Genomic DNA, 57671 nt, shown 5'->3' with positions numbered 1-57671 from the left:
TTCTTTTAACATATCAATTCCTGTACTATCAACTCTGTTTATGCTTTCAGCATCTAAAACAATCAACTTTAATGCTTTTCCTTTTTCTGATGCCATTTCATCTAACTTATCTCTAAAGTAATTTGAATTAGCATAAAAAAGTTGTGCATCAAAGCGAAATACTAAAATTTCATCATCTAGAATGACTTCCTTAAACCTGCTTTTATTACGATAGAAATCTGAATTTGGTACTTTTCCTAACTCCGCTACATAGGGTCTTGAAGTTCTAAAAATTAAAACAATTAATGATAAAACTACCCCGATTAAAATTCCATATTCAATTCCGAAGAAAATAGTAGCTAAGAAAGTAGCTAAGAGTAGCCAGAAATCTAAATTATTTGCTTTCCATAGCCTTCTTGCTTCTTTTAAATTTATTAAGTTAAAAACTGCAACTATAATAATTGCTGATAAAATAGTTTTTGGCAAGTGATAAAAAACTGGGGTTAAAAAAAGTAAGGTAAACACTACCAAAATTGCGGAAACTATTGCGGAAACTCCTGTAGTTCCTCCCGATTCTGCATTAATTGCCGAACGAGAAAAACTTGATGCTGACGGATATGATTGAAATAATGACCCAACCATATTACTTAAACCCAAAGCTACTAATTCTTGATTGGGTCTTACTCTATACTCATCTTGCTTAGCTTCCAAGGTTTTTCCGATAGAAATAGTTTCTAAATATCCTACCATAACCAAAGTAGCCGCTATCGGCATTAATTCACGTATTAAAGCTACATCAATTACTGGCATTGAAAGTTTAGGTAAGCCTGATGGAATATCTTTTACAATGGCTACATCTGAAAATTCTGTTCCAAAAAAACGGATACTTATTATACCCAATATAACAACGATTAATGCATTGGGTATTTTTCTATTAATTCTTCTAAAAATTATAATAATAGCACAAGCTATTAAACCTATTATTGTTGTATTTGTTTTAAAATATTTAAGTCTGAAGAGAATATCTTCTAATAATACATGGATTTGATCACTTTGTACAAAATCTACTCCGAATAAATTCCTAAATTGATTCAATCCAATAATTAAAGCTACTGCAGAGGTAAACCCAGTTATTACAGGTCTTGATAAAAAGTTAACAATAAATCCTAAACGGAAAATTCCCATTAAAAACTGAATAGTCCCTACTACTAGCGCGAGTAATATTGCTATAGCTATATAACTTTCAGAACCTGTTAATGCTAAGGTAGATACTCCTGTTGCTACAATTAATGAGTCCATTGCTACAGGACCAATTGCTACTTGACGTGACGTACCAAAAATAGCATATAGTAATTGAGGCACTAACGCAGCATACAACCCATAAATTGGTGGTAAACCTGCAATAAGTGCATACGCTATACCTTGAGGAATTAGCACAATAGCAACAGTTATACCTGCAACTACATCACCTTTTAACTGTGACTTTTTATAGTTAGGTATCCATTCTAATATAGGTATGAGTTTTTTTAATAGTTTCATTTATTTAAAAGAGCTCTCCTTGACTAGTTCCTTTAATTCTTCCTAAATGTTTATATGCCAAATCAGTTACTTCTCTTCCTCTTGGCGTACGCATAATAAACCCTTGCTGAATTAAAAAAGGTTCATAAACTTCTTCTATTGTTTCTGAATTTTCTGCTACAGCAGTAGCTAACGTAGTAATTCCTACTGGGCCACCCTTAAACTTATCGATAATGGTGGATAAAATTTTATTATCCATTTCATCCAAACCATGTGCATCTACATTTAAAGCTTTTAAAGCATATTTGGCTATTTCTATGGTAATTGTACCATCTCCTTTAATCTGTGCAAAATCGCGTACTCTACGTAATAATGCGTTAGCAATACGTGGGGTTCCTCTACTTCTACCTGCAATTTCAATTGCTGCTTCCATAGAAATAGGCACTTTTAAAATAAATGCACTTCGTTGTATGATGGTTGTTAATAATTCTGTAGAGTAGTAATGTAATCGACTACTGATACCAAAACGAGCTCGCATAGGCGCTGTGAGCAATCCTGAACGAGTAGTTGCTCCTACTAAAGTAAATGGCTCTAAGTTAATTTGAACTGTACGTGCATTTGGACCAGATTCAATCATGATATCGATTTTATAATCTTCCATTGCTGAATACAGGTATTCTTCAACTATTGGACTTAATCGATGTATTTCATCTATAAATAAAACATCTCGTTCATCTAAATTGGTTAGTAAACCCGCTAAATCTCCAGGTTTATCTAGTACAGGTCCTGAAGTTACTTTTATTCCAACTCCTAATTCATTAGCTAAAATATGAGCCAACGTTGTTTTTCCTAATCCTGGAGGGCCATGAAATAAGGCATGATCTAACGCTTCATCTCGTTGATTCGCTGCCTCTACAAAAACCTTTAAATTATCTATTGCCTGATCTTGGCCAGTAAAATCATCAAATGAAAGCGGACGTAGTTTTTTTTCTACATCTAGTTCTTCATTTGAATAATTTGTATTTTCAGGGTTTAAGTTTTCATTCATATTGTTGCAAATATACTTGAAATAAAATGTTCACATTGTAATATAAGTTACTTAACTAATATTTTATGCTAAAAAATTATTACAAGATCTACTAATACTTATAGAAAACAAAAGCCTCCCAGTTTTGGGAGGCTTTATAATTTATCTTTTTTAAGAAGGCTCTTCGCCATCTAATAGTGGTACGTTTTGTGGTACAAAGTCTTTTCCGTGTACATACTCACCATTTTCATCTGTTTTACTGTAATCGTAAGCCCATCTGTGAACTTCAGGAATTGCTCCTGGCCAGTTTCCATGAATATGTTCAACTGGAGTAGTCCACTCAAGTGTATTTGCATTCCAAGGGTTTTGTGTTGCTTTTTGACCTCTATACATAGAAATAAAGAAGTTTGCTATGAAGATTAACTGTGCTAAACCTCCAAGAATAGCCATGATAGTCATAAACACGTTTATATCTGCCAAATCATCGAACATTGGAAAGTTTGTATTTGTATAATAACGACGTGGTAAACCAGCTAACCCTATAAAGTGCATTGGGAAAAATACTCCGTAAGCACTGATTATTGTTAACCAAAAGTGCCAATATCCTAATGTTTTGTTCATCATTCTACCATACATCTTAGGGAACCAGTGATAAACACCAGCAAACATCCCTAATAAAGCAGATACACCCATTACCAAGTGGAAGTGTGCCACTACAAAATATGTATCGTGAACATTGATATCTAAAGCTGAATCTCCTAATACTAGTCCTGTTAAACCTCCTGTTACGAACGTAGAAACTAATCCGATTGAGAACATCATTGCAGGATTTAACTGTAGGTTACCTTTCCATAGTGTAGTAACATAGTTAAATGCCTTTACTGCTGATGGAATTGCAATTAATACTGTTGTAAATGTAAATACAGAACCTAAGAATGGATTCATTCCAGAAACGAACATGTGGTGACCCCATACAATCGTAGATAAGAATGCAATTGCCATAATAGAACCAACCATTGCACGGTAACCAAAAATTGGTTTACGTGCGTTTGTTGAAATTACTTCTGAACTAATACCTAATGCTGGTAATAAGATAATATATACCTCTGGGTGACCTAAGAACCAGAATAAATGTTCGAATAATACTGGTGACCCTCCTTGGTAATGTAATACTTCTCCAGAAATAAAGATGTCTGATAAGTAGAATGAAGTACCGAAGCTTCTATCAAAGATTAATAATAAGGCTGCTGATAATAATACCGGGAATGAAATTACACCAATAATCGCTGTAATAAAGAATGCCCACATTGTTAATGGCAATCTTGTCATTTTCAATCCTTTTGTACGTAAGTTTAAAACTGTTACGATATAGTTTAACGATCCGATTAATGACGATGCAATGAAAATTGCCATAGACACTAACCATAACGTCATTCCTGTACCTGAACCTGGGATTGCTTGTGGTAATGCAGATAATGGAGGATAAATTGTCCATCCTGCTGATGCTGGTCCTGCTTCTACGAATAATGAAATAATCATTATTACTGATGATAAGAAAAACAACCAATAAGATACCATATTTAAGAATCCAGAAGCCATATCACGAGCTCCAATTTGTAACGGAATTAATAGGTTGGAGAATGTACCACTTAAACCTGCCGTTAGTACAAAGAATACCATGATTGTACCATGAATCGTAACTAACGCTAAGTACATATCTGGGTTCATAATTCCATCTGTTTGATGGTTTCCTAAGAATGCTTCAACAATTGAAAACGATGTATCTGGCCATGCAATTTGTAAACGAAATAACATAGACATGAAACCTCCTATGATACCCATAAATATACCTGTAACAAGGAATTGTTTCGAGATCATTTTATGATCTTGACTAAAGATGTATTTAGTTACAAATGTTTCTTTGTGATGATGATCTGACATAATCTATATATACTTTAAAAAAATATCTTATTTAATAACTTGAGCTAATGTTTTTTGTTCTGATAACCACTTGTTGTACTCTTCTTCTTCAACAACAGTAATTTTCATTTGCATATTGTAGTGAGATGCTCCACAAATTTTGTTACATAATAATAAGTAATCAAACTCATATGGGTCTTCTCCTTTAGCTCTTCTAATTTTGTTAATTCCTTCTGTTTTTGCAATTACCTCAGAATTTTGACGCATTTCTGCTGTGGTATACTTTGGCGTAAATGCGAATTGAGTAACCATACCTGGAACACAGTTCATTTGTGCTCTAAAGTGTGGCATATAAGCAGAGTGCAATACATCTTGCGAACGGAACTTGAATAATACTTTCTTCCCTTTAGGTAAGTATAATTCTGTTACTTGCTTATCATCTTGTGCACTTGGGTCTGACATATCAACCCCCATAGTGTTAATTCCTTTGATAAAGTTTACATTACCTAAACCTAATTGGTTGTCTTCACCTGCATAACGTGCATCCCAGCGGAATTGTTGAGAATATACTTCAATTACAATAGGGTTTTCATCGTCTCCAACATACATAATGTTATTCCAAGCCCATAAACCATATCCAATTAATAACACAATTGTTACTGCAGGAATAGTTGTCCAAATTAATTCTAACTTATGACTATCTGCATAAAATAATGCCTTATTGTTTTTATTTCCTCTGTACTTGTAAGTAAAGAAGAAAATTAAAAACTGCATTCCAAACTGAACTATTCCAATTAACCAAAAAGTGATATTAAAAAGGTTGTCATCATGCTCTCCTTCAAAAGAAGCAGCTTCTGGTAACATAATTACATTCATGGCAATTAAGCAGTAAATCATCATTGCATAAAGGAATGCTAGGAAAGCTAATGAATATTTAGCTTGTTTTTCGTTGTCTTCATCTGTAGCAATTACAGAACGGAAATTCATTATACGAGTAATTTGCCAAAAACTTACTCCGATTGCAACTGCTATGAAAATATAAAATAAAGCGAGCATATTATCTAAACTATTTGTTTATTAATTCTTTTTATTAATGATGATTACTATCTTCTCCTGTGTGTTCGATGTTGTAGTAATGATAGGTTTCACTTTCGTGTAAATAAGGATTACCTTTTGGCACTGGATTAGCTTTTGCAAACGCATTAAACGTAGCAAAAATAAACAATCCTGTGAAGAATAGTACCCCACTTATCTCTCCAATTCCAAATGCCCATTGACCACCTACTGTTCCTGGCATAACCATTACAAATAAGTCAATATAATGACCTGCTAAGATTACAACTCCTCCTAAAATTACAAACCAAGGTCTACTCTTAAAATCACTGTTGATTAATAATAATACTGGGAAAATAAAGTTCATTACAACCATTGCTAAAAATGGCACTTTATATTCGTTAAAACGTAATAGGAAATAAGTTGTTTCTTCTGGCATATCTGCATACCAAATTAACATAAACTGTGCGAACCATAAATATGTCCAGAATACTGAGAAACCAAACATAAATTTAGCTAAGTCATGAATATGACTATCATTTACCAATGGCAATACTCCTTTTGAACGTAAGTAAATAGTTACCATTGCTATGACTGTTAAAGCAGACACTAAGAAAGTAGCTAATACGTACCATCCAAACAATGTTGAGAACCAGTGCGGATCTATTGCCATAATCCAGTCCCAAGAAGCCATACTTTCAGTAATCATGAAGAATATAAGAAATATAACTGTTGCATTATAATTTTTCTTATGCTGCTTTAAATCTCCGTTATCTTGAGCTAACGACCACTTTCTTATTAGAAAACGATAAACATTCCAACCTGCTAAGTAAACAATACTTCTTATTAGCCAACCTGGAGTATTTAACCACCATTTTTTTCCATCTACTATAGCGTCATAATTTGGACTTGTTGGGTCAGTTACTCCTTCTCCCATCCAAGTAAACAGGTGATTCATATGCATTGCTGTAAGTATTAAGAATACTAACATTATTAAACTCACATAATGTAAATTTGATGAAATAGCTTCCATTACTCTGTGCAATACTACAGACCATCCTGCTTGTGCAACAATTTGTGAACCATAAAAAGCAAGCACTAACAATGTAATACCTAAAGAGAATAATAAAGCAACATACAAAGCAGACCAAGGTCTATTTTGCATTTGGTGTAAAGCGTGTTCTGCATGAGCATCTCCGTGATCTTCACCATGAGCAGCTACTTCAGTATGTGCTTCAGTTGTTTCATTCGCTTCATCAGTTGCTGTTTCTTTATGATCATCTTCAGCTACATGTACTGCCGAACTATCTTTTGCTTGTGTATTTTCAGTAGTTTCTTCCGAATGATTTTGTTCACCGTTGTGTGCTACTTCTTCAGTGTGTGTAGCAGTACTATCTGCAACATGCTCTTCAGTTGTTGTATCTTCTTCGTGATTTTCAACTTTAGCTTCTTCTTTATGCTCTACATCGGCATGATCTGCTTTCGCTTCATGACCTCCATGATGTGCATCTTGTTTTGCTAAAATTTCTTTTGCTTCTTCTAATGTTTTAGGCGCTGAAAAGAAACTATAACCTGTTCCTAAAAGTCCTACAGCCATTAAAACAATAGCTAGCATTTTTAATTTTCCTGAAAACTGGTACATATCTTAACTATCTATTATAGACTTATTTTAATTCGCTTCTTAATTTTTCTACGTATTGTACAACTTGCCATCGCTCATTGTATCTTAACTGTGATGCATGAGATCCCATTAAGTTCTTACCATACATAATTACATGATAAATATTCCCTGGGGTTAACTCTCTGTCTGCGTAATTTGGGATACCATTGAATTTATCTCTTTGCGATAACACTCCGTTACCATCCCCTTTTGTTCCGTGACAAGAAGCACAGTATATGTCATATAACTCTTTACCTTTTTCTAAGTTAGCCTCAGTAGTTGGTAATGGGTTTTTTAATTCAGCTTTTGCTTTTTCATATCCTTCATTAGTGTCTGGAATATCATAAGCTACAACTCCGTTTCTGCTTACAGTACCTGCTACTGGTAATTTATTTACCTCTTCATTATTAATACCTTCGGCTCCATTTGCATCGTAGGGTACAGATACATACATATCTGGCATAAACTGTACTTGTGGTTTTCGTTTATCGTTACAAGAACTTAAGCTTGTTGCTGCTACAGCTAAAGCGATAATTATTTTTAAATTCTTCATATCTCTTTATTAGTGCGTTTCTACTACGTTAATTTCTACAGCTCCAGTTTTCTCTAATAATGACACCAACTCTTCTTCACTCCCTTTAACAGGAATCTCCATTAAAAAGTGATCATCTGTAGTTCTTGGGTCAGGGTTTTCAGCTTCTTTAAATGGCCATATCTTACTTCTCATATAAAAAGTAATTACCATTAAGTGTGCTGCAAAAAACACTGTTAATTCAAATAATATTGGAACAAAAGCTGGCATATTGGTAGCCCATGAAAAGTTTGGTTTTCCCCCAATATCTTGAGGCCAATCAGCAATCATAGTATACCATGTTAACCAAACTGCTACTGATAAGCCTGTAATACCATATAAAAAAGCGGTAATTGCTAAACGTGTTGGTGCTAATCCCATTGCTTTGTCTAATCCATGAACTGGAAAAGGACAAAATACTTCTTCAATATGATGATTTTCTGCTTTTACTTTCTTAACGGCATCCATTAAGATATCATCATCATTATATAATGCGTGAATTACTTTATTAGTGCTCATTGTTCTCTTCTCTTGATTTTTTAAAATTCTCACCTGATGATTTCAAAATAGTCTTAATCTCTGCTGTAGGGATTACTGGGAAAGTTCTTGCATATAATAAGAATAATACAAAGAAGAATCCGATAGTTCCTATAAAGATACCTACGTCTACGAACGTTGGTTCAAAACGCCACCATGTAGATGGTAACTGTCCTTTACTTAATACAATTGCAATAATATCAAAACGCTCAAACCACATACCGATGTTAATTACTATCGAGATAATAAAAGACCAAATAAAACTTCTTCTAATCTTTTTGATCCATAATAACTGCGGTGTGAAAATGTTACAAATTAATAACGACCAAAATGCCCATCCGTAAGCTCCTGCTTCTGCTCCAAATGATAAGTATGTGTAGTTTTCGTAAGGAGAACCTGTATACCATGCAATAAAGAACTCTGTTGCATAAGCTACTGCTACGATACCTCCTGTTAAAATGATTACGATGTTCATATACTCTACGTGTAAACGTGTAATATATGCTTCCATATTTGTAACCTTACGCATAATACCTAATAAGGTTTGTACCATTGCAAATCCAGAGAATATCGCCCCTGCTACGAAATAAGGAGGGAAAATTGTTGAGTGCCATCCTGGGTTGATAGAAGTTGCGAAGTCCATCGATACAATTGTGTGTACAGAAAGTACTAATGGTGTTGCTAATCCTGCTAATACTAACGACACTTCTTCAAAACGTTGCCAGTCTTTTGCTCTACCTGACCACCCGAAAGATAATAATGCATAAATTTTCTTTTGGAAAGGTTTAACAGCTCTATCACGAATCGTTGCAAAATCAGGTAATAAACCAGTCCACCAGAAAACTAATGATACCGATAAATACGTAGAAATTGCGAATACATCCCATAATAATGGCGAGTTAAAGTTAACCCATAATGATCCAAATTGGTTTGGAATTGGTAATACCCAGTATCCGTTCCATGGACGTCCCATATGAATAATTGGGAATAATCCTGCTTGGAATACCGCAAAGATTGTCATCGCTTCTGCAGAACGGTTAATTGCCATTCTCCATTTTTGACGGAATAATAAAAGTACTGCAGAAATAAGTGTTCCTGCGTGACCAATACCTACCCACCATACGAAGTTGGTAATATCCCATGCCCAACCGATGTTTTTACTTAATCCCCATACACCAATACCTGTTCCTACGGTGTAAAAGATACATCCAAATCCCCATAACATTGCTGCTAAAGAGATATAGAATGCTATATACCAATTTTTGTTTGCTTTACCTTCAATAGGTCTAGCAATATCTTCAGTAATATCATGGTAACTCTTGTCACCAAGTATTAAAGGTTCTCTATAAGATGATTCGTAATGAGACGACATAAATCTATATACTTATTAATTTTACTATTAAGCTTCGTTTGTATTTCTTACTTTCACTTGATACACTACGTTTGGTTTTGTACCAATATAATCTAAAACGTGGAAAGCTCTTTTATCTTCTTTTAATGCTGTAACTGTATCTTCAGTGTTGTTTATATCTCCAAACACCATAGAACCAGTAGAACATGCTGCTGAACATGCTGTTTCAAACTCGTCTTTTTTAACAGCTCTACCTTCTTTCTTAGCCTTTAAGATAGTAGCTTGTGTCATTTGAATACACATAGAACACTTTTCCATTACACCACGAGAACGAACTACTACGTCTGGGTTTAACACCATTTTACCGTACTCGTTATTCATGTTAAAATCAAACTCGTTGTTTTCAGCATAATTAAACCAGTTGAAACGACGAACTCTATATGGACAGTTATTTGCACAGTAACGAGTACCTACACAACGATTATATGCCATTTGGTTTTGACCTTGACGACCGTGAGATGTTGCTGCTACCGGACATACTGTTTCACATGGTGCGTGGTTACAGTGCTGACACATCATTGGTTGGAAAGCAACCTGTGGATTTTCTGCTGGGTTTTCTAAAGCATCAAATAAATCTCCTTTGCTTAGCTCTAATACTTTTTCAGTATAACGTCTTTCAATTTCTTGGTTAGCTATGTTTGGATTTTGAGCTTTGAACTCCTCCAATGTCATTTTAGCCTTATGTTGCTTATCTTCCACAGTAGAAGAATAATAACGATCAATACGTAACCAAGCCATATCTCTACCAACTCTCATTTCATCTTTACCAACAACTGGTACGTTGTTTTCTGCGTGACATGCAATAACACATGCTCCACAACCTGTACAAGATGTTAAGTCGATAGATAAGTTAAAGTGGTGTCCTAAACTTCTGTCATGCTCATCCCATAAGTCAATTTTACTTCCTTCAACTTCTTGATGATCATAAGAGACCATAAATGGCTTATTCCAAGTATGCTTAGGATCTAATTTTTTATCGTTTACTTCTTTTAATGAAGCTTCTTTTAATATATCGTGGCGACCTGCTAAAGTACTTTGTACTTGCATACAAGCAAACTTGTGCCATCCTGAAGTTCTTTCAATAGAAACATTATACTGAACATTGTTTCCATTTTGGTAGAATGGATAGGCATTGACACCTACTTGCATTTCTGATTTTAATCCTTGAGTTCTACCGTATCCTAATGCTAAACCTACTGATCCTTTTGCTTGACCTGGTTGTATAAGTACTGGTACTTTATTTATTGTTATGCCATTTACTGTTACGTTAGCATAATTACCATCAATAGCACCATTATCTTTTACTGGGTTTTCAAAACCTAATTCTTTTGCATCTGAAATCGAAATAGTCAAGTAGTTATCCCAAGAAGCTCTTGTAATAGGGTCAGGTAATTCTTGTAACCAAGGGTTATTTGCTTGTTTACCGTCTCCTAACGCTGTTGATGAGTATAAGCTTAATTCGAATCCTGAAGCATTATTAGCATTTTTCACTAATTGCGCTGCTACTACATTTATATCTACAGCAGATTCAAAAGCTATTTCTTCTTCTACAGTAACTTTTTCAACTTTAAAGAACCCATCATGTAATGCTTGATTCCATGAAGCCCCTCCTAATACATTTGTACTCCAAAATTCTTTTAAAGTATCGTAATAGTTCACTGTACTTCCAGACCATTTTAACAAAACGTCTTGTATTTGACGTGTGTTAAATAGTGGCTGTATAGTTGGTTGCATTAAACTATAAACACCTTGCTTCGCCATAACATCTCCCCAACTTTCTAAGTTATGAGGTGCTGGCAATGTATATTGTGTAGCATTAGCTGTAGCATCATCTTGAGTAGATAGAGCTATAGATAATTTTAAATTTTTAATTCCTTCTGCTAAATCAACTGCATTTGCTAAAGTGTATAAAGGATTTACATTATAAGTAATTAAACCTTTTACTTTACCTCCTTTAACGTCTGCTATCAATTGAGCTACTTGGGTATCGTTACCTTGACGCTTTAAATTCACCGCCTCAGTATCTATTACCTCACTATTTAACGCTTTATTGATTGCCAATGCAATTAATTGTGCGTTTTTATCATTTAAACCTGAAACAACAACCCCTTTTGAACCTGCTTTTTTAAGGTCTTTAGCTAATTGCTTTACCTCTACATCAAAAGCTGTTGCTTTTGAAGGAAGGCTATTTCCTGTTATTTGGTTGTATAAGTTTATTAAAGCGAAAACTTGCTCAGATGGTTTGGCTACAATTCTTTTATCGGCATTTGCTCCCGCTAAAGACATGTTAGCTTCTATTTGAACATGGTATGACATTTTACCAGTTTCTACTCTACGACCTTCTGCATAAGACTTTTCGTATCCCCCTTGCCAATCACCAATAAAATCTGCCCCTATGGACGCGATAACTTCCGCCTTACTAAAATCGTAATCTGGCAATGCTCTTTTACCATACATGGCTTCAAAAGCATCAGCAGTTGCACTTTCAGAAATTGCGTCATATACCACATGCTTAACATTTGGGTAAGCTGTAATAAAATCTGCTATTACTTTTTCAGTAGAAGGACTCGCTAAAGTTCCTGTTAATAATACTACTGGTTCATTAGCATTCTTTAATTCGTTTAATTTTGCGATAATTTCTTTATCTGCATCTGCCCAAGATATTTGAGTTCTTCCTTTTCTTGGTTCTTTTAAACGTAATTTTTCATCGTATAATGATAAAACTGACGCTTGAGTACGTGCGCTAGTTACACCTCCTGCCTCTTTATTTGGCATGATTTGAATTGGACGTCCTTCGCGTGTTTTTACTAATACGTTTGCGAAATCAAAACCGTCTGCAATTGTAGTTGCGTACCAATCAGCAACGCCTACTACGATATCATTAGGTTGCACTACATAAGGAATTGATTTTCTTACTGGACCTTCACAAGCTGCTAAAGAAGCTGCTGCAGTGGTAAATCCAACATATTTCAAGAAGTCTCTACGTGAAGTTGATGATGTTTCTAAGGTATCTTTGTCGCCTAAAAATTCATCTGTAGGAATATCTTGTACAAACTCATTATTACGTAGCGTTTCAACAATAGAACTACCCTTTAGTTCTTCAACACTTTGCCAGTATTTTTTGTTTGAAGCCATTTATATATGTGTTTTTCTACTTTCTAAATTGATTAATAGTGGCATTTACCACACTCTTTTCCTCCTAATTGAGCAATAGTTACTTGCTCAACACCGTACTTCTTAGCTAGTTCTTCATGAATTTTAGCATAGTACTCATTACCTTTTAAGTCAACCTTAGTTTCCTTATGACAGTCAATACACCAACCCATTGTTAATGGCGAATATTGATATACTTCTTCCATTTCCTCTACTGGACCATGACATTTTTGACATGCAATTCCTCCTACAGTTACGTGCTGCGAATGGTTAAAATATGCGAAATCTGGCAAGTTATGAACTCTCACCCATTTAACCGGCTTAGTATTTCCAGTATATTCTAATTTTTCTGCATCCCAACCAGCTGCTTCATAAATCTTAGCGATTTCTTTATCTAAATCAGCTTTTACTAATGTATGATCATCCATCACAACTTTTGTATCGTCTGCTACTTCAGAAATATTTTTATGACAATTCATACAAACATTTACAGATGGTATACCTGAATGCTTACTATGTTTTGCTGCAGAGTGACAGTATTGACAATCTATCTTATTATCTCCTGCGTGAATTTTATGTGAAAAAGCTATAGGTTGAATTGGCTGATACCCCTCATCAACACCAACTTTAAACAAAGTTCCAAACAAGAAATAAGCAGCAATTAAAGCTCCAAAAATAACGGTTAACACTTTTAAGAAAGTATTCTGTTTAATTCCTTGCCACAACTCAGCAGTTTGCCCCATTAAACCTGGAGTTTTTGGAGCGCCTTTTAATTCACTAATAGTTTTTAACAAACTACCAATAATTAAGAATGCCACAACAATAGCTGCAGCCAATATATATATCAACCATTTTGGTGCCTGATCACCTTGAGATCCAACTCCTTCAATATCAGCTCCTGCTGCTGGAGTCTTCTTTAACTCACCAACCGTGGTATAGTAAAGGATATCATCAATGTTTTGATCCGATAACTGCGGAAAAGCAGTCATATTAGAACCATTATACTCTTCAAAAATCGCAATTGCTTCTTTATCTCCTGAAGCTCTTAAAGCAGCATTATCTTTTATCCATGCTTTCAACCATTCATTGGTTCTTCTCTCTTCAATCCCAGCCAAAGCAGGACCAACCAGCTTCTTATCTAACTTATGACAAGATGCACAAAGAGATTTAAACAATTTTTTCCCTTCTTTTTGACGCGCCTCATCAATATCTTGTGAAAACGCCGAAAAACTTACTAAGAAAACTAAAAAGAAAGCTAAACTCTTTGCTAGAGTTTTAGTTAATCTACTGTGATGATTCACACTTTTCATACTATAAAAATATAAGTTTTGTATCTATTTTGGTACAATTTTTTCTGTTACACTAATTTTAAAATTAGCACACAGAAAGTTGCACAAAAGTACTACTTCTGTCTAAATTGTGAAATGTTAAGAGAATCCTAATCTATAATTTATAACAATTCTAAATAACTAGCGTTAACAATGTATTAACTCACAAGTCATTACTTTTGTAAAAAGATTCATCAAAATGAAAAAACATAGCTTAATTATTACTTTTATATTTCTTGTTACTGCTTTTGCACTCAAAGCTAATGCTCAGGAAAAACTTACTGACAACAAGCACATTATTTCACTGATAGAAAAGAAAAGAACCTACAATAAGAGCAATGGAAACGGGTACAGAATCCAACTATACAATGGACTTGAAAGACGCGCTAGAAGCCTCCGTAATAGGTTTAAAGTTGAATACCCTGATGTTTACACAAAACTAATTTATAAACAACCTGAATGGAAAATACAAGTAGGAAATTATAAAACACGCTTACATGCTGATAGGGCTCTAAATGAAATCCGAGAAAAATTCTCTGGTGCCATTGTAGTACCTATGTAATTAAACATATTTTATCACATAAAAAAGAGTAATCGAACAAACGATTACTCTTTTTTATTTACTGGCTAATTAATTATTAATAAGCCCTCTTATCATTTCCTTCATAAAAATTGATAAATGCCTGATTTACCACCCTATGACCTCCATCAGTAGGATAATCTCCAGTAAAATACCAATCTCCTAAATTGTCTGGACAAGCTTTATGTAAACCACTTACTGGCTGAAAAATCACCTCGACATCAGCTTTTATCTCTGCAGTTTTTAACATTTGTGCAATCTTTGCAGAAACTTCTTCATCTGTAAAAGGTGCATAAATTTCCTTAACGTAGTTTATCACATCTTTATCTTCACTGTTTTCTTGTTGCTTACATTTTTGATACACTTCATCAACAATATGATACTGATTTGTTTCTTTTAACAATTCCAACGCAGCTTTAAAAGCAATAAAATCGTTAATCTTAGCCATATCAATACCATAACAATCTGGATAACGTATTTGAGGCGCAGAAGAAACTACTACTATTTTCTTAGGATTCAATCGATCCAAGATTTTAATAATACTTTTCTTCAAGGTAGTACCTCTTACAATACTATCATCAATAATTACTAAATTATCTGTTGGTTTTACAACTCCGTAAGTAACATCATAAACATGCGCAACTAAATCATCACGACTACTATCATCTGTAATAAAAGTACGTAGTTTAGCATCTTTAATCGCTATTTTTTCAAAACGTGGTCTTTTAGAAAGAATTTCAATTACTCTTTCTTTTGAAAGCTTTCCTTCACCCGCTAAAATTGCATCAGTCTTTTGCTGATTTAATACATCTTCAGCAGCTTCCATCATTCCAAAAAATGATGTTTCTGCCGTATTTGGTATGTAAGAAAACACTGAATTTTCTATATCACTATCAATAGATTTTAAAACTTCAGGAAACACATATTTCCCTAAGTTTTTACGTTCTTCATAAATTGATGCATCACTTCCTCTTGAAAAATAAATACGCTCAAATGAACATGCTTTTTTGGGACGCTGCTCTAAAATTGGCGACATTGTTGTCTCTCCATTCTTTTTGATTATTAACGCATGTCCTCTTTCAACCTCTTTTATTGACTCTATATCAACGTTAAAAACTGTTTGAATAACTGGACGTTCAGAAGCAACCACAACTACTTCATCGTCTTCATAAAAAAAAGCTGGACGAATAGCTGATGGGTCTCTCAACACAAACGCATCTCCATGCCCCAGCATACCTGCCATAGCATATCCACCATCCCAGTTTTTAGCCGAACGTTTTAAAATTCGTTGAATATCTAGGTTATCTTCTATGTAAGGAGAAGCATCCTTTTTATTAAATCCTTCTTCTTTAGCTTTCAAATATAAATCTGAAACTTCCGACTGCAGAAAGTGTCCTATTTTTTCTAAAATTGTTACAGTATCAGTAGACTCTTTAGGGTGTTGACCTAATTCAATTAAATCATTTAACAAATGTTTAGAATTAGTCATATTAAAATTACCAGCAACAATTAAGCTTTGATGTTTCCAGTTGCTTTGGCGTAAAAAAGGATGTACACTCTCTATAGAGTTTTTACCAAAAGTACCGTAGCGAACGTGCCCTAAAAATAAGTTTCCAATGTAAGGTACATTTTCTTCTTGCCATTTCACATCATCAACCTTATCTGGATTCTCTTCAAAAACTCCATTGATTCTATGATTAATTTTCCCAAAGATATCCTGGATTGGTTGTGATTGGTTGGAACGGATTCTGCTTATATATCTTGTTCCAGGCTCTACATTAAATTTTATACTTGCTAATCCAGCACCGTCTTGCCCCCGGTTGTGCTGTTTCTCCATTAACAGGTACATTTTATTTACACCATAAAACGCGGTACCGTATTTGTCTTTATAGTATTGTAATGGCTTCTTTAAACGAACCATTGCAATTCCGCATTCGTGTTTAATAGCGTCACTCATTTAATTTCAAGTATTTAGTTGTGTTGTAGTTTTGTGTGTTGTATAAAAAAATCCGCAGCAAAAAGCGCGGATTTATAGTTTATGATAATGCTATATCAAATTGTGTTAATTCTTTAAACGCTTTTAAACGCGCTTGTACCTCTTCGCTAGTTAATGCCTCCATACGCTGTGTTCCGAATTTTTCAACACAGAACGATGCTAAGTTAGATCCATATATAATTGCACTCTTCATATTTTCGAATGAAATATCTTCGGTTTTAGCTAAATATCCGCAGAAACCTCCTGCAAAAGTATCTCCAGCTCCAGTTGGGTCGAACACCTCTGCTAATGGCAATGCTGGTGCAAAGAACATATTTCCTTCATTGAATAATAAAGCTCCATGTTCCCCTTTTTTAATTACCACGTATTTTGGTCCCATTTCATGAATTTTCTTTGCTGCATTTACCAAAGAATATTCTCCACTTAACTGACGTGCTTCCTCGTCGTTAATTGTAATAACATCTACACGCTTTAATACTTCATGCAAATCGTTTAATGCTATATCCATCCAAAAGTTCATAGTATCTAACACTACTAACTTAGGTCTTTCATTCATTTGATCTAATACCGATGCTTGTGTTAATGGATGTAAATTACCTAACATTACAATTGGTGCATCTTTAAACGATTCTGGAACCACTGGTTGAAAATGTTCTAATACATTTAGTTCAGTTACTAAAGTATCACGAGAATTCATATCATTATGATACTTTCCACTCCAAAAGAAAGTTTTTCCTTCTTTTACGATTTCCACTCCATCAGTATTAATTCCTTTATCGTTCATCATATCTAAGTATGATTGTGGAAAATCTCCTCCAACTACAGAAACAACTCCTGTTTGCACTCCAAATTGTGAAGCTGCTAATCCTACAAATGTTCCTGATCCTCCTAAGATTTTATCAGTTTTTCCAAATGGTGTTTCTATAGCGTCAAATGCTACTGTTCCTACTGCTAATAATTTACTCATAACTCTACTTAATATTTCTTCAACTGAAGAAATGTATTTGTTTCATTAAGTCTTTATAAATTACTAAGACTTAAATTTTTACTAATTATACTCATTAAGGCTTAAACTCTCATGTCAACTGCCTTTTTTGTCGTAATTTTGCGTCTTTAATTAAAAACGGTCTTTTTGACTTTGCAAAAATAGTTTTAAAAAATGACTATCAAAGAAATACAAGAAGAAATTATTGACGAGTTTTCTATGTTTGAAGACTGGATGGAGCGTTATGAGTACATTATAGAGCTAGGAAAATCGCTACCTTTAATAAGTGAAACTTACAAATTGGATGAAAACCTAATTAAAGGATGCCAATCGAAAGTATGGTTACATTCTGAATTAAAAGGTGATACTATTGAGTTTACTGCCGATAGTGATGCTATTTTAACAAAAGGAATTGTGGCTTTATTATTGAGGGTATTTTCTAACCAAACACCTAAGGCTATTTTAGACGCCGATACTGATTTTATTGATGAGATTGGCCTGAAAGAACATTTAAGCCCTACACGTGCTAATGGTTTAGTATCCATGGTAAAACAAATTAAAATGTACGCAATTGCACAGCAAAGCAAATTAGCGAATTAAAAGAAGTTTAGAATTATGACTGAAGACAAATTAGAAGAATTAGGAGATAAAATTGTACGTGTATTAAAAACCATATATGACCCAGAAATACCTGTTGACATATATGAGTTAGGTTTAATTTATGATGTTTTTATATCAGAAGAAAATGATGCCAAAATATTAATGACATTAACTTCTCCTAACTGTCCTGTTGCTGAAACTTTACCTGTTGAAGTAGAAGAAAAAGTAAAAACTTTAAAAGAGATTAACAATTGCGAGGTAGAAATCACTTTCGATCCTACTTGGACTCAAGATATGATGAGTGAAGAAGCTAAATTAGAGTTAGGAATGTTATAGTGTGATATATAACTAAAATAACTATTTTCGCGAAAAATTTATTAAAAATAATCATGAAAAAGATCACACTTTTATTCGTTACTTTAGTAACGATTATCTCTTGTACTTCTGACAAAGAAATAATTGAAAAAGAAACACCTAAATTATTAAACAAGCAAGTAACTACAGAAAGCTACGATGATGATGGAGACCCAGACACTCCATTCGTGGAAAGTTCCAGAACTAGCACCTATCTTTACAATGACAAACACGAATTAATTAAAATAGTTCATGAATCGCCAAAAGAAAAAGAAGAAACCTTGTTTACTTATACAAAAGGGAAAATTACTAAAATAGAAGATATAGACAATAATGGAGAAACAGATCGCTATAGTGAATATGAGTACACTGGCAACTTACTTACTAAGCAAACAAACTATAATTCTAATGGTGAAATAAACAGTATTGAAAATTATGAATACAATTCTATTTCCAAAATACTTAAAACCACAAAGCAAGTCTTTTTTGACAGTAGCAATAATGTTTATGTAACAGAATATGAATACATATCTGATAATAAGGTTAAGGAAATTGAAGGAGATTCATATATTGTTTATACTTTTGACAATAAAAACTCCCCTCTTTTAAATATTGCTGGTATTAAAGCTATTTTAAACTCAAATTTTGAGGAGGGTGGAATACACAATGTGACATTATATGAAGAATTTGACAAAGACGATAATAAATTAGGCTCTTCCAAAACAATTTATAAATACGACTCTGATAATTTCGTTATACAAAAAGATGATTCAAGTAATGATTACTCATATATCGTAACTTACGAATACAATAAGTAAATCATTAGTGTTTTTTCAAAACAACAAAATCTTCATCTTTAAAATAACATTATAGATGAAGATTTTTTATTTTTACGGTAAAACAAACATGGCAGAAGAAATTATAAATAGAGTTGCTAATAGTAAGCTTACTACAATAGACCTTGAAGATTTTTACCCTGAGGGTAAACGTGTAATATTTGATATTAAGGATTGGTTATTTGAAGAATTAATTCTTCGTGAAAAAGATTTTAGAGAGACTGTAAAAAACCATGACTGGTCTCAATATCTAGATAGTTATGTTTCTTTAACTTGTTCTACTGACGCTATTATTCCTTCGTGGGCTTATATTTTACTAACTACTGAACTTACTCCTTTTGCTAAAAAGGTTGTTGTTGGGGACTTAATATTACTAGAAACTGTAATATATCAAGAGATAATTCAACAGCTTAACATCTCTAATTATAAAGACAAACCTATAATAATTAAAGGATGCTCAAATAAACCTATACCACCATCAGCATACACCTTACTAATTGAAAAAATTAAACCTGTAGCTAAAACCATTATGTTTGGAGAGGCTTGTTCAACAGTACCACTTTATAAGAGAAAAAAATAATTAGACTCGTATAATTCCTCAACTTAATCACAAATGAAAAAGCTGTTCTTAATCTTAATTTCTTGTTACTCCTTTTCTTTAGTTTCACAAGAAACTAAAAAAGATAGTATCTCAACTTTAGGTTTACAAAACTCCCCTTTAGACACTAGTTTTGCTTTCTACATATTTAACAAGCGAGTGTTTGCAGAGCCTTTAGTTAAGAAAAACCCACCAAAAAAATGGACTGTAACTGGAAAATACACTTTTCTTTTTAATCAATCATCTTTTTCAAATTGGGCAGCAGGTGGTAACAATACCGTTGCTGGAAATATGACACTTGGTTATGATTTCAATTACAAGAAAAAAAAATGGAATTGGGATAATAAAATAATATCAGCCTATGGATTAAGTTATATAGATGGTCAGGGGGTTAGAAAAACAGAAGATCAGTTTGAATACAATTCTCTTTTAGGGTTTAAAACTTCAAAATTGTGGTTTTTATCTTTTTTTAGTAACTTTAAAACACAGTACACCAAAGGTTATGATTACAAACAAGAACCTAAAGTAGCAGTTTCAGACTTCTTTTCTCCAGCATATTGGAGTTTTGGACCTGGTATGTTGTGGAAACGAAATGATGACGCTAGAATAAACATAGCTCCCGCAACTGCTCGTTATACTTTTGTTTCTGATCAATTTTCTGGAAAATATGGTGTAGATGAAGGTAAAAATACTAGCTTTAGTTTAGGTTTTAACCTTTCTGCTTACTTTAAGAGTGAAGTAATGGAAGATGTAACTATGGAAAGTATTTTAGCTGTGTATTCAGATTATTTAAACAAGCCACAAAACATTGATATTGATTATCAACTAAACATTATTGTTAAAATTAATAAAAATCTATCTACAAACCTCAGCTTACACACCATTATTGATGATGATGCTTCTAGTAAAATACAATTTAAAGAAGTTTTTGGTCTTGGTTTAAATTATATTTTTCATAAAACGTGACTTTTGTTATAACTACATTGTCTAAACCTTAAGTTAAGCGTACTTTTGCGCCCTCAAAAAAATTAATTTAAAACTAAAAAAATGAAAAAATTATTAGCTATTGCTGTTATGTTTGGAGCTTTAACAGCTAATGCTCAAGAAGAAAAAAAAGAAGAGCCTAAAGAAGGATGGAAAAGGAGTGGTAACATCTCTTTTCTATTCAATCAGTCCGCTTTTAATAACTGGTTAGCTGGTGGAACAAATAATATTTCTGGTACCATTGGGTTAAATTATGATTTTAATTACACCAAAGGTGACTGGACTTGGGATAATAAACTAATTGCTTCTTATGGTTTAACAAAGTTAAAAGGAGAAGCAATGCAAAAAACAGATGACCGTTTAGAGTTAAACTCTTTATTAGGTAAAAAAGCTAGTGGATATTGGTATTATTCTGCTTTTTTTAACTTTAAGACTCAAATGTCTTCTACATATGTTTCTGGCGAGCAAACATCTCATTTCTTTTCTCCTGCCTACTTCCAATTTGGACCAGGTATGTTATGGAAAAAACACGACAATTTAAAAGTAAACATCGCTCCTGCAACTTCTAAACTAATTTATGTACACAAACACCTAACAGACTTAGGACCTGCTTTTGGAGTAGAACAAAACGAGACTACTCGTTATGAACTAGGTGCTGCGGTTAATGCTTACTATAAATTAGACGTTATGAAAAATGTGTCTGTTGAAAATATACTAAACTTATACAGTAACTACTTAGAAGATTTTCAAAATGTTGATATAGATTACACTGTTAATGTGGTAATGAAAGTTAATAAATATCTTTCTGCAAACCTTTCTATGCAAGCTATTTATGACGACAATGCTTTCAAAGGGTTCCAAACTAGAGAAGTGTTTGGTCTAGGAGTAAATTACGGCTTCTAAAAAATAAAACATCAAGGTAAAACCTCAAGAACGTGTTCTTGAGGTTTTCTTTTTTACGTATTTTAGCCTAAAAATTTTAACAAATGACTTTATTAATTGTTTACGCCACCTTATCTATATTTTTCTCTTTTTTATGCTCCATACTAGAAGCTGTACTATTAAGTGTAACTCCTACCTTTGTAAATGTTAAAAAGAAAGAAGAGAAAGCTTATGCAAACGATCTTGAAACATTAAAGAAAGATGTAGACAAACCTCTTATTGCTATTTTAACTGTAAACACAATTGCTCATACCGTAGGTGCTATACTTGTTGGTGCTCAAGCAAAAAAAATATTTAGTGATGAAGGAAACGGTGTTTTTATCGTTTCTGCTATAATGACAATTTTGATTTTAGTTGCCTCTGAAATTATTCCTAAAACCATTGGTGCTACTTACTGGAAGTCATTAGCTGGCTTTACAACTAAAGCTTTAAATGTGCTGATTTTCTTTTGTAAATACACCGGTATTATATGGATACTTCAATTATTTACTAAACTATTTGGTAAAGGAGCACATGGAGAAAGTGTTTTAAGTAGAGAAGACTTTTCTGCAATGACAGATATTGCTGAGCAAGAAGGTGTTTTTCATGAAAGTGAAGGTAAAGTAATTAGAAACATGCTTAACTTTAAAGAAGTTCAAGCTAAACATATTATGACACCTCGTACAGTACTTACTACTGCTGATGAAAACCAAAGTATTGAAGCTTTTTTTAATGAAAACAGGCCTTTACGCTTTTCTAGAATACCTGTATATGCTGAAAATCCAGATAATATAACTGGATATGTTCTAAAGGACCAATTATTACTTTCTTTGGTTGATAATAAAGGAAATGAACCTTTAAAAACAATTAAAAGGGAAATTATAATAGCCAGTAGAGAGTTATCTATTCCTAATTTATTTGAAAAACTAATTGAACAAAGAGAACATTTAGCTTTAGTTGTAGATGAATATGGAGCTGTTAACGGTTTAGTAACCCAAGAAGATGTTATAGAGACTCTTTTAGGTTATGAAATAATGGATGAGAGTGATAACGTTGCTAATTTACAAAGCTTAGCTAGAAAAAGCTGGGAACAACGCGCTAAACGACTAGGAATTATTAATGATTATGAAAATGAATAATAACTTTAGTCTATAAAATAAAAAAGAGGCGTGAACAAATTCACGCCTCTTTTTTATTTTATAATTTAAACTATTTCTAGTCATTAATTGTCCAAGAAATGTAATATAAAGAACCTATTGCTCCAGCCCCAGGAGCTATAAAATACTCCTTACCAGTAAGGTTTGTACCACCTATTTTAAATCTTGATTTAATTGCTGGTACTGTATAATTTATTTGAGCATCTATTACTGTTCTAGCATCTACTAATCCCTGTAAAAAAGAAGATTGCCAATAGTATTCATCTTGCCAACGGGCATTTATATTAAACCCAAAGTTTTTAAATAAATTTGGATGACCAAATTGAACTTTAACCTTATGTTCCGGTGTGTTAAATGCCGGCTCAAAATCTGGATCAGAAGTTTCTTCAAAATCAAATTTTGCATAGTTATAGCTCAAACCTAAATCAAAGCCTTTAAAAACCTTAGTTGACATTCCTACACCTACACCATACGAGGTAACATCTGCCTTAGAGTTTGTGTTTACTGAGAAAGCTGTTACATCATTATTTTGAAGCGCTAATAAAGCTTGAGCATTTGGAGTTCCATCTGCATTAAACCCTCCATAATGAGGAACAAGAACATCTTTAATTGCTGTAAAAGATTCATAATTGTTATAATACCCATTTACATCTAATTCTAAAATTTTATTGGAGCTTAAATTAACAATACTTCTATACCCTAATTCATATGAAATTACCTTCTCGGGTTTGATTGTGGTTAACTGAGATTTTACAAGGTTTCCTCTGTCTAATTCAGCTCTTGAGAATGAATTTTCAAAAGCATCTCTACCTGTTAAGGTATTACCTCCTCCAATATTAACAATGTAACGATCTAAGTTTTCATCAACTCCTCCTATTAAATGACCTGTACCAATTGGAAGTCCAAAGTACTGCTCTTGTAATGTTGGGTTTCTAAATCCTGTTTGATAAGAGGCTCTAATTACATGATCTTTATTTTCACCTAAAGCATAATTTAAAGACACCCTTGGAGAATAGTTACCTTTAAAGTTTGTCGATTTATCATAACGAATCGAACCTGTAAACTTCAGTCTTTCTTCTAAAAACTTCTTCTGTAACTGAGTATAAACACCAAATTCATCAAAAGAAATTTTAGAATTTGCGTCTGTAAAAACAGAACCTTGAGAATTTAAATTAATTTTTCTATATGAACCACCAATTTGGATTTCACCAAACTTAATTATATCACGGAAATTATAGTTACCATCTGCATGGTAATATGACGTTTGGTCTGTTAATTTCGCTCCTCCTTCAGGAACTGTTTTAGAAGCTACATCATTAGCCGCTGCATTAAACTCTACTGAACCAGGTTCAAAACGTCCTATATTAGCAAAGTCTCTAGCTTTTCCATGGCTCCTTCCTTGTGTTAGATAAGCATTTAGGTAATCTCCAAACCAATCTTTATCACTCTTCCAAGCCCTGTTAATATTAATTGCTTTAAAACGAGAATCAAAATAGTCTCCTGAATCATTTGCTGAATAGTATCCTCTTAAGAAAAAGTTCTTTCCTAAGAACTCTAATCTATGTTGCTCAAACGAAAATCCGTCTTGAACATATCTATTAGCTCCTTGATAAATATTTTTTCCTCTTGCAAATCTTGAATTCCAAATAATTTCTAAATTTTCATTCTCCCAAGGACGGTAATGCAAAGAAGCATCAAACTTTAAACCATTTGAGTCATAATCTACTAAACTTGATTCATCATAACCTGTTCTTGTTATTTTTTCATCAGGTAAACTGTTTATGATTGCCGGGGTAATTAAAGGGTTTGTTTTACTTGCCTCAGTTGCAATTTGTTTTAAAGTAGCTCCTACTTCGTCTCCATACACGTTTATACCATCATATCCAGGTAAAGTTCTATCTCCACCAATAGCAACTCCACCTATTCCTGTAGAGTTCCCTGTATTATTCGCATGCCATTCTTCTGACTTATAATAGGTTAAATTAACCTTACCTGCTATCTTCTCATTAAATTTATAGGCCATACGAATACCAAAATCATAAAAAGGATTATTTCCTGCCGCATCTTGTGATGTGAATCCTGTTTTAAAATAAGTGCTAATTCCTGAATGTTTAAACGGGTTCTTGCTTTTAAGAAGCATAATTCCATTAAATGCATTTGCTCCATATAAAGCAGATGCTGCACCTGGTAAGACTTCAACGCTTTCTACATCTAAATCAGACGTACCTGCTAAATTCCCCATAGAGAAAGTTAATGCAGGAACCGCAGTATCCATTCCATCAACCAACTGTACAAAACGTGTATTTTCAAATGAAGAAAAACCTCTTGTATTAATTGACTTGAAACCATAACCACTTTCTCTAAGGTCTATTCCTTTTAAGTTTGCCATTCCATCATAATAGGTTACAGAAGTATTCTTTTTTATATCATTTATACCTATTCTTTCAATAGTTACTGGCGATTCAATAACTCGTTCTGGAGATCGAGATGCAGAGATTACAACTTCATCTAATGCTGTATTTTCTTTTAAAATTATATTTATTTCTTGCTCTTTAGAAGTTACTTCAATTAATTCTGTTTTGTAACCGAAAGCTGAAACTTGAATTATAAAAGGGTAATTTGATTTTGTAGCTAATATGAAAGTTCCATCAGAACTCGAAGTAGTTCTATCACTTCCTATTAGCACTACTGCATTGGAAAACGGCTCTAAATATTCATCGTAAACCTTTCCGTTTATTGTAGTTTGCGCATATATTGACACACCACAAATTACCAAAAACATGGTTAGTAGTTTTTTAAACATATTGTTTATTTTAATTATTTTTATATTGAGTTACTTATGTTATTCATCAAGAGCGAACATGATTGGGAAACCATATTTTACAGATGTTTCTCCTCCTGATTTTTTTGCTGGAATAAATTGTGGCAATTGAGATACCACTCGAACAGCTTCATTATTTAATAATTCTCCATTTTTAGGTCCTAAAGTTTTAATATTCTTAACCTGACCATTTTTATCAATAATAAAACGCACCCAAACTTCTCCTTGTATAGATTCTTTTACTGCTTGACTAGGGTATCTAAAATGTTTTTGAATGTGTTTTACCATTTCTATATTAAAGCAATCTAACCTTTCGTTCTTTTTTGCTTTTTTACATGCAGTAAACAGAGGTATTTTGTCTACAGTAGAGAACTTTTCTGCTTTTCGTACTTCTTCTGCTGATAATTTACTTGTTAAGTTTTCAAGGTTACTTTTAAAAGTTAAAGGTTGTTTACTTAACTCTGTTTGCGAAGTTGTACTTTTTATTGCTGCCGTTCCTGCTCCTGACAAATTTGTAGCATTTGAAACTACTTTCTTTTTCGAAATTTCTCTCTTTTTTAAATACCTTCTATTGGCAGATACTTTTACAGAGATTTGTCTTGTTCCTTTATTTTTTTTGTCTTTTGGAGCAATAGTACATTTTGTTATACTATTTAAATCTACTAAAGACTCTTCTGGCGTCTCACATACTTCTCGTTGCGACATTACATTGGTTACATAAAAGCAAACTAACGTAATTAATAAAATAATTTTTCTCATGCCTTAAAGGTTTAACATTTTTCCAATCAAACAATTACACTTGTTACTCATGAAAATTTGGCATGCAAAGGTATTCTTTTTTTTACATAAAATAAACTATTTTAACACTCTAATAATCAGAACTGTTTAAACTAAAAATCATAGGAAAGCGATATAACACTCTAGTATTTTTGCTTTGTTGTTTTCCTGGAATAAAATCAGGTAATAGTAGTACAATTCTTTTTGCTTCTTTTTTTAATATTTCAGGCACATTAATTCCTTCTGTCTTAACCTCAGTCACCTTACCCATTTCATTTATAACAAAACTCACTAAAACTTCTCCTTCTAACCCTTTTTCTATAGCTTCTTCTGGATAAACTAAGGTGGTCATTATATGGTCTTGCATTTTATAATTAAAGCAATCTTCTTTTTCTTTTAATGATTCTTTGCATGACAAGAATGCAGGAATTTCTTCAACCACATCAAAAGAAATTGATTTTTTTGTTGTTTCTTTTATAATAGGGTAAACATTTCCTAAACTACATTCAGCTAGCTCATTTAATGTATTTAATCTCTTTAAACTTTTTGCTTCAATACCTTCTGCAAAACTAATTACTTTCTCAAAATAAATACGTTTTCTTATGTGCCTTCTACTAGGAATAGTAGTTACTATAACTGAAGCTTCTGTATTATTGCTTTCTACTTTCTTTTCTGCTAAACACTTGTGAACTATATTTACATCTACTGAATGAATACTTTCAGATGTACATTTCTCTTGCGCACTAACAGCTTGCATACTGAAATACAATAATAAGAGGGGGATTATTTTTTTCATCATGATCTATTCAGGTTAATACATGATAACTCAAAAAGAGTAAACACTTCATTTAACTATACATACTTTGTAAGTAAAGATTATAATTACTAGGTATGGCATTATACTAATAAAATTAATTACGTTAAGGCTTTTAATTTATTGTTAGTTAATAAATATGAATAGAATCGTCTAAATTTTGTTTGTGAAGTTTTATTATTTTTCATTTTCAGGGGGATAAAATGGTTAAAAATATAATTTACAATGCTTTATAAAACACATAAAAAGCAACATTAGGGATTATAAATATAACAAAAAAGAACTTAAAGTTTTAATTATTTAAGTCCTTTTTAAGTTATGTTTGCGTTTTTTTACTGTAAACTAATATTCTTGATATAGAAAATCATTATATGGAAAACGTTGAATATGTATTTTCTTTACCTCCTCATATACTTTCTCTTTAAAATTTTCTAAATTATCTTTATTTAAGGCTGAAATAAAAATACTTTCCGTTTCTAAGTCATTCATCCAGGTTTTTTTCCAGTCCTCTAATGTATAATGTTCTTTTGTTTTTTCTGTTATCAAATCATCTTCATCAATAGTTTCATGAGTATAAGCGTCTATTTTATTAAATACCATAACTGTCGGCTTATCTTTACTATCTATTTCATCTAAAATTTTATTTACAGAAGCTATATGATCTTCAAAGTTTGGATGTGAAATATCTACGACATGTAATAATAAATCTGCTTCACGAACTTCATCTAAAGTAGACTTGAACGACTCTACTAATTGTGTTGGTAATTTTCTAATGAACCCAACGGTGTCTGTCATTAAAAAAGGAATATTTTTTATTACCACCTTTCTAACTGTAGTATCTAATGTTGCAAACAGTTTATTCTCTGCAAAAACCTCACTTTTACTAACAACATTCATCAAGGTAGATTTACCAACATTGGTATATCCTACCAAAGCAACACGCACCATTTTTCCACGATTTTTTCGTTGTATGGACATTTGCTTGTCAATAGTTACTAATTTCTTTTTTAGCAACGAAATTTTATCTCGAATAATACGTCGGTCAGTTTCTATTTCTGTTTCTCCTGGACCACGCATACCAATACCTCCTTTTTGCTTGTCAAGGTGTGTCCACATTCTGGTTAATCGAGGTAATAAATATTGGTATTGTGCTAATTCTACTTGAGCTTTTGCTGAGCTTGTTTGTGCTCTACTTGCAAAAATATCAAGTATTAAGTTGGTTCTATCTAAAATTTTACAATCTAAAAAACGTTCAACATTTCTAAGTTGCGCAGGTGACAGCTCATCATCAAAAATAGCTGTTCCAATATCATTGGAATCTATATACGCTTTTACATCTTCTAGTTTACCTGTTCCAATAAAAGTTTTTGGATGGGGTTTATCTAATTTTTGAACAAACCTTTTTACAGCTACTCCTCCTGCTGTAAGTGTTAAAAACTCTAGCTCATCTAAATATTCTTCTGATTGTTTTTCATCTTGATGCTGGGTTATAATACCTATTAAAACCGCTTTTTCTGATATGGCTTCTCTTGTTTCTATCATACATTGCAAAAATACAAATTTATCAATGCATGTATTTAACTTTCTTTTAGTATTAAAATCACTATATCAGCTTTTTTACTGTGATTTTCAATATGGGTAAAACATCTTTTTCAAACCATGAGTTTTTGGTTAACCAAAATCGATTTCTTGGGGATGGATGTGGTAATACAAAATAGTTAGGCAAGTATTCCTCAAAAGTATTCACTGTTTCAGTGAGTGTTCTTTTAGCTTTTCCTTTTAAGTAATAGTTTTGAGCGTACATTCCTATTAAAATAATCAATTTTACCTCTGATATTTCTTTTAATAAAGGTTGATGCCACTGTGGAGCGCATTCTTTTCTTGGTGGTAAATCTCCTGATTTTCCTTTTCCTGGATAACAGAAACCCATAGGTATTATTCCAAAGTTATTGGTATCATAAAACTCCTTATCAGTAACACTCAACCATTTCCTAAGCTGTTTTCCACTAGCATCATCCCAAGGAATCCCAGACTGATGTACTTTGGTTCCAGGTGCTTGACCTACAATAATGATTTTGGATTTTTTACTAGCAAGAACTACAGGATTGGGTTCTATATATTTCTCACAAATCTTACAGTTTTTTATTTCGTTTAACAGATTCTCCACACTGTAAAGTTACTATTTATGTATAAAAAAACACTCGTTTACATCATAAAACGAGTGTTTTTTAGATTCTAACTATTTAAACCTTAATTATTAATTGCATAACTAGCACCATTACCTAAATCTGATAAAAATGCCATAATAGTTTTTATTAATTTTTTTCCTTTTTGGGTTAGTAGTTGTCTTTTCATTTTTTTAGATATTTTATTAATTTCCCTGAGGTAAAATTAACATACAACTACCTGATATTTAACAGGGTTTATACCCTTTCCAACCTACAAAACCACTCTTTTTCCTTCAGTTAAAAAAGGAGATTAGCACCAAAAATTAGTAAAAGGTTTTATAAGATTTTTATAAAATCATCAAAAGCAACATAATAGGGTTTGTCTTTAAACACAGGCAAATCTACACTTTCTGCATTTGCTATACCTATGCCAGCATACCAAACCTTTGCATTTTGTTTTTCTGCGTGTTTTTTAAAAGTTTCCATCCACAATACATCATATTCTTGGGGTGACTGTATGTTGTTCGTAGTTTTTACTAATACAAAAATGGTAGGCTCTCCTTTTTTAAACAACACAAACTGTGGATGCTTTTTCAACTCGCTATTTATTGCAACAAATTCATATCCCATTTCTTGCAGTTTTTTACCCACAATATTCATTCCTAAATTGTGAAGTTCTTGCTTAGTAAGTTCTTGCATTATTTACGTTTCTTATTGCGTTTGTTATAATTTTTATCTCCTCTTGTTTTTGGCTTTTTGTACTTCTTGGCAAGCTCTCTTCTATAAGAACCTCCTTGGTTTGTTTTTTTATTCTTTTCCTTTTTCTCGTGAAAAGCGGGACCTGGAATATATTCTTGAGAAGTTCTGTTTTTATTTACTTCTCTTTCTTCTTTCGGACGTTCTTCTTCCGTTAATTGCTTGGTTATTTCAACTTGTTCTGGAATTTCTTGCTTTGGAATTGTGTAATCCATCAATTCCTCAATTCTTTGTTTTGCTTCCTGCTCTTTTTCCGTAGCAAATAAAATTGCTTTTCCCTCTCTTTCTGCACGACCTGTACGACCAATTCTGTGCATATAGTTTTCGGGGAAGTGTGGCACATCAAAATTGATTACATGTGTTACTTCTTCTAAATCTAATCCACGTGCAATTACATCGGTAGCTATTAAGATTCGTTTTTCTCCTTTGTTGAATTGTTCTATAGAGCGCAAACGGTAGTTTTGTGTTTTATTTGAATGAATTACACAGGCTTGTGATGGATATTCTTCGGCTACACAATCAAATAGTCTGTCTGCATTTCTTTTATTAGGTGCAAACACCAATACTTTACTAAACTCTGATTTATCAAATAATAAATAGTTTAATAAGTTGACTTTTGTATAAAAATTAGGAACATCATAGCTTATTTGCTGAATGTTATCTAATGGTGTTCCACTTACTGCAATTGCTATTTTATGTGGAGCAATAAAAAAATCATCAATTAATGTTTCAACATCCTCCGTCATCGTTGCTGAAAACATGATATTTTGACGTCGTTGTGGTAACAAATCAAAAATGTTTAACAACTGAAAACGAAAACCCAAATCAAGCATTACATCTACTTCATCAATGACTAATTTTTGAATAGACTTTAATTTTAATACGTTACTTAACGCTAAATCGTACAAACGTCCTGGTGTGGCAACAATAATGTCAGCTCCTTGCATTACTGCTTCTTTATGGCGATTTAAATTAACTCCACCATATACACCTACAGTTCGTAAAGTGATGTATTTAGCTAGCTTTTCTATCTCTTCTACCACCTGAACCACTAATTCTCGTGTAGGTACTAATATCATCACCCTTGGGTGTTGTTGTTTTGAAAACTTTAAATCACGTAATATTGGGAGTAAGTACCCAAAAGTTTTACCTGTACCTGTTTGTGCAATCCCTACCACATCTTTTCCTGAACGAATTACAGGAAATGCTTGTTCTTGAATAGGTGTTGGATTTACGAAACCTAATTCTTCAATTGAATTTCTTAGTGGATTTGATAAGTCTAAATCTTGAAAGGTCGTCATTAACAATAATTTGATGCAAAGGTACAACCAATATTTTGTATATTTAAGGGAGTAAATCCTTTTTGATTATGGAAATACCTAAACGATTAGAACAAGCACTTATAAAGCTTTATAATGCTTTTCACAACGATGAATTGAACCCTGAATGTTGCTCAGCATGTGCGGTTGGAAATATATTAGACAATCGAGATAGTTGGAAACATCTCACGAATGATCATGGCTCATTGCAACTAAGCTATGTGGGTAGGGTTCATCAAAATTTAGGTAGAAAATTTAATGGTTACACTCCACTTGAATTACTACAGATTGAGAGGGTGTTTTTAGAAGCATGCGGTTTTACTGTTCCTTTATGTCATTATAATCCAAAACCTCAAAATCCGACCGATAAAGAGAGGTTATTTAATGGTTTATGCGCTGTAGTTTCACAACTATGTAAACTCGAAGGAATAGCTAACGTTATGGATTATGCTAGAGTTTTTGAATATGATAGCGACAACCCTGTATATAAGTTTGATATAATTTATGAATAACATTATTTTACTAAAAATGTTGTTTTGCTTTCATGATATTTAAATCTTCTCTTATTAAAGAATACTATCTTTTTAAACACAAAAAAAACCGATACAAATTTGTATCGGTTTTATAATATAAATGGAGTATTATGTTTCTATCCTCCAAAGTCATCAAAACGAATGTTTTCGTCATCTAGACCAAAATCTTCACCCATTTTTTGTACTGCTTTGTTCATTAATGGTGGCCCACAGAAATATAATTCTAAATCCTCAGGACTTTCATGCTTAGATAAATATTGGTCTATTACAACTTGGTGAATAAACCCAACAAAACCATCTCCGCTTTCATCATTAATATCTTTTTTAACCTTCCAGTTATCTTCTTCTAATGGCTCAGATAATGCCAAGTAGAATTTAAAGTTTGGAAAGTCTTTTTCTAACGCTCTAAAGTAGTGAATGTAGAATAATTCTGCTTTAGAACGACCTCCGTACCAGTATGTTACTTTCCTACCAGTCTTTAAAGTTCTAAATAAATGATAAATATGTGAACGCATTGGTGCCATACCAGCTCCACCACCTACATATAACATCTCTGCATCAGAGTCATTGATGAAGAATTCACCATAAGGTCCAGAAATAGTTACTTTATCTCCTGGCTTTTGATTAAAAATATACGAAGATGCCACCCCTGGATTTACATCCATCCATCCGCCTTTAGCACGATCAAAAGGAGGTGTTGCTACACGAACATTTAACATGATTTCTCTTCCTTCTGCTGGATAAGAAGCCATAGAGTATGCTCTCTCTACAGTTTCTTCATTCTTCATTACTAATGGTCTTAGGTTAAATTTATCCCAATCAGCCTCAAATTTATCTGGTTCACCTGGATGATCTTGTGGATGCGCAGAAATATCCATATCAGCATATTTTACTTCACATGGTGGTATTTCAATTTGAATATACCCGCCTGCTTTATAATCCATTTCTTCAGGAATCTCAACTACAAACTCCTTAATAAAGGTTGCTACGTTATAATTTCTTACAACAGTTGCTTCCCATTTCTTAATTCCGAAAATTTCTTCTGGAATAGAGATATCCATATCTTGCTTTACTTTTACCTGACATGCTAAACGGATACCGTGTTGTAGTTCTTTACGTGTAAAGTGTGGTGTTTCTGTAGGTAAAGCTTCTCCTCCACCTGAATTTACATGACACTCACATTGTACACAAGAACCACCACCACCACATGCTGATGGTAAAAAGATTTTCTCATTACCTAAGGTAGATAATAAAGTTCCTCCTGATGCTACTTCTATTGTTTTTTCACCATTGATTGTAATTTTTACAGGTCCAGATGGTGCCAATTTTTGCTTAACAAATAATAATAAAGCTACCAAAACTAAGATTACCGCTAAAAACGCTAATACTGTAATAGCAACTGTTCCTCCTGTGCTTACTTCTAAAAATACCATTATTCTGTAATTTCTTTAGTGTTATTAGCTAATTCTTCTGCCTTCTCTTCAGTCTTTTCAGTTTCCTCTACTACCTTTTCTTCAACTTCTTTCTTTTCAACCTTAACTTCAGCAGTTTCTTCTTTTTTACCTGCATCATCACCTCCTGTTAACATTCCACCGAAGCTCATAAACCCGATAGCCATTAAACCTGTAATAATGAATGTAATTCCTAATCCTCTTAATGCTGGTGGCACAGAAGAGTATCTGATTTTTTCACGAATAGCAGCAATTGCTAAAATTGCTAAAAACCATCCGATTCCTGAACCAATACCATACGTAAATGATAAACCTAAAGTTGGAATTTCACGAGATTGCATAAATAATGACCCTCCTAAAATTGCACAGTTTACTGCAATTAATGGTAAGAAAATACCTAAAGAGTTATATAATGCTGGCGCAAATTTTTCAACTATAATTTCTACTAATTGTACCATGGTTGCAATTGTTGCAATAAACATGATAAATGACAAGAAACTTAAGTCATAATCTACATATTCCTCTCCTAACCACTTTAAAGCTCCAGGTTGTAATAGGTATTGATCTAACAACCAGTTTACTGGTACTGTTACTGCTAATACAAAGATTACAGCGGCACCTAAACCTACGGCTGTTGATACTTTTTTAGATACTGCAAGGTATGAGCACATTCCTAAGAATGTAGCAAATACCATGTTATCTATAAATATCGATTTGAAAAATAATTCTATATGTTCCATTTTCTATATTTTTAATGAACACTAACTTAAGTTAGTCTTCTACTAATGCTTTATTTCTTGTACGTTGTACCCAAATAATAATACCCACAACAATTAATGCCATTGGTGATAATAACATAAATCCGTTGTTTTCGTATCCTAAAGCATACAATCCTGTTTTCTCGATAGGATCACCTAATACTTTAAATCCTAATAAAGTACCTGAACCTAATAACTCTCTAAAGAAACCTACAATAATTAAGATTACTGCATATCCTAAGGCATTTCCTATTCCATCTAAAAACGATCTCCAAGGTCCGTTTCCTAAAGCAAAAGCCTCAAAACGTCCCATAATAATACAGTTGGTAATAATTAACCCAATAAAAACCGATAAGGTTTTACTTAAATCGTATGCAAATGCTTTTAACACTTGGTCTACGATAATTACTAAGGTTGCTACTACGATTAACTGTACAATAATTCTAATTTTTGATGGAATAATATTTCTCATTAACGAGATTACTACATTCCCTACTCCTAATACAAATAATACCGATATAGACATTACAATAGAAGCTTTTAACTCTGCTGTAATTGCTAATGCAGAACAAATTCCTAATACCTGAATTGTAATTGGGTTATTATCTGCTAATGGATCAGTAATTAACGCTGCGTCTTTTTTTGATAAAAGTCCCATATTTATTTTAATGTTTTAAAGTAAGGTACGTATAAACCTAATTCAGATTTAATCATTGCAGCTACTCCGTCTCCAGTAATAGTTGCTCCTGCAATTGCATCTACCTCGTTATCATTTTTATCTTCATTCTTTGGATCATTGTTCGATTTAGAAACTGCAATTCCTTTAAAAGAACCATTGCTCATTAAATCTTCTCCAATAAAATCGTCCATAAAGTAACGTTGCTTAATGTTAGCCCCTAAACCTGGTGTTTCTCCTTTATGATCGAAGAAAACTCCTTGAACTACCATGTTTTTATCCATTGCAACATATCCCCAAATAGCATCCCAAAGACCTTTACCTCTAATTGGAGCGATATAGAAAGTTTTTCCTTCCTTTTCACCTACAAATAATGGTAATTTTCTTGTTTTTCCTTCTTTAGCTGCTGTTTGTTGCTTTTTTACATCAATTAAATACGCTTTAGAATCTTCAGAAGCATTATCTCCTTCAATTACTAATTGTTTTTTTATGTATTTAGCAAACTCGTCTGCTACTTTATCTTTTGAAACAAACTCTACACTTGTTTCATCGTTTTCGTTTACACCCATTGCATACAAAATATTTTGCTGCTTCTCGATACGTTTGTTAGCATCGATTGTTGGGCGAAGTGATGACGCTGTAAAAGCTAACAACGCACCCACTACTAGTACCATTCCTATTGCGAATGCTACCGTATATACATTACTATCTGTCTTCTTACTCATAATTAGGCAGTTTTAGCTTTTAAACGTTTTAATCTTCTTTTTACATTACCTTGAACTACGTAATGATCAATTGTTGGAGCAAATACATTCATTAATAAGATTGCTAACATTACTCCTTCTGGATATGCAGGGTTGAATACACGAATCATAATTGAAATAAAACCAATTAAGAATCCATAAATCCATTTTCCTTTGTTAGTTTGTGATGCTGTTACTGGATCAGTTGCCATGTATACAGCACCAAACGCAAAACCTCCAATTAATAAATGCTTCCAAAAATCTAAACTCATTAATCCGTAAAACTTGCTTGTTTCACCAATCCATCCCATATCAACTACTTGATTGAAGATGAATCCCATTACTAAAGCTCCAATAACTGCAGATAACATAATTCTCCAGCTTCCAATCTTTGTAAAGATTAAGAATAAAGCTCCTAATAAGATTAATAATGTTGATGTTTCTCCTACTGAACCTGGAATGAACCCAAAGAACATATCAGAAACTGAATAATTTAATGGTTGTGACTGTGCCAAACTTCCTAAAATTGTTTCTCCTGAAATGGCATCAGCTGTTCCGGCAGCTTCTACTGCTCCTTGAACCCATACTTTATCTCCAGACATCCATGTTGGGTATGCGAAGAATAAGAATGCACGAATAGTTAAGGCAGGGTTTAAGATGTTCATTCCTGTACCTCCAAATACTTCTTTACCAATTATAACTCCAAATGCTACTGCTACTGCTAGCATCCATAATGGTAAATCTACTGGTACAATTAATGGAACTAACATTCCTGTTACCAAGTACCCCTCTTCTATCTCATGCCCTTTGATTATACAAAAAACAAACTCTATTGCTAAACCAACCGCATATGAAACAATTACTAATGGTAATATTTTAACCAAACCTATTAGAAAGTTACTCATATTCCAAAACTCTCCAGAAAAGAAACCTGTTGCATTTGAAACGGCTTCTATTTGAAGATTATGCTGATACCCTGCATTGAACATACCAAAAAGCAAACATGGTATTAATGCCATAATTACCGTATTCATGGTACGTTTTAAGTCATCTGCTGCCTTAATATGAGTTCCGCCGTGCGTTACCTCTTTTGGCATATAAAGAAAAGTATGAAACCCACTAAATAAGGGAAACCACTTTTTTTCTTTATGTTCTTCTCTAAAATTATCTAATTTTTGTTTTAAGCCCATATCTTATCCTAATTCTTCTCTCATTAAATCTAATCCTTCTCGAATTATTTTTTGGTGAGGTTGTTTCGATACACAAATAAATTCTGTTAATGCAAAATCTTCTGGTGCAATTTCGTAAGCCCCTAATCCTTCCATTTCGTCCAGATCTTTATACATACAAGCTTTTAATAATTGCATCGGATAGATGTCTAACGGAAAAATTTCTTCATAAGAGCCTGTTACTACAAATGCTCTGTGTTCTCCGTTAGTATTTGTATTTAAGTCATATTTTTTCTTTGGGTTTAACCAAGAAAAAGTTAATGCTCTAGAAGTAGATATTTTGTTAAAAACTGGTTTATTCCATCCAAAAAACTCATAATCATCTCCTTCTGGGATAGCTGTAATTAAGTTATCGTAGTATCCTAAGAAACCATCTTCTTTAACTTCTAAACCACTTAAAACATTTCCACTAATTACACGAGCATTATCAGCCTCTAAATTTCCTTTAACAACATCAGATATTTGTGCCCCTGCTTTTGCAGTTACATACTGTGGTTTGTTAAATTTAGAACCTGCTAAGGCAACAGTACGAGTAATATTTAACTTCCCTGTTAATAATAGCTCACCTATTACTACTAAGTCTTGAGGCGTAACTACCCACACAACTTCTCCTTTATTAATAGGATCAATTTGTGCTATTTGTGTACTTACATTTCCTACCGGGTGTGGACCTGAAACTTTATGTAGTTCAACTCCTTTCACATCTTTAAATGGTGATAGTGTTGAGTTTTTACCTACAGAAACATGTACTTTACCTGCTGTTAACTTTGTTAACGCTGTTAAAGCTGCTTGTAATTCTGCTTCTTTGCCTTTTAACGCATAATCATAATCAGCTGCTAAAGGCGCACTTGCATAGGCAGATACAAAAATTGCTTTTGGTGCTTGATTAGGATTTGCAACTACGTCATACGGACGTTGTTTTATAAACGGCCAACAACCTGAAGCAAACAAGTGGTTTTTCACCTCTTCTCCAGACATTGTGTCTACATCTTTTTTACCAAAATCTTTGTATTCCTGCTGTGCATCAGCAGTGATTTTAATTGCTAAAACTTTTCTTCGTGCTCCACGAACGATTTCTGTAACTTTACCGCTAACAGGACTAGAAAATAAAACACGCTCGTCACTTTTTGAATAAAAAAGTGCTTCTCCTGCTTTTACTTCTGTACCTTCTTTTGCTAAAATTTTAGGAATAACGCCGTGAAAATCATCTGGCTTTACTGCAAACAAACTACCTAATTGAAGTTCAGTAGTTATCTGTTCTGCCTCGCCAACTAGCTTGATATCCAAGCCCTTCTTAATACGGATGTCTTTTGACATAGGAACTGATTAATTTGATTTTCTTAAAAACACGCAAATTTAAAAATTTTGCATCCCTTTGCAGAACAAAACCTTTCTTATCTTTAAAAAACAACATTATTTATACTTATTCTAAATTAGCTTTTGCTTTTTTAAGCTTCTTATCGTAGAACAAACAGTCATCGTGGTACTTCTGGAATCTCCATTTTGTACTTTGTTCCATTTAAAGCTTTTAGAAAAGCTACTAAGTCATTAATTTCTTCATCGGTTAAGTTTAAAGGTTTCATTAACGGGTCTACCACTGGAAACAATGAGTCTTTCTTTTTTTCTTCAAAAGATGGGTTTAACATCTGCATACCACTGTTATACATGTTTACCACTCCTGTTAAGTTATCAAAAAAACCATTGTGCATCCATGGTCTTGTATTAAGTAGATCTCTTAAAGAAGGGGTTAAAAATTTTCCAACATCTTCACTATTCTTCGTAACATTATAACGTCCTAGATCTTCTTGTTCTCTCTTGTAATATGTTAATCCTATATTATGAAATTTTTGATCTGTAAAAAATTGCCCATGATGACAATTCATACATCTTGCTTTTGTTCTAAAAAGATGTAACCCTTTAATTTCAGAATCTGTTAATGCTTTGTAACTTCCTTTCATAAATCTATCTACCTTACTAGGTTGACTTTTTATAGTTCTCTCAAAAGCTGCAATTGAACTTAAAACCTGCTCTATTGTTATATTTTCTTTTTTATAAACCTTTTTAAAAAGCTCTTCATATCTTTTTACTTTTTGAAGCTTACCAGGTAGTTCATCAATATTCATATTCATTTCATTATGAGCTGTTATAGGCCCCAGTGCTTGATTTTCTAAAGAAGCTACTCTACCGTCCCAAAAAAAGATTTTTTTTGATGCTACATTTAAAATTGTAGGTGCATTTCTAGAGCTTTGTAAATGATTATGACCCGTAGATTTTTCGGTATGAGTTGCCCATCCCATTTCTGGATGATGACAAGAACTACATGATATTTGATTTGAGGACGATAATTTGGGATCAAAAAAAAGTAGTTTACCTAGCATAACTTCTGGCTTTTTTATGTCTTCGAAATAATTGTAATTTATTTCTATGGGTTTCATTTCTTGCCACTCAACCCCCTCGTCAATGATTGGTTTTGGCCATTTTGAAATTGGTTTTTTATATAAGTCAACTATGGAATAACCTTTGTTTAATTTTTCTTCTTGTGAATTATGTTGCTTGCATGAATACAACACAAGGATAAGAATAAGGTATTGTAAAAATCGTGTCATTTTTTGTTGCGAAAGAAAATAAAAGGAGCATTTAAAAACTTACTCCTGTTGATATTGTATATAAATTATTTATTGCAGTGTTAACTAGAGCTGTTTCTGTATTAATTCCAACGAAAACATTAATTTTTTCCGCTACACTATAATCTAGCTTAAGTTTTACTCCTGAATTAATATAATTAGAGTTTAGCAATTCATTATTTTGATGAAGCATGTTTGATATGGAAACTTGATTATCGTTTCTTAACAAAGATTTCCCTTTTAAAACAGCTTTATAATTAAAGTTTACTACTGCAGAAAACAATATTTTCTCATTAACACTTGTTGTATATCTAGAGACAAATCCGACATTAAGATTATCAACATACTGGTAACTTCTAATTAAAAAATAGTCTTCTTTGTATTTTTGATAGTTAATATATGGAGAGAAGTACATAAAATACTTTTCAGCGTCTTTATAGTAAAGTGTACTTAATTGATAAGTAGTGTTATTTAGTTTGTAATTTTCGTTTTGACCTATAATTTTGAGTGTTGATCCAGTTCTTGAAGAAAGAATAGACTCTAATCCTTTTTTTTCTTGAACCTGATACATTAGTTTAACCCCAAAAGTTTGCCCTTTTTTCGTAAACAATTTTACCAAAGAAGCGTTTATATCGTTGCTTTTTAAGCTAGACAACTCTGTAGATACTGCTTCACTTAAAAATTTACTTATTTTCAATTGTTTTGTGTTTACATACAGCCATAAATCATTATTTTTTATTGGCTGTAACTGCATTCCTAAATTAAATCCACTACCATCATAAAAAACACTTTTATAAGTTCCTCTTACAATATCATTAAAATATCCTAAGCCATTTAAATGATAAATCTCGGGTACTGAAATTTGATTAAAAAAACGAATATCATTGGATTGTGTATATTTCTGAAAACCTGCATGAAGCCCTAAGTCAACCCCAAAAAGATCTTTAAAATATACTCCTGATTTTATTTGAAAATTTGAACTTACGTCTTTTACTCTTGGATCTCTACTTCTACTAGCTAAGTTTGCTTTGTATTGTAACTGTGTTCCAAAATCTATTTTTTTAGTTGTTTTTGCATACCCTCCTAAAAAGTGATAACGCTCGTTACTTAAGTTTCCTCCTACCGAATCTGCTGTAATGTATGGATAAATCAAATCATAATCGATAGCTTCATTCCATACTTTATTTTTTTCTTCAATATTACTATAACTGGCTTTACCCCAAACTGTTTTTGTACTATCTATCGGATAAAAAGATGAAGCGGATATTTTAAAACCACTTTCTTTTCTTGGTTTTTGAATAGTATACATTTCATTAGCAGCATTAGAGTATGTTGCTTTTAATCTTGAAAATTGTCTAGTACCAAAACCCTGCATTAATGCAGGGTTTTGAAAAATATTTTTATAAAATTGTTTTTGATTATTGTGTTGTTTTATTTTTTGTAGCAGTTTTATATTTTCTTGTGCAAAAAACTTACCACTAAAAAGCAACACAAGACAAAAAAATATTATTTTAATTTTCATTTTTTGTTATATTAAAAAACAACTTTATGTAAAAACTTATTGTACAGAAAGGCTTGCTTCTGGAATAAAATCATTTGCTGAATTGTTAGTATCTTGCAATAAACGTACTCCATCTATTTCTTGTAACACTTTTCTCTTCACAGATTTTCCGTAACGTGAAGCATCTCTATCAACTTTTCCACAGTAAGTATAACCGCTATCTAATGAAGCGTCTGTTACTACCCATTCAAACTCTGACTCTACACTCATATTAACCGCATCTACAATCCATTCGTTAGGAATCTTATAATCAGATTCATTTTGCGGTATCTCATATTCACCAAAAACAAATAACCACTCATAGTTGTACTTATAATCACTTATATAATTGGTTTGATTTACGCCCTCTGGCAACCTTACTAATACGTAACTATTAAACCCTCTGTTATGAGGCACTATTCTATCGTAAAAATTGATTACATTAGTTACAGCAGGGTTATCCACATCATCTGTTCCTTCATAAAACATTTCAAAATCTGCTGAACTTAAATCGATAGATTTTGCATTATTTTCTTTATGATTAATACCTCCTAATGCTATAATTAATGATTCCCCTGGCTCGACAGCATATTCTTTACCAGACCCTGGAATCTGAATCATTGAACTGGTTGTAAAGTCAGTTTTCATAACATCTGGCGTATATTCTTGTTTATCTACAGTTAAGAATTTAGATTGCGCTAATATTAATCCGTCTGCATATAAAACTTCGTCTGTATTGTTATATATTTTAAAATATTGATCACCGTAGTATTGCTCTCCTTCTGGCGTTAACGTTCCTGTAAAGAATACTTCTTCAATAATAAAATCTTTACTAAAAGCTTTTAACGCTAATTGAATATCTTGTGCTTGTACATCACTTACAAAGTTTAACTCTGGTACAAACGCCACAACAACCCCTTCTCTTGTTTCACCATTTAAATCATATTGCACCTTACCAGAAACAGACACTTCGTAACTTCCTTGATTTAATTCTATGTTAACAAGGTTTGCTGTTACTTTTTGCTCTTGTTTTTCTTTAGTATTAAGCTCTGTAAACGATATAGTAACATCTGTATATTGTGTTATTTTTACCAAGTCCGATGGGTTTAATAAATTAAAAGTCGCATCACTTTTTCTTATTAACACCTCAGGGTCGTCACTACAAGACGTAAAAACTAGTAGTGTAATTACTGTTAAAAAATATGCTATGTTTTTCATGTAAAAGTATTTGTATAATTAAAAATTAAAATTGAGTTCCATTCCAAAATAGGGGTCGATAAAATTTCGCTGTGTTACTTGTTGGTTTGCTGTTGTATTTCTGTCATAATAGTTAAACAAATTGTTTACATACATAGAAACCACAAAATTTTTGTAAAACTTTTTTGAAATTTTAATGTGTGTATTTAAGCCCAGGGGACTCTCTCTGTATGCAACCTCTCCATCCCCTCTTACATCTAAGATTAAAGATTTTAAAACAGGGTCGTTAGCCTCTACTATGGTATAGGGCACAACAGTACCATCATTTTTTACATAATGTGTAGGCACACTACTTTCAGGCAAATAAAACGACTTAGTATACCATTGTACATCCATTCTAAAAGAAGTAGTTAAACCTAAATTCTGCAAATAGGTATCTGCTGTAAAACTTGTTTGTAACGACTCTTTAAAAGAGTTGTTATTAGCCATTTTATACAAACCAATATTGGTGTAGTTTACACCTCCTATAATTGCTGTTTCCGATTTATATCTTGGTAATGAATTAAAATATTCACTTTGTAACCAAGCACCATTAATTGTAAAGCGTGTTTTTAATGCCTCAATTCTTTTAGTAGCATATTGAAATTCTACTCCCTTTTTAAATATTGAGCTTCCATTACTTTCTTGTGATGATAACGCTAAACTATTTACTGTTTTGTAGGGTAAATTTTCTACGAGCGGCGCACTTGTTATCGTTTCATGGTTTAACCCTGATACATCATATTTTTTATAATTTACCTGATGAAAATTACTAATTGTTCTAAATCCAGAAGACATTTTTTCATCAAAATAAGTTATGTACAATGAGTGATGATCATAGTTTAACCCTAATCTTACTTCTTTTTTTACATTTAAAGCAGGCTGAATTTTGTAGTTTACTTGTGAAAACTTGTATGTTTTATAATGAACTTGTCTATACTCTTTAATATTATGATAATAGTTTAATTGCTCATAGTCTTCATACAACTCTTGCGGATATAACATATTTAGTGTTGGTAATTTATGATGTTTACCATAACCACTTGTTACCTCTATCTTTAAAGCTTCGTTATTATTGAATTTTATTGCAGGAAAGGCTATCTTAAGATTAAGTCTAGGATCTAAAAACAGCTCATTATGTATAGCGTATTTTTTATTGAGCCCTAAAAACGATGTTCCTCTAACACCCGCTCTTAAAGTAAAATTTGTAGTGTTTACATCCCACTTTATTTCATCTTCTACATAAAAAGCCAATGATTGCATTGCTGGTATTTCTTTGTATGTTCTCGGTCGTGTTTTAATCGACGGAGAAGGTGGTAATTTACGATCGTATACTTGTCCTAACCCATTATTTTTAGCATATAAATAATTGACACCTAACGTAATATTGTTTTTAATTTTGTATGCTGAAAAATTTAAAATTCCAGAAAAATCTGCAAAAATATCTAAAGGCTTCCCATCAATTAATTGGTTAGACACGTAACTAGGTAAAAGATAAAAACCATAGCTCTCTCCTGCTTCTGTAGCCAATGGAAGTGCTGTTGCATCCCATAATTGAACCCATCTGGTCTGCTTTATTTTATCAAAAGACTGGTTAAAGCTTGTTTTAAAGTTTATGTTTTTTAATATACCTTCAGAAAAATCAATGTTAAACTCGTTAGACACACGAATACTATTATATGAGGATTTAAAAGACTCATATTTATCAAAAGGAACATCTGGATCCGATTTTTCACCATCTACAGTACCTGTATAATCTACATTTAAATTCCAACTAACAGGATTTCTTTTTTCAAACAACTTTTCTAACCGTAAAGATGTAGTGTATCTTTTATAATTTTCGTAGTTATCTCTAGGATCTGCTTTTGCATCTAAATACGCTACATCAAAATTAAGTTTTAAGTTTTCTTCGTTAAAATTGTATCCTTTTCCTAAAGAATACAGCTTACTAAAACCATCTGATTTTATTCTAGATTTCCAGCGTGTATATCCATTTTTACGCTTTATCTTTACTAAACCACTACTTAAATCTCCGTATTTTGCAGAAGCTACTCCTCTTACAATTTCTACCTTCTCTATCTCATCAGTAGATATTGATCGCATATCCACTCCTCTTCTTACTGTATTTCTATTATAATCTTTCGTAGATTTATTTACTGGTGCTGCCTCTACCACCTGTTGCAAGTTTGCATTAGTGTTTATTGGTACACCATCTACCAAAAAAGAAACACCTAATAAAGAAGTATCGTAATCTCTATCAGAAGAACCTACCTCTCTTAAACGTAAATGAGTAGATGCATTTAAATTACTATTAGTTATGTTTTTACCTGGAAGCAAACTAACCAAATCTGTAAAACTACTGGGCTGTAAATGACTCATCGCCTTTCTATCTACTAGAGACGAGGAGGTCATTCCTTCAGATTCTTTAGCTGTTATTACCACTTCTTGTAATAACTCTTTATTTTCTCTTAAAACTATAGTAACTATACTATCTTTTGACGCTAAAATTACTTTAGAAAAATCTAAATAAGCAATGTGATTAACCTTAATCGTATAGTTGTCTTTTTCTACATTAAAAAAAACTTCTCCTTTTTTATCAGTTACCTTTGCTTTGGAATTTATAAAAACATATGCATCTTCTATTGGGCTACCTAATGTGTTACTAACCTTAAAACCAATCTTTACTTGCGCCTTTGAAATTGCTGCCACAAACAACAACATAAAGAAACCAAACTTCATACCCCTCTTAATTTGAAATGCAAAAGTATAAATTATCTTTATTCAATCTAAATAAAAAATAAGTAAATTAATGTTTTATATATTCGTAGTTTTACAAACTGAATCTTCATGTTTTTTAACGTATTAAGGCTTTATAAATGCGATTATCAAATTATTTTTTATTATTCTTTGCATTGTTATTTTTGAATATTCAAGCTCAAAATGTAAAAACAGTACAACTACGACCTAAAAATAACCCAAACTTTTATGCCCCTATTGTTCGCTTGGGTGATGTTTTAAAATTATCTTTTGATGATTTAGATGCTGATAGCAAACAGTATTTATACAAAATTGAACATATGACTCATGATTGGAGACCCAGTTCAATAACAAGTAATCAATACATTCAGGGTTTTGAACAAAACGAAATCTTCAACTTTACTAATTCCTTTAATACACTCCAACCTTATACTCATTATTCTGTAGAAATCCCTAATGAGAACACAATTATCACAAAAAGTGGTAATTATTTAATTTCTGTTTTAGATGAGGATTATAAAGTTGTTTTTACAAGACGCTGTGTCTTTTACGAAGATATTACCACCGTTGGTGTTGCTGCTTTTAGAAGCAGAAATACAACAACAACCAACCAACAACAAACCGTTCAATTTTCAGTTAATCACTCAGGTTTACAAATCAATAATCCTTCTCAAGAAATTAATGTTACATTGTTTCAAAACCATAATTGGAATACAGCTATTACTAATCTTCAACCTATTTTTATAAAACCTCAACAACTTTTATATAATCACACTGTAAAAACTAATTTCTGGGGTGGGAATGAGTTTTTAAATTTTGACACTAAACTGATACGAAACTCTAGTTTAAATGTTGCTAAAGTAGAACGCAAAAACGTATACCACAGCTACCTCTACACAGACGAGCCTAGGGCTGATAAAACATATACCTACAACCCTGATATTAACGGACAGTTTGTTATAAGAACCACTGAACGTGATGTTGTTGACAATAGAGATAACACTGAGGCTGATTATTCTTTAGTTCATTTTTCTTTAGATGCTTTTGAGCCTTACGAAAACAAGGAAGTTTATGTTTATGGAGCTTTTAACAACTACGAATTGTCTGAAGAAAATAAAATGACCTATGACCCTTCTCAGAAAATTTACAAGGCAATTTTACCTTTTAAACAAGGCTTCTACAACTATAGCTACGCTACTTTAAACAAGAAAAAAAACATTGACTTACACGAGGTTAACGGTTCTTTTTATCAAACTGAGAATGAATATACCGTAATTGTTTATTACAGACCTTTTGGTGAAATTTACGATAGAGTAATTGGTGTTGGTTACGGTTTTTTTAACCAAAATAGGTAAGGTATTTATGTAAACGTTGACTAAAAACTGAAAAAGAACTATCTTTATCATATGTTTCAGCAAATTACAAAAGGTATTAAGGTTTCTGTAAAAACGTCTTTTAGAGGCTCAGTTTACAGAGAGCATCGGCAATACTACGCTTTTAGTTATTATGTTTCCATAGAAAATAGTTCGAAAGAAACTGTAAAGCTATTGGAACGTTTTTGGGTTATTTTTGATGCTCTTAACAATACTGAATATGTAGAAGGTGAAGGTGTCGTTGGTGAAACTCCAATCTTAAGACCTAACGATATTTATAATTACAGATCAAATTGCTTTTTACTATCTACTACAGGTGCTATGGGCGGCAATTACAAGATGATTAACGTAGAAACTTTTGAGGAATTTCTTGTAATTATTCCTACTTTTCAATTAACCACCTCTTCTATTTTAAATTAATGATTAAGAAAAATAAAGTTCCGGTTATTAAAGATGCTAACTGTTTAAATTGCGGATGTCCTTTTACTAATAACGAAAAGTTTTGTCCTGAATGCGGACAAAAGAATAGAGGTAAGAAAATTACACTAAGTGTTTTTCTTCGTGAACTTTTTGCTGGTTTTTTCTCTTTAGATACTAAGTTTTGGCGAACACTAATCCCTTTACTAATAAGACCTGGAAAAGTTTCAAAAGACTATATAGAAGGAAAAAGAATTAAATACACAAATCCTTTTCGGTTCTATTTAGCTACATCTATTATTTTTTTCTTAATCATAAGCTTAACAGACAGTTACAAAAAGTTTGAAGAATTAAGGATTGGACGTTCATCTAATATCAAAATAAATAATGATGACTCAGAGGATATTCAAGTAGATTTGGACTCTATCCAAAGTATCGTTTTTAAACAACTTGAAGAACAAGACTCTATTGACACTAAACAAACTGAAACTGATTCTACTAAAGTTTCGTATAATATAAAACCAAAAACAGTTAAATCAAATCTTAGTAATTCTTTTGATATTATAGAGTTTATGAAATTTCAAAAGACGCATCCAAAAACCTCTATTGATGCTGCTTTGGACAGTTTACAAGTTACCAAAAATTTTAGCAATCGTTTTTGGTATTCTCGCGCTAAAGTTTTTAATTCAATTTTTTTAGATAGAGATGAAGCAAAGAAGTTTTTCCGTCAGGTACTATCATATGCTTCTATAGCACTTTTTGTTCTACTGCCTTTATTTACTTTATTTTTAAAATTTATTTATATTAGAAAAAAATATACTTACGTAGAGCATCTAGTTTTTGTATTTCATGTACAAACTGTGCTATTTCTTCTTTTTTCAATTTTTTATATTATAGACTTTTTTAAACACTCTAATAACTTTCTTTCTATTTTCTTATTACTTTTTATGGTTTACCTATACATTGCCATGAAAAGGTTTTACAATCAAGGATATTTTAAAACATTTACTAAATATATGCTTGCAAATACGATGTTTTTTATTCTAGCCATGCTTGGATCAGCCGCTATATCATTTGCTGCATTTGCCCTGTATTAATTCAAGGCTTGTAAAAAAAAGTTTTTTGAAGTGTTTTTTAACTCTACAGTCGCCTTTAACTCGTTGTTATTAGCTACTAATAACTGCATTGTTTTCACTTTACTTAAATATTTATTTTTAATAGAATAAATACCTCTATCCCTATTCTGATAATCAGCCACGTTAAATAAGAAGTAAAATTTATTCTTTTTATTAACCTCTTTAATTTGCTTATCTCCTTTTATTGACACAAACCTTAAACCTTCTTCTTCGCAAAAGCTATAGGTAGTAAAAAAAGGCATTAATGTTAGAATGTCTTCATTATCTAGTTTTTGAATTGCTCTTTTTTCTTCTAAATACCTGCACAAATCATCTCCATCAACTTCTAAAATCACTTTGGGTGTTATTATTTTTTGAATTTCCTTCTTTTCAACCTTATTAAAATCATCATCGTACTCATAAGTTACAATCGTATCTAATTTTTCTACGAAAGAACTAAGATTAAAATCTATCACTCCATCCCATTTATTAGTAACAGAATCTAATGACAATGTTGTTAGCTTTTTAAACTTTTTCTTAAAATCTACACCTAATCTACTTGTTAATACTTCGGTGTTTAATTTCCCTGACACAGTTACTATCGAACTACCCACTGAAGACGCTTTAAATGGCTTAAACAAGTTATTCTCTTCACTTAACTCTCCTTGAATCTTTAAACCACCTCCATCTGCAGAAAATTCAAAAAAGTCTCCTTGCAAAGTACTTATAACTATTGGCTGTTTACTATCCTTTATCCGCCTTAAGATTAAGTCGTTTTCAGAAAAATAGTTCTCATGACTTAGTTTAGATAATAACTGAGGGAGTATTTGTGCTCCTTTATATTTTTTTAATAGTACTTGCAAAGAATTACCTTTCACTACACAACTTATTACCCCTTTACTATAAACAGTTGTCTTATTTATATTTTTGACTGCAAATCCTTCTTCTTTTAAAGCTTCTTCAAAATTTTGTTTTACAACTATTGGGTTACTAATAAAAAAGTTTTTAAACTCTTGTTCATTAGTATAAAAAAACAAACCAGGAGGCACTTCTACCTCATCTAACCATGTTGTTTTCTTTTTTGCTTTTTTGCTTGTAGATTTCTTGAAGTCTAACTGAGAAAGCGGATGTTTTAAAAAACTACTAAGTATACTATACTCTATTTCTCTAAGATTGAGGTAAACTATAGTTTCAGCTGAAGTTGGTACTTTTTTTTCATAAATTACGGTTGGATTATATCTAAAAAATCCAACCGTAACTATAATACAGCATACTGTTACAAGTATATATGCTATTCTTTTTATCATTTAGCTTATTTCGCTACTGTATTGATAAATTCTAACAATAATTTTAACGTGTTCTCTTCTGTTCCTTGTGTAGATATTTTTAATTCAGAAGAAATTGTGTTTCCTTTCATTCTAGACACTCTAAATACTCCATCATTTAAGTTATCTGTTGAAAAGCGCATTGCCTCTTTTTCCGATTTACTCATCCATTTATTAGGAATTTTATTTAAAACCGCATTTACATCTACAAAAAGCACTGTTGAGTTGTCTCTAACCAACTTACTGTGTTTTTTTGTATTAAAGTTATTATTACCACTAGCAATGCTTAACGCATTCGTTTTTGATGTAGTTAAGTACAATACATCATTTTTAACTACTGAATATAAATCAAATGGTATATCAGACTTTTTAGTTTTAAACTTTACTACGTTATTTTCAATCTCAACTGCTTTATGCTTTTCCCCTAATTTGAAAAACTTATTCAATAAATCTTCTTCTTCTGAACCAATCATCAACGTAAAATCAGGAATGAACTCTTCTTTTGTTTTTGTTACTTCTTTACGCTTATAATCTTTATCATATTCGTAAGTAGTGTACTCTACTTCTTGTTTAGAAAAATCGTTCAATACTAAAAGAGCATCTCCAGTAACTAATCTACCTACTGCTTTTTCATCTATAACTAAAGAAAATAAATCACCTACAAGTTCCATTTCTTCTTGAAATTTAGGTAAAATACCTCCGTACATCTTATGTAATAATTCTGGATATTCTTTTAATGTTTCTTCAGTATCTATAGAAATACTCCAAAAAGCTAATGCTTTATCATGATCAAAGCTATTAACTAAATTACTACTCATTTTTTTATTATAAATCTTCTTAAAAGATTTCTTCATATCAGAACTAACCGACATATCTAATAAAATTCTTGCATCACTTTTATCAAAAAACAAATTAGCAGTTACTTCTTCAACTCCATAAATATTTTGATTTCCTCCTTCAGCATACATAGGATATAGATAACCTCCAAAAGACTTAAATAAGTCTGTCATTAACATTCCATAGTTACGAATCCAAAGTGTTGCCGATGCATTTTTCTTTTTACTCTTTTGAAACTTTTTATTAGTAGCAATAGACATTATAACATTCTTATTAAATAGGTCTAGCACATATTTTTTTGTCCAATCTTTACCTATTCTTTTTCTGAAGTTGTAACCAAACTCTCCTTCTTCTTTAAGCTTATCTAGACGTTCTTTATGAGTTGAGAAATATCCTCTTGACGCATCACCGTTTACCAATAAAAGGTAATTATCGTTCCATATTCTAATATCACTTCGTCCTTCAATAATATTATAACCCTCCATTCTTCTTATCTTCTTCTTATTTCGTTTACTTAACATTGATTCGAACAACTCTCTATCTTTCAACTCCACATAAAAGTTATGGTATGAAATACTATCTGTTTTACTAAAGAAATAATAGGCATTTGACTTAATATCTATCCCTGCATTAGCTACTGAAGAAACTTTTTTTCTCTCTTCTATATCTTTTGAGTCTTCTTTCTTTTCATCTGACTCTGACTCAACTACAGATTCTACTCTGTAAATATTATTATCTCTATTTAAATCCTTTAAAATTTCTTTTCCAATAGCATTTTTGTCAATATCTGATACTTCTATCAATTTAAATAAATTTTCTGCGTTTGCAGAAACTAACACATCTATGTTGTTAGGTATCTTAGACTCTAGTCGTTGAGCCTGTATAACTGTAAGTATATTTAAAAACAGTAGTGTAGCAATAATTTTTTTCATCCTAAATTTAATTCTCTAATTGTATTTTATTTTTGATTGTTTGTTTGTTTACTATGATGTCTTGTGCCTGTAAATGCAACATAATAGCTTTTTTACTTTTTGATATTCTTGCTTGGTTGTTTTCTGTATATTTTATAGGTGTTTCAAACCTATACACACTGGTGTAAGTTGCAGTTTCAAATACTTTACGGTCTTGATTTTTTGTTTTTCTAAACTCTTTTCCTAGATCAAAATGATGACTGCGTGTAAATGTTTTACTTTTTTCATTAAAGGTAAAATGTTTATTCTTTTTAATAGCTTCTATATGTTTCTTTGAGCTAAAATTAGCTATTACTTCATTTAAAGCTTCTACATTATCAAAATCACACGAAACTGTAATAATAAACTCATTAAAATCTAACGTGTTTTTTACGTTATGAACTCCTTTTGTTCCTTTAATTTTAGAAACTATTTCTTGTACTTTTTTTCTTATAGTTACTTTTGAAGGTACTTTATAGCCATTAATACTGTCAAGTAGCATTATAGAAGCTAGCTTTGTTTTACTTTTACTTAAGTTAATGGTAAGTACAGCACTTCCTGAGCCATCTTTATTAAAACTCACTTCTTCAACAAACTCAAAACAGCTAGTAAATAAGAGGATAGAAATTGTAGAAAATAGCAATAATGTTTTTTTATTCATAAAAACTTTTTTTGCAAAGATATTAAATCGCTTTTATTACAAACTAATGATTTCGACTCCTATTTTGTTAATATTTGAATGCAAGTCGTAGTAGCTCATGGTAAGTTGCTTTTCTTTTTTTATTACTGAAGTTACACTAACAGTTTCTACACTTTGACGCTTCATCTTTAATGACACTTCTTTATTACCTCTAGTTTCATCTTGATGAAAATTAATTATACCTGATTGATGAAACTCTTTGTTGTTGGATAACCAATCTGCAAACCACTCTTTTCTTAGCTGTTTCATTTCATCAGTATATAGTGTAGATGATGACCATATTTTAGGAGTTTTACCTAGCTCTTGAAAATGTTTTTTTACTCCATCCCAAACCAATTCATACGCTTGCAACCCATTATTCCAATCAACTAACACAATGGTAAAAGGCTCAATTCCCTCAAAGTCAAAGTGATTAATAATTTCAACAGGATCATCAACTTTTAATAACTGCTTTACAATCACTCCCCTACTCATTCGGTACGATTCTGCTCTTTGGTGTTTTGTAAACCCTCCATTTAGCAAACAAATCAATCTATTTTTTTCACTTAACCCTATCCATGTACCTCCAGCTAATTCATCTTTAGGGTATGTTAACTTCACTCCTTCTTCAACATACGTTTTTGGTGCAATCGTTTTTCGTTTCGGGTCTTCATCTCTATTTGATGTTAATATAAAATTATTATTCCCTAAAGGTAAATAAGTTACCGTACACATATTGTTTTACTTTTATATAATTCCAGCCTTATGTCCATTTAAATATTCCTAAAATAACCGTAACTTTGTCATTTAGGAAAGTCTGAAATAGACTTTTCAATAACAAAGAAAGAAATTTAATTCAACAAACAACATACAAATGGGAAAAGGATTTTTTCACGTACCAACTGCCATTAACGAACCGGTAAAAGGATATGCTCCAGGATCTTCAGAGCGCGAAGCCGTTTCAAAACAATACAAAGAATATTTTAACGGATCTGTAGATGTACCAATGTACATTGGTAACAAAGAGGTTAGGACAGGAAATACTCGTAATATGACACCTCCACACGACCACCAACATGTGGTAGGACAATATCATATTGGAGACAAAACACATGCAGAAAAAGCAATTGCTAATGCTTTAGAAGCTCGTACGGAATGGGCGCAAATGCCATGGGAACAAAGAGCTGCTATCTTTTTACGTGCTGCTGAGTTAATTGCGGGTCCTTACCGTGCAAAGATTAACGCTGCAACTATGATTGCGCAATCTAAAACTGTTCACCAAGCTGAGATTGATGCTGCTTGTGAATTAATTGACTTTTTACGTTTTAACGTAGAATATATGTCTGAAATTTACAACGAACAACCAAACTCTGACGACGGAATTTGGAACCGTGTTGAGTACCGTCCGTTAGAAGGGTTTGTATATGCAATTACTCCATTTAACTTTACTGCAATTGCTGCAAACTTGCCTGCATCAGCTGCAATGATGGGTAATGTTGTAGTATGGAAACCATCTGATAGCCAAATTTTCTCTGCAAAAGTAATTGTAGATGTATTTAAAGAAGCTGGTGTACCAGACGGTGTTATCAACGTAATTTATGGTGATCCTGTTGAAATTACTGATGTAGTTTTATCTTCTCCTGATTTCGCTGGAATCCACTTTACAGGTTCTACTTATGTATTTAAGGAATTATGGAAAAAGATTGGTGAAAACATTCACACCTACAAAACCTACCCAAGAATTGTAGGAGAAACTGGTGGTAAAGATTTTATCATTGCACACCCTTCTGCTAACCCAAAACAAGTAGCTACAGGTATTTCTCGTGGTGCTTTTGAATTCCAAGGTCAAAAGTGTTCTGCAGCTTCAAGAGTATACTTACCAAAATCGTTAGCTGAAGAAACCTTAAACTATGTAAAAGAAGATATCGCTTCTTTTAAAATGGGTTCTCCAGAAGACATGAGCAACTTTATTACTGCAGTAATTCACGAAGGTTCTTTTGATAAGTTAGCAAAATATATCGACCAAGCTAAAGCCGATGCTGATGCTGAAATTATTGCTGGTGGTAACTACGATAAATCAAAAGGATATTTTATTGAGCCAACTGTTATCTTAACTACTAATCCTAAATACACTACTATGGAAACTGAATTATTCGGTCCTGTAGTAACTATTTATGTGTATGAAGATGCAGATTGGGCCGATACGTTAAAGTTAGTTGACGGAACTTCTGAGTACGCTTTAACAGGTGCTGTATTCTCAACAGATCGTTATGCAGTTGCTGAAGCTACTAAAGCATTAGAAAACTGTGCTGGTAACTTCTATGTAAACGATAAGCCAACAGGAGCTGTTGTAGGGCAACAGCCATTTGGTGGAGCAAGAGCTTCAGGAACGAACGATAAAGCAGGATCTGCTCAAAACTTATTACGTTGGGTATCTCCTCGTTTAATCAAAGAAACATTTGTTTCTCCAACTGATTATCGTTACCCTTTCTTAGGATAAAATATTCCGATTACGGAAATTTACTATAAGTTAAAAGCAACCTCAATGAGGTTGCTTTTTTATTTGTTTTCAAACAGAATTCAACTAATTTCGTTTAACACATATTAGCGTTTATAAACAATGAATTATAAAGAAATACTTGAAGCTGTATATCAAAAAATAGCTCCTATTGAAAATATAGGTGAGTTGGCTACCTATATTCCTGAATTAGCTACCATTGATACTGAAAAATTTGGCGTATATATTTCAACAGTTACTAACACCAATTTTGGTTTAGGAAACTTTCAAGAAAAATTCTCTATTCAAAGTATTGCTAAAGTATTATCACTTTGTTTGGCTTATAAACATCTTGGTGAATCTATTTGGGACAGATTGGGTGTAGAACCCTCTGGCAACAGTTTCAATTCACTTGTTCAATTAGAAACTGACAATGGTATTCCTAGAAATCCGTTTATTAACGCAGGCGCTGTTGTAATTGCCGATATTTTAATTAGCAGCTTAGTAAATCCGAAAGAAGATTTATTGAATTTCATTAAAAGTCTTTCTAAAAATAAAGACATTGACTACTCTGCAAAAATTGCAGCTTCTGAAAAATCGGTAGGATACAGAAATGTGGCCTTGTGTAATTTTATCAAGTCTTACGGAAACATTTATAATGATCCTGAAGTGGTGCTAGATTTTTATTTCGATTTATGTTCGCTGGAATTGACTTGCGAACAGCTTTCTGAATTGTTTTTCTTTTTAGCCAATAACGGACAAACCAGACAGGGAGAACAAATATTAACTAAAAGTCAATCCAAAAGAATCAACGCATTAATGCAAACCTGTGGTTTTTATGACGAATCTGGGGAGTTTGCTTTTAAAGTTGGATTGGCAGGTAAAAGTGGTGTTGGAGGAGGCATTATTGCCATACACCCTAATCAATATGCGATTGCAGTATGGAGCCCTAAATTGAACAAAAAAGGAAACTCATATAGAGGCATGCGCTTTTTAGAAGAATTTACCACACTTTCTGAACAGTCTATTTTTTAGTTTTGATTTTTATACGATTTAAACTAACTTTACAAATATTGAACATCAGTTATTAAAACAGGTTTGTATCTAAAAAATCACACAAACTAAAATCAACTAATTGGAAAAATCATATATAGACTCTAAAGGTCGATTCAGAAGAGGGCATGTAGAATTGTTTTTACAAATTTCAATCGATATATATCATAGATTATTGAAATACGAAAATGAGTTAATTGATTTAAGAAAAAAAAATGATTCGATTGCTCATGTAGATGAAGGACTATTTCCTCCAATAGAAAAAACTAGACTTTCAATGCGTATTTCTACTCTTGAAAAAGAAAAGTATAAAAGTAGTATTGAAGGAATTATAATTTTGTCTTCCTATTACGAAGCTTTAATAAATGAAATTGGAAGAATTGAATTAGGCTCTACATACTTTAAGAAGAATCTGGATAATTTAAAAGTTTTAGTAAAATGGGAAATAGTTCTAAAATTGATTTATTCAAAATCTCTTCAAACTGATTCCCAATATTATGAATCCATGATAAAAATCATAAAAGAAAGAAATGACTTGGTTCATTATAAAACTAAAACAATTGAAAACCCAACTTTAAGAGAAGCTAAAAAAGGATATGAAATTGCTAATCAACGTATAAGTATTTTTACAAATGCCATTGAAACCTTGACTGAGTTCCATAATGATCTTTTAAAAGTTGATAGTTCAAAAGGTCTTTTAAAATTATTCCAGTTCATGGAAGAAATTAAACGTATTTAACCAACTTAAAAGTACTAATTCATCACAAAAAATCTGTTAACCATAGAAATACTACAACCAACTTAGCCAATAAAGCAGCTCAATAGTGCACAATATCATAATCTCTATTACTCCTATTCTGCTAGATAATTTACTAAAACACACAACAGTATAAAATAAATTTTTCATTCTCTGTTTTAGCCTACCTTTGCAAAAAAATATTTGAATGCAGTTTACAGACTTACAACTCAATAAATCTATCTTAAAAGCGCTTACGGAAGAAAGGCATCACAAGCCAACTTTAGTACAACAAAAAGCAATTCCGTTAGTACTCAATAAAAAAGATGTGATTGTAGCTGCACAAACAGGTACTGGTAAAACTGCTGCTTTTGCGTTACCTATCATTCATGAGCTTTCTAAGGAAGATGATGTTGAAAAAAGAGCAAAAAAAATCAAAGCTTTAATTGTAAGTCCTACTCGAGAACTAGCTATTCAAATTGAAGAAAATTTTAAAGCATATAGTAAGTACACCAACTTAAGAAGTACTGTTATATACGGTGGTATGTCTACACAACCTCAAAAAGATGTGTTAGAAAAAGGGGTAGATATTTTAATCGCTACACCAGGTCGTTTTATCGACTTGCATAAACAAGGTAGTATTGATGTTCGCCAACTGAAAACTTTTGTTTTAGATGAAGCTGATTTAATGTTAGATATGGGCTTTATCGACGATGTAAGAAAGATTGAAGAATTATGTCCACGTAAAAAACAAACCTTACTATTTTCTGCAACAATGCCTGACAAAGTAAGTGACTTGGCTCAATCAATGTTATACAAGCCAGAGAAGATAGACATTTCACCTGCAGAAACCACTTCAACAAATATTGGTCAGTTACTATACTACACCCCTAAAAAGCATAAGGTCGATTTGTGTTTGCACTTATTACGTAATACCATAAAAGGTCGTATTATTATATTTCGTCGTACCAAATTTGGGGTTGACAAATTGGAGAAAACTCTTCAAAAAAACGGATACAAAGCTACCAGTGTGCATGGTGATAAGTCACAAAACTTACGAAACCAAGCTATTGAAGATTTCAAAAACAATAAAGCCAACATTTTAATTGCTACCGATGTTGCTGCTCGTGGAATTGACGTTAGTAAAGTAGATGCGGTAATTAATGTTGACTTACCTAACATTCCTGAAACCTACGTACACCGAATTGGTAGAACTGGTAGAGCAGGTAAATCTGGAATCGCCTTTTCGCTATGTAGTGCCGATGAAACTTCGTACATTAAAGCTATTCAAAAGTTTATGGATAGAACTATAAAAATTA

At 32.3% G+C, this 57671-nt stretch carries 49 protein-coding genes (2 of these 49 cut by a window edge); 16 read left to right on the top strand and 33 right to left on the bottom strand.

The features are described 5' to 3' along the window. The 10 genes from ABMY20_RS11880 to ABMY20_RS11835 form a co-directional block, all read right to left on the bottom strand. Positions 1–1518, bottom strand: the 5' portion of a protein-coding gene (locus ABMY20_RS11880; RefSeq protein WP_239178502.1) for a solute carrier family 26 protein. The gene continues 213 nt to the left of window position 1, outside the view; the window shows 1518 of its 1731 coding nt (coding positions 1–1518); the start codon lies at positions 1516–1518; its stop codon lies off the left edge, out of view. A 4-nt stretch (positions 1519–1522) separates the two neighbouring features. Then, positions 1523–2545, bottom strand: coding sequence for a Holliday junction branch migration DNA helicase RuvB (gene ruvB, locus ABMY20_RS11875; RefSeq protein WP_047788304.1), 1023 nt, complete (start codon positions 2543–2545; stop codon positions 1523–1525). A 150-nt stretch (positions 2546–2695) separates the two neighbouring features. After that, on the bottom strand, positions 2696–4465 hold the full coding sequence (locus tag ABMY20_RS11870; protein WP_073182524.1) for a cbb3-type cytochrome c oxidase subunit I: 1770 nt from the start codon (positions 4463–4465) through the stop codon (positions 2696–2698). Positions 4466–4492: 27 nt separating this feature from the next. After that, positions 4493–5500, bottom strand: a complete 1008-nt coding sequence (locus ABMY20_RS11865; RefSeq protein ID WP_073182523.1) for a cytochrome c oxidase subunit II — start codon at positions 5498–5500, stop codon at positions 4493–4495. A gap of 34 nt (positions 5501–5534) precedes the next feature. Beyond that, positions 5535–7139 carry a quinol:cytochrome C oxidoreductase gene (locus tag ABMY20_RS11860; RefSeq protein ID WP_349265367.1) on the bottom strand — a complete coding sequence of 535 codons (1605 nt, stop codon included), beginning with the start codon at positions 7137–7139 and terminating at the stop codon, positions 5535–5537. Between the two features lie 22 nt (positions 7140–7161). Next, on the bottom strand, positions 7162–7710 hold the full coding sequence (locus ABMY20_RS11855; protein WP_172644827.1) for a cytochrome c: 549 nt from the start codon (positions 7708–7710) through the stop codon (positions 7162–7164). A gap of 9 nt (positions 7711–7719) precedes the next feature. Beyond that, a complete protein-coding gene (locus ABMY20_RS11850) occupies positions 7720–8247 on the bottom strand; it encodes a DUF3341 domain-containing protein (RefSeq protein ID WP_047788300.1) in 528 nt (175 codons plus the stop codon). Beyond that, positions 8237–9637 (bottom strand): NrfD/PsrC family molybdoenzyme membrane anchor subunit, encoded by a 1401-nt coding sequence (nrfD, locus tag ABMY20_RS11845; RefSeq protein ID WP_028891351.1) that lies wholly within the window; start codon positions 9635–9637, stop codon positions 8237–8239. The genes ABMY20_RS11850 and nrfD overlap by 11 nt, the downstream gene beginning before the upstream one ends. Before the next feature lie 27 nt (positions 9638–9664). Beyond that, positions 9665–12811 carry a TAT-variant-translocated molybdopterin oxidoreductase gene (locus ABMY20_RS11840; protein WP_349265366.1) on the bottom strand — a complete coding sequence of 1049 codons (3147 nt, stop codon included), beginning with the start codon at positions 12809–12811 and terminating at the stop codon, positions 9665–9667. A gap of 32 nt (positions 12812–12843) precedes the next feature. Then, positions 12844–14139, bottom strand: a complete 1296-nt coding sequence (locus tag ABMY20_RS11835) for a c-type cytochrome (protein WP_047788298.1) — start codon at positions 14137–14139, stop codon at positions 12844–12846. Positions 14140–14356: 217 nt separating this feature from the next. Here ABMY20_RS11835 and ABMY20_RS11830 point away from each other — a divergent pair, with 217 nt between their 5' ends. Then, a complete protein-coding gene (locus ABMY20_RS11830) occupies positions 14357–14719 on the top strand; it encodes an SPOR domain-containing protein (RefSeq protein ID WP_073182519.1) in 363 nt (120 codons plus the stop codon). 76 nt (positions 14720–14795) lie between these two features. Here ABMY20_RS11830 and ABMY20_RS11825 read toward each other — a convergent pair whose 3' ends face one another. Together ABMY20_RS11825 and ABMY20_RS11820 are read right to left on the bottom strand one after the other, a co-directional pair. Next, the gene (locus tag ABMY20_RS11825) at positions 14796–16694 is read right to left on the bottom strand and encodes an amidophosphoribosyltransferase (protein WP_047788296.1); all 1899 of its coding nucleotides are present in this window, start codon (positions 16692–16694) and stop codon (positions 14796–14798) included. A gap of 79 nt (positions 16695–16773) precedes the next feature. Then, complete coding sequence (locus tag ABMY20_RS11820; protein ID WP_047788295.1) at positions 16774–17700, bottom strand: PfkB family carbohydrate kinase; 927 nt, start codon at positions 17698–17700, stop codon at positions 16774–16776. A gap of 192 nt (positions 17701–17892) precedes the next feature. On the opposite strand from ABMY20_RS11820, the gene ABMY20_RS11815 reads away from it, so the two are divergent. The 7 genes from ABMY20_RS11815 to ABMY20_RS11785 all read left to right on the top strand — a co-directional run bounded on the left by ABMY20_RS11815 (position 17893) and on the right by ABMY20_RS11785 (position 23150). Then, complete coding sequence (locus ABMY20_RS11815; RefSeq protein WP_047788294.1) at positions 17893–18318, top strand: SufE family protein; 426 nt, start codon at positions 17893–17895, stop codon at positions 18316–18318. A gap of 15 nt (positions 18319–18333) precedes the next feature. After that, positions 18334–18654 (top strand): DUF59 domain-containing protein, encoded by a 321-nt coding sequence (locus ABMY20_RS11810; protein ID WP_047788293.1) that lies wholly within the window; start codon positions 18334–18336, stop codon positions 18652–18654. A gap of 53 nt (positions 18655–18707) precedes the next feature. Beyond that, complete coding sequence (locus tag ABMY20_RS11805; RefSeq protein WP_047788292.1) at positions 18708–19490, top strand: hypothetical protein; 783 nt, start codon at positions 18708–18710, stop codon at positions 19488–19490. Positions 19491–19578: 88 nt separating this feature from the next. After that, positions 19579–20088 carry a DUF2480 family protein gene (locus tag ABMY20_RS11800; protein WP_349265375.1) on the top strand — a complete coding sequence of 170 codons (510 nt, stop codon included), beginning with the start codon at positions 19579–19581 and terminating at the stop codon, positions 20086–20088. 33 nt (positions 20089–20121) lie between these two features. Next, positions 20122–21072 (top strand): DUF3078 domain-containing protein, encoded by a 951-nt coding sequence (locus tag ABMY20_RS11795; protein WP_349265365.1) that lies wholly within the window; start codon positions 20122–20124, stop codon positions 21070–21072. Positions 21073–21153: 81 nt separating this feature from the next. Next, positions 21154–21993, top strand: a complete 840-nt coding sequence (locus ABMY20_RS11790) for a DUF3078 domain-containing protein (RefSeq protein ID WP_173359322.1) — start codon at positions 21154–21156, stop codon at positions 21991–21993. A gap of 83 nt (positions 21994–22076) precedes the next feature. After that, a complete protein-coding gene (locus ABMY20_RS11785) occupies positions 22077–23150 on the top strand; it encodes a CNNM domain-containing protein (RefSeq protein WP_349265364.1) in 1074 nt (357 codons plus the stop codon). Between the two features lie 76 nt (positions 23151–23226). Here ABMY20_RS11785 and ABMY20_RS11780 read toward each other — a convergent pair whose 3' ends face one another. The 7 genes from ABMY20_RS11780 to ABMY20_RS11750 all read right to left on the bottom strand — a co-directional run bounded on the left by ABMY20_RS11780 (position 23227) and on the right by ABMY20_RS11750 (position 31805). Further along, the gene (locus ABMY20_RS11780; protein WP_047788289.1) at positions 23227–25971 is read right to left on the bottom strand and encodes a TonB-dependent receptor; all 2745 of its coding nucleotides are present in this window, start codon (positions 25969–25971) and stop codon (positions 23227–23229) included. 39 nt (positions 25972–26010) lie between these two features. Next, positions 26011–26748 carry a TonB family protein gene (locus ABMY20_RS11775; RefSeq protein ID WP_349265363.1) on the bottom strand — a complete coding sequence of 246 codons (738 nt, stop codon included), beginning with the start codon at positions 26746–26748 and terminating at the stop codon, positions 26011–26013. A gap of 109 nt (positions 26749–26857) precedes the next feature. Next, positions 26858–27565 carry an energy transducer TonB gene (locus tag ABMY20_RS11770; protein ID WP_349265362.1) on the bottom strand — a complete coding sequence of 236 codons (708 nt, stop codon included), beginning with the start codon at positions 27563–27565 and terminating at the stop codon, positions 26858–26860. Positions 27566–27922: 357 nt separating this feature from the next. Further along, complete coding sequence (gene hflX, locus ABMY20_RS11765) at positions 27923–29122, bottom strand: GTPase HflX (protein WP_047788288.1); 1200 nt, start codon at positions 29120–29122, stop codon at positions 27923–27925. Between the two features lie 61 nt (positions 29123–29183). Next, complete coding sequence (locus ABMY20_RS11760) at positions 29184–29747, bottom strand: uracil-DNA glycosylase family protein (protein ID WP_159610869.1); 564 nt, start codon at positions 29745–29747, stop codon at positions 29184–29186. 337 nt (positions 29748–30084) lie between these two features. Then, positions 30085–30447: a Na(+)-translocating NADH-quinone reductase subunit F gene (locus ABMY20_RS11755; protein WP_159509082.1), complete on the bottom strand. Its 363-nt coding sequence runs from the start codon at positions 30445–30447 to the stop codon at positions 30085–30087. Beyond that, on the bottom strand, positions 30447–31805 hold the full coding sequence (locus ABMY20_RS11750) for a DEAD/DEAH box helicase (RefSeq protein WP_159610867.1): 1359 nt from the start codon (positions 31803–31805) through the stop codon (positions 30447–30449). The genes ABMY20_RS11755 and ABMY20_RS11750 overlap by 1 nt, the downstream gene beginning before the upstream one ends. A gap of 68 nt (positions 31806–31873) precedes the next feature. Between ABMY20_RS11750 and ABMY20_RS11745 the strand changes: the two genes are divergently transcribed. Then, a complete protein-coding gene (locus ABMY20_RS11745) occupies positions 31874–32335 on the top strand; it encodes a hypothetical protein (RefSeq protein WP_047788284.1) in 462 nt (153 codons plus the stop codon). 137 nt (positions 32336–32472) lie between these two features. On the opposite strand, the gene nqrF is transcribed toward ABMY20_RS11745, so the two are convergent. The 10 genes from nqrF to ABMY20_RS11695 form a co-directional block, all read right to left on the bottom strand. Beyond that, entirely contained in the window at positions 32473–33792 is a 1320-nt protein-coding gene (nqrF, locus tag ABMY20_RS11740; protein ID WP_172644829.1) for an NADH:ubiquinone reductase (Na(+)-transporting) subunit F, read from the bottom strand. After that, complete coding sequence (nqrE, locus tag ABMY20_RS11735) at positions 33789–34547, bottom strand: NADH:ubiquinone reductase (Na(+)-transporting) subunit E (RefSeq protein ID WP_099215192.1); 759 nt, start codon at positions 34545–34547, stop codon at positions 33789–33791. Before nqrE ends, nqrF begins: the two co-directional genes overlap by 4 nt. Positions 34548–34578: 31 nt before the next feature. Continuing rightward, a complete protein-coding gene (locus ABMY20_RS11730; RefSeq protein ID WP_047788329.1) occupies positions 34579–35223 on the bottom strand; it encodes an NADH:ubiquinone reductase (Na(+)-transporting) subunit D in 645 nt (214 codons plus the stop codon). Positions 35224–35225: 2 nt separating this feature from the next. After that, positions 35226–35966 carry a Na(+)-translocating NADH-quinone reductase subunit C gene (locus ABMY20_RS11725; RefSeq protein ID WP_047788328.1) on the bottom strand — a complete coding sequence of 247 codons (741 nt, stop codon included), beginning with the start codon at positions 35964–35966 and terminating at the stop codon, positions 35226–35228. A 2-nt stretch (positions 35967–35968) separates the two neighbouring features. Further along, on the bottom strand, positions 35969–37174 hold the full coding sequence (locus ABMY20_RS11720) for an NADH:ubiquinone reductase (Na(+)-transporting) subunit B (RefSeq protein ID WP_047788327.1): 1206 nt from the start codon (positions 37172–37174) through the stop codon (positions 35969–35971). A 3-nt stretch (positions 37175–37177) separates the two neighbouring features. Beyond that, positions 37178–38530: a Na(+)-translocating NADH-quinone reductase subunit A gene (locus ABMY20_RS11715; RefSeq protein ID WP_239178479.1), complete on the bottom strand. Its 1353-nt coding sequence runs from the start codon at positions 38528–38530 to the stop codon at positions 37178–37180. A 158-nt stretch (positions 38531–38688) separates the two neighbouring features. Then, the gene (locus ABMY20_RS11710) at positions 38689–39819 is read right to left on the bottom strand and encodes a cytochrome c peroxidase (protein ID WP_349265361.1); all 1131 of its coding nucleotides are present in this window, start codon (positions 39817–39819) and stop codon (positions 38689–38691) included. Positions 39820–39850: 31 nt separating this feature from the next. Continuing rightward, a complete protein-coding gene (locus ABMY20_RS11705) occupies positions 39851–41359 on the bottom strand; it encodes a DUF6850 family outer membrane beta-barrel protein (RefSeq protein ID WP_349265360.1) in 1509 nt (502 codons plus the stop codon). 36 nt (positions 41360–41395) lie between these two features. Beyond that, on the bottom strand, positions 41396–42595 hold the full coding sequence (locus tag ABMY20_RS11700; RefSeq protein ID WP_167712472.1) for a DUF4876 domain-containing protein: 1200 nt from the start codon (positions 42593–42595) through the stop codon (positions 41396–41398). An 18-nt stretch (positions 42596–42613) separates the two neighbouring features. Then, positions 42614–45352, bottom strand: coding sequence for a TonB-dependent receptor (locus tag ABMY20_RS11695; protein ID WP_349265359.1), 2739 nt, complete (start codon positions 45350–45352; stop codon positions 42614–42616). A 137-nt stretch (positions 45353–45489) separates the two neighbouring features. On the opposite strand from ABMY20_RS11695, the gene ABMY20_RS11690 reads away from it, so the two are divergent. From ABMY20_RS11690 to ABMY20_RS11680, 3 genes are read left to right on the top strand one after another with little or no spacing between them, the layout of a single operon-like run. After that, positions 45490–46725 carry a DUF5103 domain-containing protein gene (locus ABMY20_RS11690; protein ID WP_173359311.1) on the top strand — a complete coding sequence of 412 codons (1236 nt, stop codon included), beginning with the start codon at positions 45490–45492 and terminating at the stop codon, positions 46723–46725. A gap of 51 nt (positions 46726–46776) precedes the next feature. After that, a complete protein-coding gene (apaG, locus tag ABMY20_RS11685; RefSeq protein WP_047788321.1) occupies positions 46777–47163 on the top strand; it encodes a Co2+/Mg2+ efflux protein ApaG in 387 nt (128 codons plus the stop codon). Further along, positions 47163–48257, top strand: coding sequence for a DUF3667 domain-containing protein (locus ABMY20_RS11680; protein WP_349265358.1), 1095 nt, complete (start codon positions 47163–47165; stop codon positions 48255–48257). The genes apaG and ABMY20_RS11680 overlap by 1 nt, the downstream gene beginning before the upstream one ends. Here the strand turns inward: ABMY20_RS11680 and ABMY20_RS11675 are convergent. The 4 genes from ABMY20_RS11675 to ABMY20_RS11660 are packed head-to-tail and all read right to left on the bottom strand — an operon-like array spanning position 48254 to position 52801. Next, complete coding sequence (locus tag ABMY20_RS11675; RefSeq protein ID WP_349265357.1) at positions 48254–49582, bottom strand: hypothetical protein; 1329 nt, start codon at positions 49580–49582, stop codon at positions 48254–48256. The two genes, ABMY20_RS11680 and ABMY20_RS11675, sit on opposite strands and share 4 nt — an antisense overlap. A 5-nt stretch (positions 49583–49587) precedes the next feature. Continuing rightward, positions 49588–51369 carry a hypothetical protein gene (locus ABMY20_RS11670; RefSeq protein WP_349265356.1) on the bottom strand — a complete coding sequence of 594 codons (1782 nt, stop codon included), beginning with the start codon at positions 51367–51369 and terminating at the stop codon, positions 49588–49590. A gap of 7 nt (positions 51370–51376) precedes the next feature. Then, the gene (locus ABMY20_RS11665) at positions 51377–52048 is read right to left on the bottom strand and encodes a hypothetical protein (protein WP_349265355.1); all 672 of its coding nucleotides are present in this window, start codon (positions 52046–52048) and stop codon (positions 51377–51379) included. A gap of 36 nt (positions 52049–52084) precedes the next feature. Continuing rightward, entirely contained in the window at positions 52085–52801 is a 717-nt protein-coding gene (locus ABMY20_RS11660; RefSeq protein WP_047788316.1) for an NRDE family protein, read from the bottom strand. A gap of 139 nt (positions 52802–52940) precedes the next feature. Here ABMY20_RS11660 and pruA point away from each other — a divergent pair, with 139 nt between their 5' ends. The 4 genes from pruA to ABMY20_RS11640 all read left to right on the top strand — a co-directional run. Next, entirely contained in the window at positions 52941–54566 is a 1626-nt protein-coding gene (gene pruA, locus ABMY20_RS11655) for an L-glutamate gamma-semialdehyde dehydrogenase (protein WP_349265354.1), read from the top strand. Between the two features lie 120 nt (positions 54567–54686). Continuing rightward, on the top strand, positions 54687–55598 hold the full coding sequence (locus ABMY20_RS11650; protein WP_349265353.1) for a glutaminase: 912 nt from the start codon (positions 54687–54689) through the stop codon (positions 55596–55598). Between the two features lie 193 nt (positions 55599–55791). Continuing rightward, positions 55792–56355 carry a hypothetical protein gene (locus ABMY20_RS11645; protein ID WP_073182532.1) on the top strand — a complete coding sequence of 188 codons (564 nt, stop codon included), beginning with the start codon at positions 55792–55794 and terminating at the stop codon, positions 56353–56355. A gap of 205 nt (positions 56356–56560) precedes the next feature. Then, positions 56561–57671, top strand: the 5' portion of a protein-coding gene (locus ABMY20_RS11640; protein ID WP_349265352.1) for a DEAD/DEAH box helicase. The gene runs 122 nt beyond the window's last position; 1111 of the gene's 1233 nt are visible here — the first part of the coding sequence; it begins with the start codon at positions 56561–56563; its stop codon lies beyond the right edge, outside the window.

It is taken from the genome of Tenacibaculum sp. SSH1-16 (assembly GCF_040104435.1).
GTDB lineage: Bacteria > Bacteroidota > Bacteroidia > Flavobacteriales > Flavobacteriaceae > Polaribacter > Polaribacter mesophilus.
The sequence above is the reverse complement of the archived record's forward strand: the minus strand, read 5'-3'. Positions and strand labels throughout refer to the sequence as shown.

What these genes read in the sequence shown, in the direction of transcription:
- ABMY20_RS11820 (WP_047788295.1), bottom strand. Translation starts at nt 17,700, where the DNA reads ATGAGTAAATTATTAGCAGTAGGAACAGTAGCATTTGACGCTATAGAA.
- ABMY20_RS11780 (WP_047788289.1), bottom strand. Translation starts at nt 25,971, where the DNA reads ATGTTTAAAAAACTACTAACCATGTTTTTGGTAATTTGTGGTGTGTCA.
- ABMY20_RS11850 (WP_047788300.1), bottom strand. Translation starts at nt 8,247, where the DNA reads ATGAGCACTAATAAAGTAATTCACGCATTATATAATGATGATGATATC.
- ABMY20_RS11730 (WP_047788329.1), bottom strand. Translation starts at nt 35,223, where the DNA reads ATGGGACTTTTATCAAAAAAAGACGCAGCGTTAATTACTGATCCATTA.
- ABMY20_RS11855 (WP_172644827.1), bottom strand. Translation starts at nt 7,710, where the DNA reads ATGAAGAATTTAAAAATAATTATCGCTTTAGCTGTAGCAGCAACAAGC.
- ABMY20_RS11805 (WP_047788292.1), top strand. Translation starts at nt 18,708, where the DNA reads ATGAAAAAGATCACACTTTTATTCGTTACTTTAGTAACGATTATCTCT.
- ABMY20_RS11835 (WP_047788298.1), bottom strand. Translation starts at nt 14,139, where the DNA reads ATGAAAAGTGTGAATCATCACAGTAGATTAACTAAAACTCTAGCAAAG.
- pruA (WP_349265354.1), top strand. Translation starts at nt 52,941, where the DNA reads ATGGGAAAAGGATTTTTTCACGTACCAACTGCCATTAACGAACCGGTA.
- hflX (WP_047788288.1), bottom strand. Translation starts at nt 29,122, where the DNA reads ATGATAGAAACAAGAGAAGCCATATCAGAAAAAGCGGTTTTAATAGGT.
- ABMY20_RS11690 (WP_173359311.1), top strand. Translation starts at nt 45,490, where the DNA reads ATGCGATTATCAAATTATTTTTTATTATTCTTTGCATTGTTATTTTTG.
- ABMY20_RS11660 (WP_047788316.1), bottom strand. Translation starts at nt 52,801, where the DNA reads ATGTGTACGGTAACTTATTTACCTTTAGGGAATAATAATTTTATATTA.
- ABMY20_RS11800 (WP_349265375.1), top strand. Translation starts at nt 19,579, where the DNA reads ATGGCAGAAGAAATTATAAATAGAGTTGCTAATAGTAAGCTTACTACA.
- ABMY20_RS11770 (WP_349265362.1), bottom strand. Translation starts at nt 27,565, where the DNA reads ATGATGAAAAAAATAATCCCCCTCTTATTATTGTATTTCAGTATGCAA.
- ABMY20_RS11785 (WP_349265364.1), top strand. Translation starts at nt 22,077, where the DNA reads ATGACTTTATTAATTGTTTACGCCACCTTATCTATATTTTTCTCTTTT.
- ABMY20_RS11700 (WP_167712472.1), bottom strand. Translation starts at nt 42,595, where the DNA reads ATGAAAAACATAGCATATTTTTTAACAGTAATTACACTACTAGTTTTT.
- ABMY20_RS11715 (WP_239178479.1), bottom strand. Translation starts at nt 38,530, where the DNA reads ATGTCAAAAGACATCCGTATTAAGAAGGGCTTGGATATCAAGCTAGTT.
- apaG (WP_047788321.1), top strand. Translation starts at nt 46,777, where the DNA reads ATGTTTCAGCAAATTACAAAAGGTATTAAGGTTTCTGTAAAAACGTCT.
- ABMY20_RS11750 (WP_159610867.1), bottom strand. Translation starts at nt 31,805, where the DNA reads ATGACGACCTTTCAAGATTTAGACTTATCAAATCCACTAAGAAATTCA.
- ABMY20_RS11675 (WP_349265357.1), bottom strand. Translation starts at nt 49,582, where the DNA reads ATGATAAAAAGAATAGCATATATACTTGTAACAGTATGCTGTATTATA.
- ABMY20_RS11665 (WP_349265355.1), bottom strand. Translation starts at nt 52,048, where the DNA reads ATGAATAAAAAAACATTATTGCTATTTTCTACAATTTCTATCCTCTTA.
- ABMY20_RS11795 (WP_349265365.1), top strand. Translation starts at nt 20,122, where the DNA reads ATGAAAAAGCTGTTCTTAATCTTAATTTCTTGTTACTCCTTTTCTTTA.
- ABMY20_RS11695 (WP_349265359.1), bottom strand. Translation starts at nt 45,352, where the DNA reads ATGAAGTTTGGTTTCTTTATGTTGTTGTTTGTGGCAGCAATTTCAAAG.
- ABMY20_RS11860 (WP_349265367.1), bottom strand. Translation starts at nt 7,139, where the DNA reads ATGTACCAGTTTTCAGGAAAATTAAAAATGCTAGCTATTGTTTTAATG.
- ABMY20_RS11710 (WP_349265361.1), bottom strand. Translation starts at nt 39,819, where the DNA reads ATGACACGATTTTTACAATACCTTATTCTTATCCTTGTGTTGTATTCA.
- nqrE (WP_099215192.1), bottom strand. Translation starts at nt 34,547, where the DNA reads ATGGAACATATAGAATTATTTTTCAAATCGATATTTATAGATAACATG.
- ABMY20_RS11870 (WP_073182524.1), bottom strand. Translation starts at nt 4,465, where the DNA reads ATGTCAGATCATCATCACAAAGAAACATTTGTAACTAAATACATCTTT.
- ABMY20_RS11840 (WP_349265366.1), bottom strand. Translation starts at nt 12,811, where the DNA reads ATGGCTTCAAACAAAAAATACTGGCAAAGTGTTGAAGAACTAAAGGGT.
- ABMY20_RS11825 (WP_047788296.1), bottom strand. Translation starts at nt 16,694, where the DNA reads ATGAGTGACGCTATTAAACACGAATGCGGAATTGCAATGGTTCGTTTA.
- ABMY20_RS11720 (WP_047788327.1), bottom strand. Translation starts at nt 37,174, where the DNA reads ATGGGCTTAAAACAAAAATTAGATAATTTTAGAGAAGAACATAAAGAA.
- ABMY20_RS11755 (WP_159509082.1), bottom strand. Translation starts at nt 30,447, where the DNA reads ATGCAAGAACTTACTAAGCAAGAACTTCACAATTTAGGAATGAATATT.
- ABMY20_RS11680 (WP_349265358.1), top strand. Translation starts at nt 47,163, where the DNA reads ATGATTAAGAAAAATAAAGTTCCGGTTATTAAAGATGCTAACTGTTTA.
- ABMY20_RS11725 (WP_047788328.1), bottom strand. Translation starts at nt 35,966, where the DNA reads ATGAGTAAGAAGACAGATAGTAATGTATATACGGTAGCATTCGCAATA.
- ABMY20_RS11790 (WP_173359322.1), top strand. Translation starts at nt 21,154, where the DNA reads ATGAAAAAATTATTAGCTATTGCTGTTATGTTTGGAGCTTTAACAGCT.
- ABMY20_RS11815 (WP_047788294.1), top strand. Translation starts at nt 17,893, where the DNA reads ATGACTATCAAAGAAATACAAGAAGAAATTATTGACGAGTTTTCTATG.
- ABMY20_RS11650 (WP_349265353.1), top strand. Translation starts at nt 54,687, where the DNA reads ATGAATTATAAAGAAATACTTGAAGCTGTATATCAAAAAATAGCTCCT.
- ABMY20_RS11775 (WP_349265363.1), bottom strand. Translation starts at nt 26,748, where the DNA reads ATGAGAAAAATTATTTTATTAATTACGTTAGTTTGCTTTTATGTAACC.
- nrfD (WP_028891351.1), bottom strand. Translation starts at nt 9,637, where the DNA reads ATGTCGTCTCATTACGAATCATCTTATAGAGAACCTTTAATACTTGGT.
- ABMY20_RS11810 (WP_047788293.1), top strand. Translation starts at nt 18,334, where the DNA reads ATGACTGAAGACAAATTAGAAGAATTAGGAGATAAAATTGTACGTGTA.
- ABMY20_RS11705 (WP_349265360.1), bottom strand. Translation starts at nt 41,359, where the DNA reads ATGAAAATTAAAATAATATTTTTTTGTCTTGTGTTGCTTTTTAGTGGT.
- ABMY20_RS11830 (WP_073182519.1), top strand. Translation starts at nt 14,357, where the DNA reads ATGAAAAAACATAGCTTAATTATTACTTTTATATTTCTTGTTACTGCT.
- ruvB (WP_047788304.1), bottom strand. Translation starts at nt 2,545, where the DNA reads ATGAATGAAAACTTAAACCCTGAAAATACAAATTATTCAAATGAAGAA.
- ABMY20_RS11670 (WP_349265356.1), bottom strand. Translation starts at nt 51,369, where the DNA reads ATGAAAAAAATTATTGCTACACTACTGTTTTTAAATATACTTACAGTT.
- ABMY20_RS11745 (WP_047788284.1), top strand. Translation starts at nt 31,874, where the DNA reads ATGGAAATACCTAAACGATTAGAACAAGCACTTATAAAGCTTTATAAT.
- ABMY20_RS11865 (WP_073182523.1), bottom strand. Translation starts at nt 5,500, where the DNA reads ATGCTCGCTTTATTTTATATTTTCATAGCAGTTGCAATCGGAGTAAGT.